Genomic DNA, 55,065 nt, shown 5'->3' with positions numbered 1-55,065 from the left:
CGACGCCGAGGACATCGGCAAGAACGAGGTGGAGTGCTGATGTTGGACATCGACACCAGGGACCTGCTCTCCTGCGCCGGAGACGCCCTCACCGCCCCCAGGCACCTGACGCCCGCCCAGGTGGACGTGTGGCACAACCACACCCTGCGCAACCGCATCCCGATGGTGCTGGAGGCGCTGCGGATCGCCGGAGACGAAGGCGACGCCGAGCGGGCCATGGCGCTCATCGACCAGGCGGTGCATGACTACCCCGCACCCACCCGGATTCCCGGCAACAGGCCGGTTCCGGGGGCGGTGCCGAGGCAGACCACCCCCGCCCAGACGTTCCCGGTTCTCGAACGCGAGCTGTCGGAGCTGCTGCACACCCACTGGGTCATGACCATCGAAGGAACTCCCCCCAACGAGGTGTTCGTAGGCCGACGCCCGCTCGGTTGGACGGGTCAGGGTGATCCGTTCGAGAGGATCACCGCCCCGACCCGCACCGAACTGTTCCGTCTGCTCGCCCAGCGCCACCGCGCCGACCACCAGGACGACCCAGAACCCCCGACCGCCGCCTAAAGGCGCTCATGAAAAAGCTCTGGCGGGTGCGACAACACCCCCAGAGCAGGCCGACAAGCTCCATCGTCTAAGAGAAGAGATTGCCGACATGGCCATTGTGCCGCACACCCCTGCCCTGAACCACACGGTCGCCCCGCCCGAGCCCGCGTTGCGGTGGGAGTGCCGGGTCTACCCCGGACAGCTCTCCCACACCAGCCGAGTCCGCTCCGACCTGGACACTGACCTCAACCGCCTGCTCTCCCTCCCGGGCGAGGTGCGGGGGGAGATGGTGTTGTGCGTCAGCGAGATGTTCGCCAACGCGTGCGAGCACTCTCGTTCGGGTCAGGACCCGGAGGGAAGGGTGGTCCGCACCCTGGAGTCGCCGGTCCCGGGGCTGGTGAGGGTGTCGATCATCGATGACGGTGCCAGGACGGATACCACCACCGACTCCCTTCCGAGGGTTCCGCGCAGGAGGACCAAGCGCGAGTGGGAGCGGGCCGAGCGCGGCCGGGGCCTGCTGATAGTTGGTGAGCTGGCGTCCCGGTGGGGGTTCCGTCCGGTGCTGGACTTCCCCTTCTGCGAAGGACTGGGCACGGTCATCTGGGCCGAGTTCACCCTCCCCGCCTTGGCCACCGCTAGGGGCACCCGATGACGGCGCACGTCAGCGCTCAGGTGCGGTCGGTCCTGACCGCACCCCGAGGCCACCGCTTCACCCGACCGGCCGGGCGCCCTCTGCGAGCCGCCCCGATTCCGCCGAAGGCACCCCAGACACAGGCACCTCAGACGGAGGCACCGCGCTCGGAGATGCCCTGGGAGGAAACCCACCAGGCCCGACAGGAACGCCTACTGCGCCAGATGAACGGCAACCCCCGGGTCGCGTACATGCTCCAACACGGGCCCGTCCCGCACTGGGTGAAAGTCGCCCGCCAACACCGCGAACAAGCCGCCCGCGAAGCCCGACAGGCTGCCACTCACGCTCGGGCTGAACCCGAGACGGAACCGCAGCCCGCCGCCCGCACCCGGGGCCGTCACCGGGCACCGCGCCGCTGGTGGGGATGGCCCGCCACCGCCCTCGGAACCGTCCTCCTCCTCGGCCAGACCGCCATGGAAACCCTCGGAGCGAGCCTGGCACCCGACATCGGCATCCCGATCTAACCGAACGAACAACAACGGGGCCCGGCATAAACGCCGGGCCCCGGGGCGGTCATCGCGACCGCGCCACCGCCCCGTAGGGGGTCCGTCCTAGCGCAGGGCGGCCGCCAGACGCTCGTCGTGCAGACGCTCGCCCCAGGCCGGGGGAAGCGGGTTGAGCTGGCCGACGCGCCAGCGCAGCAGCAGGTCGGCCAGCTGCGGGTTGCGCGGCAGGGCCGGACCGTGCAGGTAGGTGCCGAGGATCTGCCCCTGGTAGGCGCCCTCGGTGTGGTCGTCGTTACCGATCCCCTTCACCGTGGTGGACAGCGGCCGGGCCTGCGGGCCGATCTGCGTGCGCCCCTGGTGGTTCTCGAAACCGGTGATCCGGCCGACACCCAGGGCCGGGTCGACGTCGGCGACGATCTCGCCCACGGCTCGGGTCTGCCCCCGGTTGCTGCGGATGTCGAGGATGCCCACGCCCGGGAGCGGGTTGGCCTCGTCGTCGCCGTAGCTCTCACCGATGATCTGGTATCCGGCGCAGACCGCGAAGACGCACGCCCCGCGCGCGGCGGCCCGGGCCAGCCCGCCGTCCGAGCGCAGGCGCTCGGCGGCCAGGATCTGCGGACGGTCCTCGCCGCCGCCGAGCAGGTAGATGTCGCCCTGCTCGGGCACCGGGTCGCTGGAGTGCACGTGCACGATCTCGGTAGGGATGCCGCGCAGTTCGGCGCGGCGCTTGAGGATGAGGACGTTGCCCTGGTCCCCGTACGTGCTGAGCAGGTCGGGGTAGATCCACACGATCCGCAGGGCGCTGCTGGTGTTCGACATGGGTGTGTCTCCTACTGGACGCGGCCGTACGCCGTGCGGATCTGCTGGAAGGCTGTGTAGTTGGCGATGACGTCGACCTTGGTGATGTCGGGGCGCTCGGCCTTGAGCTTGGCCAGCACCTCGTCCACGCGGTCGGCGGTCTCGAAGGGCACCTCGTCGGTCTCCAGGCGCAGCGCGAGGTCGGTACGGCGCTCGCCCATGACGAACACCCTGCGATCGCGCAGCACCGTGTAGTCGACGTCCCAGAGCCAGGAGGTGTCCTTGCCGTCGGGGATCTGGGCGTTCACCGCGAGGATGACCGGGACGCGGGGCGGGTCCAGGACGGCGAACGACTCCAGCCACCCGGCCGGGTTCTTGGCGAGCAGCAGGCGGACCTCGACCCCCATGGTGACCACCGAGGTGTACCGCCCGGCCACCGAGGTGACCTCGCGCAGCCGCTCGATGGTGCGCTCGGGGTGCATGCCGTAACCGGCGGCGGTGGCGGCGGCGATCGCCGCGTTGGCCCGGTTGGCGTCACCGGGCAGGTTCATCCGGAGCTTGATCTGCTGTCCGTCGGGGGCGATCAGCAGGTCGTTGTCGTTGTCCACCGCCCAGGTGGCCCGGGGGCGCGCCAGGCCGCACTCGGGGCACTCCCAGTGCGGGTCGGTGTCGCGCTTGAGGTGGCCGCCGCACTCGGGGCAGCACCAGGAGTCCTCCTTCCAGCGCTGACCGGCCGACACCCAGGTGGCGTTCGGGGCGCCCAGCCCCGCCCAGGCCACCAGCGGGTCGTCGGCGTTGGCGATGACGTGGGTGTTGCTCTGCGACAGGGCGGTCCGCCACTTCTTCGCGAGCAGGTTGATCTCGGAGGCGCGGTCCATCTGGTCGCGGCTCAGGTTCATCAGGACCACGAAGGAGGGGTTGGTGGCCTTGAGCACCTGGGGGAGGTACTTCTCGTCCACCTCCAGCACACCGTTGACGGCCGACTTGTTGCCGGCCAGGGCGGTGATGTGCCCGGTGGGCATGTTCGCGCCGTGCTCGTTGGTCGCCACGTCCCCGAACTCGCGCAGGGCCTGCGCGATGAGCCGGGTGGTGGTCGTCTTGCCGTTGGTGGCGCTGATCAGGGCCAGGCGGCGGCCCTGGGCGAGTTTGGCGAGCAGGTCGGGTTCGACCTTGAGGGCGACGCGCCCACCGATGACGGAGCCGTCTCCGCGTCCGGTGGCCCTGGACAGGCTGGCTGCGCTCCTGCCCAGTACCGAGGCCAGTTGGGCGCGCAAGGGAAGCTCGCTCATCAATTCTCCACGATCGCTAGATCACCCGCACGAACGCGCTTCGGCGGCGGGCGATGTGTCGGGCCAAGCTTATTCTCCACCGGACCTCAGACCCGCCAGTCCAGGCGCTCGGGCGGCGGCCCGAGGTTGGGCGGGACTCCGTCGGCTCCGGGGTGGTCGGCGGTCCCGAGCGCTCCGGCGGCGTCGGGGCCGTCGTCGGCACCGGTCGCCCCGGTGGTGTCGTCCGAGCCCACGCGGTCCGGTGCGGCGGCCGTCGTCGAAACGGGACCACCAGGCGGCTCCGAACCGACCCCGTGCGCTCTTCGGCGTCCGCGGATACCGGTGTTCCCCCGGGGCCCCCGGGCCGTGCCGGAGGCCTCGGTACCACCACCGTGCCCAACGTTCTCGCTGGTACCGGAGTTCCGAAGCTCGTCCACCGTGGCCAGGGTGGCCGTGGACAGGGTGAGGATACCCGGGTTGGTGTCGGTCAGCACCGGTCCGTCCGGTGTCAGGACCAGGGCCGCCGTCGTCGGCAGCCCCCGCAGGGACGCCGCGTCCGGCCCGAGGACTCGCGCGCGCGGGCCCCCCTGCGCGGCGCCCGGTTCCGGCACGTCCATCTCGACGGCCTCGCCGGTGACCCTGCCCCACACGGTGGCCGATCTCACATGCCGGACCAGGTCGAGGGGGGCGATCGCGGCGGCGGCGTCGCGGATCAGCGCTCCGGACTCGGTGTGCGGCGAGGGGAACAGGAGGTCGTCGTCGGGCTCCTCCGTGTCGTCGGGGTCGAGCACCGTGCCGCCCACCGCCGTGCCGATCACTTCGGTGAGCGGGTGCGCCTCCAGGTCGCGCGGGTCGGACCGCGCGGCCCCGACCACCCCCGCGACCGCCTCGGCGACCTGGTCCGCGTCGGCGCCCTGGCCCATGAGGACCGGCAGGCAGGTGGTGTCGGAGAGGCGTTCCAGGACGGCGGGGACGGCCGCGCGGAACAGCAGGACCACCTCCACCCCGCCCTCGGCGGCGGAGGCCAGGACCTGTTCCACCTCGTCGGGGGGCAGGATCTCCGCGCCGCAGACGACGACGCTGCGGGTGCGGTCGGGCCGGGCCGGGCGGCGCCCGCCGCCCGCCCCGGGTTCGGGGGCCCGGGCCTCCAACAGCTCGCCGAGCGCGGCCACGGCGTACGTGCCGTAGACCCGGGCCGCGGCCTCCCCCGAGGCGCGGTCGGTGGAGATGATCTTCACCTGGGCGTACGCGGTGTCGTCGGCCCTGGTACCCACGGCCTCGAAGGGGCTGAGCCGGTTCTCCAGCGTCCAGGCGCGGGCGCGCACCCCGGGGTCGCCCGCGCAGCGCTCCCGTACCCGCGCGCGTTCGGCCGGGGAGAGCAGGGCCAGGGCGGTGTCGTCCTCGGCGGCGTCGTCCTCCGGGGTGACCAGGGCCCGTAGGCCACCGATGAGCCGGGCCACCCCCACGTCCGGGCCGAGCACCTCCAACAGGCGCAGCAGGAGGGTCTCGTCGGCGTCGGCGTCCTCCGCGCGCCCCGAGGCGGCGGCCACCGCCGAGAGGATGCGCGCCCGCTGCCCGGCGTCCAGGTTGGTGCCCAGGGTCATGCGCGGCAGGTCGGCGGGGAGCACCCACTGGCGGGGGCCCACCGCGCAGCGCCGGGCCAGGCGGACCAGTTCCCTGGCGACGGAGCGTCCGGTGAGGTCGACGACGGTGAGGTCGCCGCCCTCCCGCAGTCGCGAGACGCCGACGGTGGTGAGCAGAGCGGACCAGCCCGCGTCGGTTCCGCCCACCACGAGCACGGCCGAGGTCCGCGGCGGGACCGTCACCCCGTACCAGCGCGGTTGGGCCTCGTAGGCGCGCGCGGCGGCCTGCCACTCGGTGTACCGGCGGGCGTGTTCGCGCTGCTGGTCGTGGAGGGCCCGCTCCCGTGCGGCCCGTTCCTCCTCCAGCCGCGCCCGCGCGCGTTCGAGCCGGGAGGCCATCACCTGCCGGCTCTGGACCAGGGCGACGAGCACCGGGGCCGCGATGGCCGCGCAGGCGCACACCCCGCCCAGGGCCAGACTGCCCGGGAGGATGCGCAGGGTCCACAGCAGCGGGCAGAGCAGGGCGAACAGGCCGAGCCCGCCCAGGGCGAAGTAGAGCGGGCGGTTGGTGAGGGCCTCGCCCTCCATCTGCCCCGCGACCCACTCCCGGCTGAGGGTGCGGGCGTCCGCGGGAGCCGGGCGGCGCGGGGCCGGTCCGGGCGGAGGCAGCACCACCCTGTGCCGCCACCCGAGGTAGGTGCGTCCCGCCTCGCCTCGGGGCGTCGTGGCAGCGGTCGCAGACGACCGTGCTGTGGGCACCGTCCGAACACCTCCTGACCGGCGGAAGGGGCGCCGCCGCGGGTACGGTCACGCCGGTTCCGGCCTGGGGGGCGGAGGGCAGGGCGAAGGGCCGCGCCCGGCGTGCTGGCCACGGTCGGCGACCGACTGCGGCACCAACCGTGATCTTCAGTGAAGCAGGGCCGCCCACCGCTTTCCAGTCCCCGCTCCCCACCTGTGGACAACCGCCCCGGAGCGGCCTCCCCGCGGGTGGCTCACGACCAGGTGGGGGCCGCGCGGGCCAGGGCTCCTCGCCCTCCGGTCCAGGTGGCGGGGTTCGTGGACGAACGAGCGCCGACGCCTTCCCCCCAGACACCCACGCACACACACAAACTCGACATAATGGACACGGTGCCGCCGTGGCCGAACCGCACGGCACCGCCCGGGCCCACATCCCCCACCCCCTGACGCGCCCCGCCCGGGTGAAACCCCGGGCGCGGGCGGTCGGCGAGGAGCCCCCATGATCGTCCAGACGCACGCGCTCCCCCTGCTCGGGCTACTCCTCCAGAGCGCCGCGCTGGTCCTCTTCGTCCTGGGAGCGATCTGGAGCTTCCGACGCAAGCGGTTCACCTGGAGCGAACGGGCCCTGGCCCGCGAGGAACCCACCAGCGCGGAGCGGCGCCCGGTGCGCGCCCACCTGCGCGACGGCACGGTCGCCCCCGACCCCGCGCTGGCCCACCTCACGGTCAGGGCGGCCGAACACCGCGTGCGCAGGCTCGACAACCCGTGGCTCGTCAGCGGCGCGAGCGTCAACTGCATGGGGATCAGCCTGTTCTCGATCCACTACTCCTACCCGGGCCCGGTCCTGTGGATGGCGTTCGCCCTGTTCCCCCTCGCCCTCTGCGCCCCCTTCGTCCGACAGGTCGCACTCGACCGGGCGCGACGGGCCCTGGAGGCCAACCGGGAGCTGGCCGCGCTCCACGTGGTCGTCCCCGAGGAGCCCGCCGCGCCCCGGGAACGCTGAGGGCACGCGAACGGCGCGGCGCCGGTGTCGGACCGAGTGACACGTCCCGACACCGGCGCCGCGCGCGGTGGTACTACCGTCAGGCCTCGACCCGGACGTCGATGACCTTGCCGACCTCGGCCGTCACCCGGTACTCGCCGGTGAAGCCCTGGGAGGCCAGCACCCGCAGCTTCCACTCGCCGTCCGCCGCGAAGAAGCGGAAGGTGCCCTCGTCACCGGTGGCGACCTCGCCGACGAAGTCGTCGGAGGCGTTCAGCAGCCGGGCGTAGGCGCCGCGCAGGGGCTGGCCGTCACGGGTCACCGTGCCCTGGATGACCGCCTGGTTGCCCGCGTCGACGTCGGCCAGGGCGACGCCGCCCTCGGGTGCTCCGCAGCTGTCACTCACTTGGCCTCAGCCTCTCCGAGCTCGACCGGGACGCCCACCAGGGAGCCGTACTCGGTCCACGAGCCGTCGTAGTTCTTGACGTTCTCCAGCCCGACGATCTCGTGCAGGGCGAACCACGTGTGCGAGGAGCGCTCGCCGATACGGCAGTAGGCGATGATGTCCTTGTCGAGGTCCACACCGGCGTCGGTGTAGAGCGCGCGCAGCTCCTCGGCGGTCTTGAAGGTGCCGTCCTCGTTGGCGGTCTTGGCCCACGGGATGTTGCGCGCGGTCGGGATGTGCCCGGGACGCTGCGAGGTCTCCTGCGGCAGGTGCGCGGGGGCCAGCAGCTTGCCGGTGAACTCGTCGGGGGAACGGACGTCGACCAGGTCCTTGGTGCCGATGGCGTCGACGACCTCGTCGCGGAAGGCCCGGATGGACGCGTCCTGCTCCTTGGCGCTGTACTCGGTGGCGGCCCGCTGCGGGACCTCCTCCACGAGTTCGCGGGAGTCGAGCTCCCACTTCTTGCGGCCGCCGTCGAGCAGCCGGACGTTGTCGTGGCCGTAGAGCTTGAAGTACCAGTAGGCGTAGGCCGCGAACCAGTTGTTGTTGCCGCCGTACAGGATGACCTGGTCGTCGTTGCCGATGCCCTTGGCGGAGAGCAGCTTCTCGAACCCGGCGCGGTCCACGAAGTCACGGCGGACCGGGTCCTGGAGGTCCGTCCTCCAGTCGATCTTCACGGCGCCGGGGATGTGGCCCTTGTCGTAGGCGGACGTGTCCTCGTCCACCTCGACCAGGACGACGTCGGCGTCGTCCAGGTGAGCCTCCACCCATGCGGCGTCCACGAGGACGTCTGAGCGGCTCATGGGGAACCTCCTGTGTTTCTGTGCGGTGTCGCGTGTGCGGTCGGTGCGTCGCGTTCCGGGGGCGCGGTGCCCGGAATCAGGGGTCTCAGGCGGCCTTCCCCTACCCCGGGGGAGCACCGGCTCAACACCGGGTTCGGGAAGGGATGGGGAAAGGCACTACGCGTGGTCAGGGGCGGGCGCGGCGAGGTCGAGCCGTTCCGGGCAGCGCGGAGGATGACTCCGGGGTCACCGACAGTGGCGGCGGAGCCGGGGCGTCCGTCGGGTCTGGTCGGTTTCCGGGAGGGACGACGGGTGTACGGCGTCGTCAACCACAGCGTGCGCGGAAGGGGCCGGTCGCACGGGGCGAGCGGGGGCTCGAAAGGCCGTCCGCCCTAGGGACACGGACAGAGCGCGGCAGCGACGCGGCAGAAGTCCACCGCTCGTCGCTTCGTCAGATACGCGCTCGTCAAGGAAGTCACGCCCTAGACGCTACAGCCCGGCGCTCGCTCTTGTCACTGGTGTCCTGGATCACAGGACGATCGTTCCAGAATGTGGGACGAATCGGGCTTCCGGGGCCTGTGGAGCGCCCGGGGGGCGGGCCCATCGCGCCGAGGTCGGCCTCGTGCCGGGAAGCGGGGCGCGCGATCAGCACGACCAAGGCGACCATGGCGACCGGGTCGGCTCGGCGGTCACGGGGCCGATCGGGACGCCCTCGGCTCCGGGGCGGGGTCGGCTCGCGTCGCCGAGGCCCTCAGAGCACGGCTTCGCCGAGGGCGGCGATCACGTCCGCGCGGCGGGGCTGGCCCTCCGCCCGGCGCACCACCCGCCCCCCGGCGTCGAGCACGAACACCGCGGGGGTCGAACGGACCCCGAGTCGGCGCACGAGGTCCAGACGCGACTCCGCGTCGACCTCCACGTGCGCCACCCCCTCCACCATGCCCGCCACGTCTTCCAGGACGCGACGGGTGGCGCGACAGGGCTGGCAGAAGGCGCTGGAGAACTGCACGAGCGTGGCCCGTGCGCCCAGCCCGGCGCCGAGCACGTCGGAGCCGAGCGTCTGGGCCGCCGGGTCCATCAGACGGCCTCGGAGCCCATCAGGGGGACGTCGGTGCCGGTGCCGGTGATCCGGAGGCCGTTGGACGTGGCCTCCATGTCCTTGGCGGTCAGGCCGAAGGGCAGCTCGGGCACCTGGGCGCTGAAGGTCAGCATGTTCGAGACGAGGTCGTCGATGTTGACCGGTACGTCCCCCACCTCGATGCCGACCGGGGTGACGTGCAGGGTGTCGCCGTCGACCGTGAACTCGCCACCGCTGGAGACCGAGACACTGCGGCCCATCTCCGGGACGGCCAGCTCACCGTTGATGCGCGGCTCGCCGTTCTCCGTCGTGATGGTCATGCCCTCGGGCAGGTACGGGTTGAAGTAGGCGTAGGGGACCACGAAGGAACCGTCCACCTTGCCCGCGGTCACCGTGGGCTGGTCCATGAGGTCGCTCAACGGCGCTTCGACGTCGGAAGCGGTGGCCTCGATGTTCTCCACCGTCACCCCGCCCATCGTGGCGCTGGCGGCCTCGATGTTGACCTCGGTGTAGGTACCGCTGACCACCTGCGGCAGGAAGGCCCAGCCCTCGATGGACACGTCCGGGTCCTCGGACATCTCCATCTGGTCGGCCAGACGGCCGGCCAGGGTGTTCTGCGCGAACGAACGCGCTCCCACGTCCGCCACGACGACGAGGGCGGCGAGCAGGATCAGGAAGACGACAAGAAACTTGCGCATCGGGCTCCCAGCAACTTTCTTTGGCTCCGGCGCGGCTCTCGGCTGGGTCATCCGGCCGGTCTCGGTCACACGCCATCGGCACCCGACGGGTGCCGGTCATGAAAAACCTGTAGGGAAGGGTACTTCACCCGGGATGGGACGCCGCAGGCCCGTACATGGTTGCGCGGGAGGGCGGTGTCACGGGTGGAACGCGGTCCCGCCGGCCGTGCCGGAGGGACGAGCGGAGGCGCATAATGCCTGGTCAGCGGGGCATCAGCATGGCGGCGAGGCCGTCTGTCGCGGCGGCACCGGAGAGGGAGAGCTCGATCACGTTGGTGGCCACCACGTGCGCGGAGAGGCGCCGTGTGAACTCCATGACGTGCGGCTGCTGCTCGTGCTCCTCCTGGGCCAGCTCGTCCCGGTAGATCGCGTAGACGATGCGCTGGAGGGGGGCGCTGGGCACGGTGTGCGCGGCGAACAGCAGGGTGTCCGGCTCGCGCTTGGAGACCTCGGCCACCACCGCGTTGGCGAGCTGGTCGAACCCGGCGCCCTGGCCGTCGGCGAGCGTGTAGATGGTGATGACGCCCCGGAGCTTGCTCGGCGGGGCGGGCGGGGCCTCGGCGTAGAGGTCGTCGTAGTTCTCGGCGTTACGGCGCTTGCGGCGCACGGGCTGCTCCTGGGGCTCGTCGTCGAGTTCGTCGTCTTCGTCGTCGTACTCGTCGTCGTAGTAGTCGTCGTACTCGTCGTCATAGGCGTCCCGGCGCGGCTTGGCGGCCAGCGCTCCGGCGCCCCACAGGGACGAGACCGCGCCGAGGAGCAGGAGCGGGCCGAGGACGCCCAGCCCCGCGCGTCCGACCACGACGGACAGGAGCACGGCGAGCGCGACCAGGCCCAGCACGGCCAGATCGGTTCGACCGGAGCCGCGCGGACCGCGCCGCACGAGGGCGACGGTCGCGAGGACGAGGAGGACGACGACGAAGCCCTGCACGCCGTTGACCAGCGTGCGGGGAATGAGGTCGTAGTGGTCTCCCAGGGGAGGGAAGGCGGCGTCGAAGCGGCCGCTGATGCGGTCGACGCCGAGCACCACCAGGGGGACGATGGTCAGGGCGGTGACGAAGAGCCGCGTCGTGAAGCGACCGTTGGGCGAACGGACGGCGAACTCCACCGCGCCCCAGGCCGCGAAGAGCGGACCGAGGAGGCTGACACCGATATGCAGGAGTCGGAAGGTGACCTGACCGAAGTCGAAGAGCACCCCGATCACCGCCGCGCTGAGGCCGACCGTCATCGCCAGGGACGCGATCAGCCAGGCGACCGCGGCGACGCCGGGACGGCGTTGGGCATACGCGGTCAGCGCGGCGGTGGCGCTCCAGCCCACCAACGCGCTGATGAATGTCAGTCCTACCGTGACCATCCCGACCATGATGCTGCACGGTCAAGGGTGGATGTGCACCGCGTGCACTTTTTCGGGTACGACGACCATGGAGATCCCGCAGAGTGGAGCCCGAAACCAGGCTCTACACTGTGATCTTCATCACCAGCTTTCACGCCGTCGCCCTGTCGCCGCGCAGCGCCCACGGGGGGCCATAGGCTCGCAGTACGCGGGGAAGCGCCACCCCGGACATCCGGAGGGCTGCCTCCCCCACCACAGCCAGGAGAGAACCGTGTCACACGACGCCGTTTCCCCGAAACCGGTCGGCCCCGGAGCCGCTTTCTTCGACGTGGACAACACACTCATGCGGGGCGCGTCGATCTACCACTTCGCCCGCGGCCTCGCCTCCCGCGACCTGTTCACCACCCGCGACCTCATGCGGTTCGCGTGGGGACAGACGGTGTTCCGGGTGACCGGCAGCGAGCAGCCCGAGCACATCAACGCGGCCCGCGAGGCCGCCCTCGCCTTCGTCGCCGGACACGACGTCGAGGACCTGGTCACCCTGTGCGAGGAGATCTACGACGACACCATGGCCGACCGGATCTGGGAGGGCACCCGCGCCCTCGTCCAGGAGCACCTGGACGCTGGCCGCCCGGTGTGGCTCGTCACCGCGACACCGGTGGAACTGGCCCAGATCATCCGCCGCCGCCTCGGACTGACCGGTGCGCTCGGCACCGAGGCCGAGTGCGTGGACGGCGTGTACACCGGGCGGCTCAACGGCGACCTCATGCACGGTCCGGCCAAGGCCGTCGCGGTGCGCGCGCTGGCTCGCCGGGAGGGGTGGGACCTGTCCGCCTGTTCCGCCTACAGCGACTCCTCGAACGACCTGCCCCTGCTGTCGCTGGTCGGGGACCCGCACGCCGTCAACCCGGACGGGGACCTGCGCCGCTACGCCCGTACCCACGAGTGGCCGGTGCACGACTTCCGCAAGCACCGGGCCGCGCTGAAGGTGGCCCTGCCCGCCGCCGTCGCGGGCGCGGTGGCCGGAGCCGTGGCGGTGCGCGCCGTCAGACACCGCAGAGCGCTCGCGCCGCGCTGAGCACGACCGAACCACCAGGAGGCCGCCGCACGGCCGCCCAGGGCCCCGTACGGCCCGCGCGCCCGGCCTGGGGCCGTCGTCCGGCACCGGCCTCACCGGCGCCGGTAGAAGACGGGACGGGCCCGCATGCCCTCGGCCCGTAGCGTCGAGCGCACCCGCCGGAAGAAGTCGGGCCTCGTGATCTGGGCGAGCAGGAAGCGCACCGGCCCGCCCGGCAGGCGCACGTGGTTCACGAGCGTCCAGGACGCGTCGTCCAGCGGCTGGAGCAGGGTGGAGTTGTCCACCCCCAACCGGTCGACGTACCAGCGGGCCAGCTCCTCCCAGACGGCCACCGCCCGTTCGGGGTCGGGAGCGGTGAAGTGGTTGAGGAGGAACACCGCCGAGGGGTCGTCGCCGGTCTCCCCGATCCGCCGCGTGTTACGAGCGGTCATCACGAGTTCGCCGTCCAGCTGGCGGTAGGGGGCGCTGGTCAGCACCCGGGCCACGTCGGCGGGAGTGGCCACGGTGACGATCAGGACGGCGTCGAAGCGCGGCGCCCCCTCCAACGGGGGCATGAACACGGCCTCGTACACGGTGCTGGACACCACCGCCGGCAGATCCTCCAGCTCCTCGGAGAGCACCCGGAACCGCGCCAGGACGCGTTCGCGCTCCCGGTCGCGCCGGACGAAGGGGCCCCGGGAGGGAGGCGCCACACGGGCTCCGACGTACACGTAGCCGTACGGAAGCGGGTCGAGGAAACCGCTCCCGGCGGGCTCCCCGGGGTTCCTGGGCATGGCGGGCCTCTCCTCCGGCAGCCCGGGCGCGGAGGTCCCGGCCCGTGCCCGTACCCTAACCCGAAGCTTCGGATTCACCAACAGTTGGAGAACACACACCACATGATCGACGACACGACCGGAGACGGGACACCGGACACGCCCGACGAACGGGACCGCCAGCTCGTGGCGGAGCTGGGCGTCGTACCGCGGTTGGAGGTCTACTTTCGGCGGGTACGCGCGGAGATGCCCCCCGACGTCGCGGAGGTGTTCTCACGGCACGGACTCACCGCGCGCCACGGCGGAGCGCTCGCGCAGCTGGCCGTGGTCGCGTCGGTCGGCGTGTCCGAACTGGCCCGGCGCATGTCGGTGTCACTGCCCACCGCCAGCGAACTGGCCGGGGACCTCAGACGGGCGGGGCTGGTGGTCGCCCAGGAGGACCCGGACAACCGCAGACGCACCCTGCTGAGCCTGGCCGACGACCACCGGCGCTCCGTGGAGTCGCTGGTGGCGGCACGGGCCGCGCCGCTGCGACGGGCGATGGAGCGGCTGTCCGCACGCGACCGGGAGGGGTTCGCCGCCGGACTGCGCGCCTGGGCGGACGAGTTGGACGAGCACTGAGTTGGACGAGCACTGAGTTGGACGAGCACTGAGGGGGTCGACGCCGCCCCCGGCGTGCCGCGCCCGCGCCGTCCGTGGCAGGGAGCTCCGGCCACCTTGGGCCGCGCTCCGGCCGCTAGCGGCCCAACGTGGCCCGGGCCAGGGCGATGACGTGGATCGGGCGGAGCCCGGCCCCACGGGACCGACCGCCCCGGGGCGCGCCGCGACGCCCGTGCGCGTACGACTCGAAGGCCTCGATGGAGCTGTAGGCCGGGGACCACTCCAGGGCCCGGCTCAGCGGCGCCGGGTCCAGACGGGACGCCTCCAGCCCCGCTCGCACCGCCCGGGCGGCGCTGGAGCTGGCGTAGTCGATCCGGCCGTGCCGGGCCACCCCGCGCAGGACGCGCAGGCCACGCGCGGGGACCGGCAGACGCTGGCCGCCCACGCGGCGCAGGCAGTGGGAGAGCGGGACCGCGTCTGCCCCGGAGACGTCGAAGAAACCGGTCCGGTCGCTGAGCGCCATGCGCACCAGCGCCTCGGCCCCGTCGTCCTCGTGCAGGAACTGCACGCGCGGATCGCGGCCCATCACGGTGGGCACGACACGGGAGTCCAGATAACGGGTGAGCGGGGTGTCCACCGAAGGGCCGATGAGGTTCGCGAACCTCAGGACGGCCACGGACAGGTCCGGGCGGCGGCGCTGGAGACCGCGCGTGTGCCGCTCGACCTCCGCCGCGTCGTCGGCGTCAAGGGTGGCGCTGGAACGCACCACCAGGCGGCGGACGGTGGACGAGCGCTGGGCGGCGCCCAGGACCCGCATGGTGCCCAGGAGGTTCTCCTCCCGGTTGGGGTCGTCGCCGGCGTCCAGACCGAGGTGCAGGACCAGGTCGGCGCCGGACTCGGCCACGATGCGGTCCAGGCTGCCGTCGTGCAGGTCGACGTGCTGGTACTCGACGCCCGGGGCGCCGTGCGGCACGGGGGCGGAGTCCACGCCGATCACCCGGTCGACACCGGGCCCCCGGCTCAGGGTCCGGGCGACCCCGGCCGCGAGGGGGCTGGAGACCCCGGTGACGAGTACGACACGAGCCATGGAGACACGTTCCTTGGAAGGAGACGGTGGTGATCCGGATGGGCCACGGACCGCTCACCTCTCCGAGGAGGCGACCCGGTGACGGTGACCTGTGTTCCACAACAGTCGTGCACCCGGAAAATTCCGCCGCTCCGGCCGGGGCCGGGCAGGGAAAGTGAAGTGTCTCCGCGTCCGGGGCGTGCCAACGGCCCGCCCGCGCCCGCGGAGAGACGACCTACGTCGCGAACGCTCCTACTTCTTGTTGCGACGCGCCACACGCGTGCGCTTGAGCAGCTTGCGGTGCTTCTTCTTCGCCATCCGCTTGCGGCGCTTCTTGATGACGGAACCCATGGGATCACCTTCTCGCTGACGAGTGAGTACGGACATGCCGAACCACTGGTGACGAACACCTGCTGGCTCGGATGCGGTTGCTGGGCTCGCCCGGGCACACGCGCACGGGGCGCGGGTGGCCGGTGCGACCGGGGCGGGCCCCGGGGAGGACGACGGTCACTGGTACACACGTCTACCGCACCCGTGGGCCCAGCTTACCGCTACGGGCAACCCGGCCGGATCACGCCCCGGGAAGAGACGGACCGTCGCCGTAGAGCACGGCGGCCGGTTCGGCGTAGCTGACACTGGCCAGCCGCTGATCCGCGAAGGTCAGCGACGTGACGCTGGCGAGGTTACATTCCCGCAGGTCGGGTCGGTGCCACAGCCGCCTGCCCTCGGCGGCGCGACGGGCCATCCAGATCGGCAGCTGGTGGCTGACACACACGGCCTCGCGGCCCCAGGCGGCCCGGCGCACGACCTTGATGACCTCGACCATGCGGTCGACGATGTCCTGGTAGGGCTCGCCCCACGAGGGCCGGAAGGGGTTGTACAGGCGCTTGAGCACCTGGGGGTCCCGCGCCGACTTGGAGGACAGCGACATCCCCTCGAACTTGTTGGCCGCCTCGATCAGGCGGTCGTCGAGGCTGACCGGGAGGTCGAAGGCCTTCTGGAGCGGTACGGCCGTCTCCTGCGTACGGTCCAGCGGTGACGAGTACAGGGCCGCGATGTCGTGGCCCTCGAACCACTCGGCGGCCATCTCGGCCATCCGCTGCCCCCGGTCGCTCAGGTGGTAGTCGGGGAGTCTGCCGTACAGGACCTTGTCGGGGTTGAACACCTCTCCGTGCCGGAGCAGGTGGACGACGGTGGTCGTGGTCATCGTGGAGGTACTTCCTTCCGGGGTGCGGGTCGGTTCAGCCCTGGGACTGGGCCCGTGCCGCCGCCCGGGCGGCCGCGGGCAGGGCCCCGACCACCCTGTCCACGGCGGCCTCGTCGTGTGCGGAGGAGAAGAACCACGCTTCGAACGCGGCGGGCGGAAGGTAGACGCCCTGTTCGAGCATGGCGTGGAAGAACGCGGCGAACACCCGGGTGTCCGTGGTGCGGGCGCTGTCGAAGTCGGTGACCTCGGCGTCGGTGAAGAACACCGTGAAGAGGTTGCCGCCGCCCTGGACGCGGTGGGTCACGCCCTCGGCGGCGAGCGCCTTGGAGACCTCCGCCTCGACGCGGGCGGAGACCCGGTCGATGTGCGCGTACACCTCGGGGGTCGCGCCGCGCAGGGTGGCCAGCCCGGCCGCGGTGGCCAGCGGGTTACCGGAGAGGGTGCCCGCCTGGTAGACGGGTCCGTTCGGGGCGAGCCGGTCCATGATCTCGGCGCGGCCGCCGAACGCCGCCGCGGGCAGGCCGCCTCCCATGACCTTGCCGAAGGTCACGAGGTCGGGGGCCACGCCCTCCAGGCCGAACCAACCGGAGGCGCTGACCCGGAACCCGGTGAGGACCTCGTCCAGGATCAGCAGCGCACCGTGGGCGTGCGCGATCTCCTTGAGGCGGGCGTTGAACCCGGCCCGGGGCGGGACGACACCCATGTTGGCGGGGCAGGCCTCGGCGATCACGCAGGCGATCTCGTCGCCGTGCTCGGCGAAGGCGCGCTCCACGGCCTCGACGTCGTTGTAGGGCAGCACCAGGGTGTCGGCGGCGCTGGCACCGGTGACGCCCGGGGAGTCGGGGAGGGCGAAGGTGGCCAGCCCCGATCCGGCGGCGGCCAGGAGGGCGTCCACGTGGCCGTGGTAGTTACCCGCGAACTTGACGATCTTGCTGCGCCCGGTGAACCCGCGCGCGAGGCGGATCGCGGACATGGTGGCCTCGGTACCGGAGTTGACCAGCCGGACCTTCTCGACGGGGGTGCGCTCGACGATCAGCTCGGCCAGCTCCACCTCGCCGGGGGTCGGGGCACCGTAGGAGGTCCCGGCGTCGACGGCCGCGTGCAGGGCCTCCACCACGCTCGGGGCGGCGTGCCCCAGGACGAGCGGCCCCCACGAGCAGACGAGGTCGACGTACCGGCGCCCGTCGGAGTCCGTGAGGTAGGGGCCTTCGCCCTTGACGAAGAACGGCGGGGTGCCGCCGACCGCCCCGAAGGCGCGGACGGGCGAGTTCACGCCGCCGGGGACGACGTTGGCCGCCCGCTGGAAGAGCTCTGCTGAAGTCTGTTGAGTACCCACCTCACCAGTGTGTCAGCTGTGTCCCGCCCGGCGACCGTGACCCGCCCCGCAACGCACGCGCGCCCGCGGGGGGCGGGGCGCGCGTGGCGGGGGCGCGCGGTTCACTCCCGCAGGATCACGCGGATGAGGCGGTGCACCCCGGTGCTGGGGTCCCCTCCGGGAGGGAGGAGTTCGGCACGCTCGACGGCGTCCTGGAGGCCGTGCGCGAAGTCCTCGAACCGGGTGCGGCCCTTGCTCCAGGAGGGAAGGAGGGCTTGGAGGGCCTTCTCGGCCTTGGCTCCGGAGCCGAGCGCCGCCCGGTGGTCGCCGAGGTGGAGGAGCAGCCAGGTTTCGAAGGTGGGCGTGGAGCAGGCCGTCTCGACACCCTGGCGTGCGGCCTCGCGGCAGAGTTCGGTGACGTCGTCCCCGTCCGTGTCGAAGACCGCCCAGACCCCGGTGTAGTCGTCGCCTCCAGCGTCCTCGGCGGCACGCAGGACCCGCTCCCTCTGGGGGTGTTTGGCCCGCCGGACCCGCACCGTGTGGACGCGGACCCCGTCGTGCCCGCGCATGGAGTCGAAGTAGCCCTTCTCGGTCTCTCCCTCGCAGACGATCAGGTAGACACGCCGTTCCTCGCGGCGGGGAGCCCGACGCCGGAGAGAGGTCTCACGCTCCCGTTTGGCCCGTTTGCTCACTCTGAGACGCCCCAGGTCGCGAGTGCGGCCTCACGACGGCTCAGAGCCGCCCGGAACAACTCGTCGTCGATGTCGGGGACCGCCCCGTAGCGGCCGACGAGGTAGCGGCGGGCCCGGCTGTCGTCCCCCCTGGGCTTGAAGTCACTCAGCGGGTAGAGAGTGGAGCGGCCCCGGTCGTCCTTGTCCACGAACCAGATGTGGTCGCGCATGAGCACTTCCTCACCGCGCACGCGTCCGAGCAGGGCGGCGTCGTGGCTGGTGAAGACCAGCTGGGCACCGTGGGGGTTCTGTTCCTCGTCCTGGAACAGGGCGATCACCCGGGCGGAGAGGTAGGGGTGCAGGCTGGCGTCGATCTCGTCGACCAGCAGGACACCACCCGTTTCGAGGGTTCGCTGCGCCTCGTACCCGAGGGCGGCGAGGGTACGGGTGCCCTTGGACTCCTCGTCCCAGGTGAGTGGTCGGGCGCACTCGTCGCCCTCGTGGTGGAACAGCAGTCCCGGCGGGGTGATCCGTGTGATCCAGTGAGAAGCGTTGGCGGCGGCCGCCCGCTTCCCTTCGCGGGCGAGCGCGCGCCTGGTCAGGGACTCCCGGAATCTGGAATCGATCCCCTTCGGGTGGGGGTCCCGCGCTCCGTAGGAGTACCACAGGAAGGGCGTGCTCGTTTCTCCGGAGACCGGCGCCGGTTCCAACTCCACCGATCGCACCCCGGTACCGGCGGACTTCAGGAGTTCGCTCAGGTGGACCATCCGGTCCTCGGACACACTTTGCCGCGTCAGCCACGCCGGAGGCCCCGGGCGACGTTCCTCCGCGAAGGTGAGGTCGTCGGAGAACCACCGGTAGATCGGTTCGACATCCTCGTTGGAGGCGCGCGCGGCGATGGTCAGGAAGAGGATGTTCGGACCAGTGATGTCTTTGACCTGCCGAAGCTTGGCCGGAGTGCTGTCCCCGAACGTGAACTCCGCACCGTCACGCTCGAAGAGAACACGCCTGCGACCCTTCGGATACGTGTACAACCACTCCTCAGTCACACGTTCGTCGTCGATGGCGAAGCCGTAGGTGTGTCGTACTCCGGAGAGCTTGAGGTCGACCACGAAGATCGATGGCTCACTGGCCGACTCCGTGTCCAGAGCGAAGGGGACTCGGGCGATGCCGCCGCCGGGTTCCGCGTTGTTCATGGACCAGCGAACGGTGTCCCGCATGAAGGCCAGCGCGTCGAGCAGGTTGGACTTCCCGGAGGCGTTGGCTCCGAAGACTCCCGCGACGGTGACGGCCTCCCAGTCGGCGGATTCGGGGCGGGCGTCGTCGTAGACGGGGGTGAGCAGGAGTTGCTGTTCCTCACGGATGGACTTGTGGTTCTCCACGCGGAAACTCAGCAGCATCGGGCATCACTCCCCTGTCGTTCGGTGGCTTGGTCGCGGTTTCTCGCGGAAAAACCACACAGGGGAAGCATGCCACGAGCACGGGGCAGCCAACCCTCGGTCCCGCGACGCACGCGCGCCCCGCCGGGGGGACGGGGCGCGCGTGGGGGGCGGACGGGTCAGGCGTCGCTGTGGGCGTTCTCGCGGACGCGTCCGGCCTCGGGGCCGCGCGCGGGGGCCTCGGCGAGGAGGAGGGGGCGCAGGCGGTCGTTCTCCGCCAGCTTGTCGACGAGCGCGGTCATCGGGCGGGCGGCCAGGAGGGAGACCAGGGTGGCGACGAGGGCGCCGACGACCAGGCCCACGGTGACGTCGTGCGGGTAGTGGGCGCCGACGAGGACCCGGGAGAAGGCCTCCAGGAGGGCGAAGATGACGGCGGCGACGGCGAAGCGGCGCCAGGCGATGATCACGGCGGCGGCCGCGGCACCGGCGATGGCGGCGTGGTTGCTCGGGAAGGACCAGTCGCCGATCGGGTCACAGGTGGCGATCGTGCTCAGATCCGTCATGGCCTGGCAGGGCCGCAGCTGCTCGAAGAACGACTTGATGGTCAGGCTGACCGTGTAGGCGATGACGGTGGCCACCGGCGCGAAGAGGGCGAGGCCGACCAGGCGGGAGTTGGCGGACCGGGCTCGCCACCAGGCCAGGAGGAACAGGATCGCGAACACGCCGAGGAACAGGTCGGTGCCCCATTCGGCGGCCGTCTGCATCCAGGGGTCGAGTCCTTCGGCGAACTCGATAATGGCGCGCGACCAGGCGGCGCTGACGGCGAAGATCTCGGAGACCATCTCTCTCCAGGGGTCGTACGGGGAGGAGAGCCGCCCTGACGGCAGGGGGAAGTCGGGGCGACGTCCCGGTGACGGGACTCCCACGAGCGGATGACGGGAAGGTCCTTATCCTGTCATCCGTCGGACCCCCCTGGCGCCGTCGAAGGCCCGAAACCGACGAAAGAGACACGGCTGGTCGACCAAAGAGACACGGCCGGGCGTTCCGGAGAACACGCCTCCCGGTCGGGGCACCGCTCTGTACCGACGAGTAGCTTGGGGCCGACCACTCGCTCACTCACGGACCGGAGCTGTCATGGCCACGGACTTCACCACGGCGGACCTGATCGACGACCACGGCGACACGCTGAGGAGCTGCTCCACGCAGTTCCGGCAGTTCGGAGGGCACGCGGTGTTCTCGGGACCGATCCGGACCGTCCGCTGCCACGAGGACAACGGTCTGGTCAAACAGGTCCTGAACACCCCCGGTGAGGGCGCCGTCCTGGTGGTGGACGGCAACGGGTCGCCGCGCAGCGCGCTGATGGGCGACATGATCGCCGAGGCCGCCGTACGCAACGGCTGGGCCGGGGTCGTCATCAACGGTGTGGTCCGCGACACGGTCGCCCTGGGCCGGTTGGAGCTGGGCGTGAAGGCGCTGGGCTCCAACCCCCGCAAGTCCCTCAAGGACGCCGCCGGGCGCCTGGACGTACCGGTCACCTTCGGCGACGTGACGTTCGTGCCCGGCGAGTGGCTCTACAGCGACCACGACGGCGTCGTCGTCAACGCCACGGAACTCTAGGCGCGCCTCCGCACCCGTGTGGGACCCGCACCCGCGTGGGACCCCCGGCGCCCTCCGATTCCCCTCGCGGACGCCCGGCGGCGCGGGGCCCCACACGGTCCCCGCGCCCTCCATGGGCCCGCACGTCACGCGGGCTCCTCGGGCCCCCTCCAGGACTGGTCTCCCAGGAAGGGCACCGCACAGCCCAGCAGGATCACCGGCAGCAACAGCATCGGCGCCACGGCAGCCCACTGCGCCCCCGGCGCCAACAGGCCCACGGCCCCCGTGAGCGCGCCGACCGCGGCGACCCCGCCGCCCACCGGCCAGCGCGCCCGCCGCCACCAGCGGGTCGCGGGGGTGTCGCGCCCCTCCCGAGTCCGCACCACCGGCACCAGCAGGCCCAGGCCCACCAGGAACGCCGCCATGATCAGCGCCACCAGGCGGTCGGGGCCCAACGGCAGGTCGCGGCCGGACTCCGAATACAGGATGACCACGTGAACGGCGAGCAGGAACCCGGACAGGAGTGCCAGGTGCAGGTCCAGCAGCCAGCCCGCCGAGCGCCGCGACCAGAACACCGGCAGCCGGAGGGCCCGCTGAAACCCCGACCCGACGCGCGCCCCGACCGTGACCACCGCGACCAGCAACAGGACCACCCCCGGCACCGCCGAGGCGAACAGCCAGCGCGGCGTCATGGTCGGTTCGCCGTCCAACCCGACCTTCCCGCTGGGCACCGTCTGCGGGATCTCACCCCACAACGCCACCGTCACCCCGAGCCCCACCAGGGCTGTCAGGGTGGCGAACGCCGCCCCGACCCAGGGGACGGGCACCGCGCCCCTCGCCTCCGCCGTTCCCGTGTTCGCCGCCATCGCGTTCCCACCCTCCGGTCGCACTCCGCATCGTTCTGGTGGCGACGATAGGAAGACGGGACCGGCGGGCGCATCGACCCCGGGGCACGCGGCGGTCACGGCCCGGCGGAGCCACCGGACGTGCCGGAGGTCATGCCCCGAACGTGCCCGCGACCATGACCCGGGGCCCATGGCGCCGCGCCGCCTCCCCGTTACCCTCGAAGAATGCGGAGCACCGATTCCCTGCCGGACCTCTCCTCGTGGGTCGCCCCCCGCGCGTTTGGACCTCCCCGGGTCCTCAACCTGCTGTTCTGGGCGGCGATCGTCTCCACCGCGCTGACGTACGGTTTCGTGTTCCTAGCGGGCCTGGAGTCCTTCCCCTCCGGCGACCCCCGGATCGACGCCGTGATCACGGTGAGTGTCGGGTGCCTGGCGGCCTCCTGCGCCCTGTGGCCGCTCCTGGCCTGGTCGCCCTCCGCCCCGTGGGGGCGCCGCCTCGGCAGCGTCCTCTTCCTCGCCGTGTCCGTGTTCTCGCTGGCCTCCAACAACTACACCGTGCTCATCCTGGTGTGCCTGGCCACGATGAACGCCATCGCGGTGTTCGGGCTGGCCGGCGCCTGCGGCTACGCCGCCTTCCTCGGCGGCGTGAACCTCGTGATGGTCCTGCTGATCCCCGGCGACCCGCTCCTCATCGGCCTGGTGACGACCGGCAGCGCCCTCTTCCTCGTCCTGGCCTCGGGCCTGGTGTACGTCGCCCTGCTCGTGGCCTCCCAACGGGCCGAGCGCACCCGTGAACTGCTGGCCGAGCTGGAGGCGGCGCACGTCGAACTGCGCCGCCACGCGGACCGGGTGCGGGAGCTGACCGTCTCCGAGGAGCGGGCGCGGATGTCCCGCGAGATGCACGACAGCACCGGCCACTACCTCACCGCGCTGACCATGACGCTCGCCAACGCCGTACGCTTTCGCACCGCGCGCCCCGAGGCGGCCTGGGAAGAGGTGGAACAGGCCCGCGAACTGGCCCGGGACGCCCTCACCGACACCCGCCGATGGGTGCGCGCCCTGCGCCCGCTCCAGTTGGAGGGACGAGCGGGGAGCGCGGCCATGCGGGCGCTGGCGGAGTCCTTCGACGGCGGCGGGGCGCGTGTCGTCTACGCCGAGCCCGGGGGCTGGCCGTCCCTGTCGCAGGAGGCCGAACTGGTCTGTTACCGGGCGGTCCAGGAGGGGCTGACCAACGCGATGCGGCACTCGGGCGGCGACCGGGTCGACGTGGAGGTGGGCGCCACCGCCGAGGGAGCCTTCGTGGCGGTGTCCGACAACGGGACCGGAGCCGAGGAGGGGGCCGCGCGGAGCGGGTTCGGCCTGCGCGGCCTGCGCGAGCGGGTGGCGTCCGTGGGGGGCGCGGTCAGCGCGGAGAACCTCCCCGGCGGAGGGTTCCGGCTGAGCGTGACGGTCCCCGCCGACCGCACCGCACCGACCGTGGTCGGGGGCGCCGCGTGAGACCGGTCTCCGTGCTGATCGTGGACGACCAGATCCTCCTCAGGAGTGGGCTGCGCAAGCTCCTGGAGATCGAGGAGGGCGTCGAGGTCGTCGGGGACGCCGCCGACGGAGTCGAGGCCCTGGAGTTCCTCGCCTCGCACCCGCCGCCCGACGTGGCCCTGGTGGACGCCCGTATGCCGCGCATGGACGGGATCGAACTCGTCACCCGTATGCGCGACGAGCACCCCGGTGTACCCGCGGTCATCCTCACGACGTTCGACGACGACGCCCTGGTCTTCGCGGGGCTGCGCGCGGGCGCCCGCGGCCACCTGCTCAAGGACGTCCCGCCCGACGAGCTGGTGCTGGCCCTTCGGCGGGCGGCGCGCGGTGAGACCGTATTGGGCGGCTCCGCCGCGGACCACCTGGTCGCCGCCCTCGACGCACCCCGGGCCGCGCCCCCGGGCGCCGCGCCGGTACGGCCCTCCCCGCTGTCCGAACGCGAGTGGGAGGTGGCGCGACTGGTGGGCACGGGCGCCACCAACCGGGAGATCTCCCGGGCCCTGTTCGTCACCGAGGGGACGGCGAAGAACCACGTGACGAGCATCCTGCGCAAGCTGGACCTGCGCGACCGCACGGCACTGGCGCTGTGGGTCGGCGGCCACCGCGACTGAGCCGCCCCGGTCGCACCGTCAGTGCGCGCAGAGTTCCGCCAGGGGTTCGCGGGTGCTCTCGACCGAGGCCAGGGCCCGGGCCAGACCGGGCTCGTCCCCCTCGTCGAGTTCGCGGCGCGGTCAGGCGCCGGGAGCCGCGAACTCCTCGCTGGCGTCGTTGAGGATGTCCAGGACCGCGATCGGGTCCGGCAGGACCACCGCGCCCTCAAGGTCGCGGGGGGCGCGAATCCAGGTGACGCGGCCGCCCGAGGTGAGCGCGGAGGGGGCACCCATGACGAAACTGTCCCGGCAGTGCCAGCGCAGGCCCGGCATGGCCTCGACCGCCTCGGGGACGCAGTCCAGGTGGCACGACCACCACTCGTCCTCGTCCATCGGGGACCGGGTGGCCACGAAGAACAGGTAGCGGGCGTCCTGCGCGGCGACCGGGCCCGCCGGTACGCCCGCGCGGCCCATGCGGGCCAGGGCCATCACCCCGGCCTCACGGGGAACGTCCAGCACGTCGAAGACCCGGCCGGTCGGAAGCACGATGTTCGCCCGGGGGCTGGCCGTCCACCACCGGCGCAGGGTCTCGGGGTCGGTGCTCGCCTCCACGCCCCAGGCCGCGCTGACCGGGTGCGCCGCCGGGTCCGGGCAGCCCATCCGGTCGCACGTACACGCGCGGTCCTCGCCCGGAGAGGTGCCCCGCGCGACCGGCCAGCCCAGCTCGGCGAAGCGCAGGGCCGACTCCACCATGCTGTCGGTGGCGTGGCGTCGTTTACGTCGGTACAACACGTCGGCCATGCGGTACTCCCCGGTCGTGGTCGGTGCGGGCGCGGCCGGGAGGAGGGTGGCCGAACCCCGTCGGCCGCGACCGGGGCGTGGGCCTGGACGCTCAGCGCAGCAGGCGGGCCGCCTCGGTGGCCCAGTACGTGAGGATCTGCTCGGCCCCCGCGCGCCGGTAGGAGGTCAGGGTCTCCAGGATCGCCCGCTCTCGGTCCAGCCAGCCGCGCTCGGCCGCCGCCTCGATCATCGCGTACTCACCACTGACCTGGTAGGCCGACACGGGAACCGGAGAGGACTCCGCGACCTTGGCCACCACGTCGAGGTAGGCCAGGCCCGGTTTGACCATGACCATGTCGGCGCCCTCGGCGACGTCCAGGGCCACCTCGCGCAGGGACTCGCGGACGTTGGCCGGGTCCTGCTGGTAGCCGGAGCGGTCACCGAACCGGGGCGCGCCCTCGGCCGCCTCGCGGAAGGGGCCGTAGAACACGGACGCGTACTTGGCGGCGTAGGCGAGGATCGGGACGTGCGCGAACCCGGCCCGGTCCAGCCCGGCGCGGATCGCCCCGACCTGGCCGTCCATCATGCCGCTGGGCGCGACCACCGCCGCCCCGGCCTCGGCCTGAGCGGCGGCGATGGACGCGTACCGCTCCAGGGTGAGGTCGTTGTTGACGTGCCCGTCCTGCTCCAGGGGGCCGCAGTGGCCGTGGTCGGTGTACTCGCACAGGCAGAGGTCGGCCATCACCACGATGTCGTCGCCGACCTCGGCGGCCAGGTCGCGCAGGGCGACCTGGACCACGCCCTCGGGGTCGTCGGCCTGCGACCCCACGGCGTCCTTGTGCTCGGGGATGCCGAAGAGCATCAGACCGCCCACCCCGGCCTCGACCGCCTCACGAGCCGCCTTGCGCAGGCTGTCCCGGGTGTGCTGCACCTGGCCGGGCATCGAGGAGATCGCCACCGGTTCGGAGAGCCCCTCCTTGACGAACATCGGCAGGACGAGGTTCTCCGGGAGCACCCGGGTCTCCGCCACCAGCCGACGCAGCGCCGGCCCCCGGCGCAGTCGGCGCGGCCGGGCTACGGGGAACTCTGCGTCTGCGCTGGCGGCGGTCATGGGCACTCCCGGGTGGGCTCGTGGGTGGTCGGGAACCGAGGGCACGGTTCGGGGTTGGCTTCTCAGAGCTTGCGGCGGCGTCCGCGGCGCTTCTGGCTCGGCTTGAGGACCGGCTTGCCCGCGTCGATCGCCTCCTGGCGCTTGGCCGCACCGTACTCCGAAAGCGCCTCCGCGAGGGAGGAAACCGAGGCTTTGGGTGCCACCACGTCCACGCGCAGGCCGAACTCGACGGCGGTCTTCTCGGTCTCGGGGCCGATCACGGCGATCGCCGTGGTGTTGTGCGGCTTGCCCGCGATCCCCACGAGGTTGCGCACCGTGGACGAGGACGTGAAGAGCACGGCGTCGAAGCCGCCGCCCTTGATCGCCTCGCGCACGGGCTGGGGCGGGGGCGCGGCGCGCACGGTGCGGTAGGCGGTGACGTCGTCGATCTCCCAGCCGAGGTCGGTGAGCCCGGCGGCGAGGGTCTCGGTGGCGATGTCCGCACGCGGCAGCAGGACCCGCTCGATGGGGTCGATCTCCGCGTCGTAGGGCGGCCAGACCCCGACCAGCCCCTTGCTGGACTGGGCGTCCGCGGGCGGTTCGAGGTCGGGCTGGATACCGAAGTCGCGGACGGCCCGGGCGGTGCTCTCGCCGACCACGGCGACCTTGACCCCGGCGAAGGCACGAGCGTCCAGACCGTACGACTCCAGGCGTTCCCGGATCGCCCGGACCGCGTTGACGGAGGTGAAGGCGACCCACTGGTAGCGGCCGGTCACCAGGCCGCGTACGGCGCGCTCCATCTGCTGCGGGGTGCGGGGGGGCTCCACCGAGATGGTGGGCACCTCCTCGGGCACCGCGCCGTAGCCGCGCAGCTGGTCGGAGAGGGCCACGGCCTGCTCCTTGGTGCGGGGCACCAGGACGCGCCACCCGAACAGCGGCCGGGTCTCGTACCAGGACTGCTCGGCCTGGCGGGCGACCGGTGCGCCGACGATCATCAGCGCGGGCGCCGTGACGTGGTGGTTCTTGGCGTCCGTGGACTTGAGTTCGGCGACCAGGCGGGCCAGCGTCGAGGTGACGGTGGTCTGCCGCGTGGTACCGCCGGCGCGCACGACGGCGACCGGGGTGGTCGCGGGACGCCCGCCCGCGACGAGCGCCTTGCACACGACGTCGAAGCCGGGGCCGCGGTGTTCGGGCGGCTCCTCCGGCGGGGCGTCGGCACCCAGGATGACCAGGGGCGCGTCGCTGGCGGCGGCCTCCTGCCAGTCGACCCGACGCTCACCGTGCGGGCGGGCGTGCAGGACGCGCAGCTCGGGTTCGTCGTCGTCGAGCAGGGAGATCCCGCCGAAGGTCGGGACGGAGGTGATCGAGGAGACCCCGGGGGCCACCTCGACCTCGACGCCCGCTTCGAGGCAGGCGGCGACCAGGGCGGCGCCCCGGCAGCCGAAGAAGGGGTCGCCCGAGTACAGGCGCACGACCCTGAGGCCCTCCCGGGCGCGGGTGACGGCGAGCGTGTTGACGTCGCCGCCGCACTCCGCGGCCTCCACCACCGTGACGTCCTCGGAGCAGTGCGCGAGAAGCTCCTGGCGGAAGCCGGCGAGCTCCTCGGCGGCGGGCTCGCGGAGGGTGACGACCACGTCGGCCCGGCTCAGCAGGTCGGCGCCGCGCAGGGTCAGCAGGTCGGCGCCTCCCGGTCCGGCACCGACCAGGGCGACGTGACCGGTCGCGCGTTCGCGGGGACGCGGTTCCTCCGGCTGGGGGCTGGCGTTGGCGTTCACGTACTGGCTCCTCGTGTGTGGGTCGCCCGCGCCCCGGGGTGCGGAGTCCGGGGCGGTGACGGGGAGGTGGCGGTGCGGTGGCCCCACCCCCTCCCCTGGGCGACGGGCGGAGTCGGCCCGGGTTCGGCCGTCCGTGGGTCCGTGTGGTGCGGCGCGGACGCGGACCGGAAGGGACCGGTTAGGTGGCGTCCCGCTCGGCGAAGGCCTCGGCGACGATGCGGTCGGCGCCCTCGGCGATCATCTGACGGGCCAGGTCGCGGCCGAGCCCGACCGCCGCGTCGAGGTCATCGGGAGAGGCGAGGTCGATCGTGCGCTCACGGCGCACGGCGGTGGCGCCGTCGGTGGAGACCACGGCGGCGCGCAGGCGCAGGCGGTCCCCGCCGTACTCGGCGAAGGCGCCCACCGGGGCGGCGCACCCGGCCTCCAGTTCGGAGAGGACGGTGCGTTCGGCGACGACCTCGGCGCGGGTGGCCGGGTGGTCGACGGCGCCCAGGTAGGCGAGGTCGGCTCCGGCGCGTTCGGCGCGGCACTCCACCGCCAGGGCGCCCTGGCCGGGTGCGGGCAGCATCTGCTCGGGCTCGAAGACGTCGGTCACGTCGTCGCGTCGGCCCACCCGGCCCAGACCGGCGTAGGCCAGGACGACGGCGTCGAGCTCACCCGAGGAGACCTTGCCCAGGCGGGTCTCGGCGTTGCCCCGGATGGGGACGTACACGAGGTCGGGGCGGAGCGCGCTGAGCTGGGCGACGCGGCGCGGGGAGCCCGTGCCGACCTTCGCCCCGGCGGGGAGGTCGGCGAACTTGAGGCCGTCGCGGGCGCACAGGGCGTCCCGGGGGTCGTCGCGTTCGGGGATGGCGGCCAGCACCAGGCCCTCGGAGGGCGCCGTGGGCAGGTCCTTGAGCGAGTGCACCGCGAAGTCGATGGACCCCGCGACCAGCTCGTCGCGCAGGGCGTTGACGAACACCCCGGTACCGCCGAGCTGGGTCAGGTGGGCCTTGGTGACGTCGCCGAAGCTCGTGATGAGCTCCAGCTCGATCGCCTGCCCGGTCCGCTCGGTGATGGTGTCGGCGACCCCCTGGGACTGGGTGGTGGCCATGGTGCTGCGGCGGGTGCCGAGCCTCGCGGGTACGGCGGTGGTGCCTTCTGCGGTCATGCCTTCTCCTGTGCGGGCCGCGCGGCGGTGCTGCGGCTTCCGGGACAGGTCTCCCCGTCCGGGTTCTTCGGGATCTGGAGGTCGAGGTCGAACAGCTGGCGCAGGGCGGCCTCGTAGGACTCGCCGTCCGGGGCCGCGGCCAGTTCCTTCACACGCACGGTCGGTCTGTGCAGCAGCTTGTCGGCGACGCGGCGCATGGCCCGGCGGATCTCCTCGCGGGTGCGCTCGTCGAGGTCGTCGGGGAGTCGGCCGTGCAGGCGGGCGAGCTCGGACTCCACCACCCCGCGGGCCTGGGCGCGCAGGGCGACGACGGTGGGGGCCACCTCGTTGGCGCGGCGGATCGCGCGGAACTCGCCGACCTCCTCCTCGACGATCCCGCGTACGAGCGGCAGCACGCTGGAGTGGCCGGAACCGTGGTCGCCCCCGGAGGCGACCGCCTGGCGGAGGTCCTCGATGTCCACGAGGCGTACCGAGGGCAGGTCGCGCACCCCCGGGTCGATGTCGCGGGGCAGGGCCAGGTCGAGGAAGACCAGGGGGCGGGTGCGCCCCTCGGAGGCCGCGGCCACGGCGTGGGCGGTGAGCACGAGACCCTGGGCTCCCGTGCAGGAGATGACGAGGTCGACCCCGGCTAGCGCGGAGGCCGCCTCCGCGAAGGGGACGGAGCTGGCGCGCACGGTGTCGTAGGCCTCGTTGAGGCACTCGGCCAGCCGGGCGGCCCGCTCGGGGGTGCGGTTGGCGACGATGACCGTCCCGGCGCCCTGGCGGGCGACGGTGTTGGCGGACAGGGCGCTCATGGAGCCCGCTCCGAGCACCAGGACCCTGGCTCCGGTGAGCGGGCCCGAGGGCAGCGCGGCGTCGAGGGCGCGAGGCGCGGGGCTCTCGTCGGTGTCGGCGGGGCGGGCGCCCCGGCCGGACATGGGGCACCCCGCGGGCGGGGTGACCTCGGCGGCGGGCAGCGACGGGTCCGGGGTGACGGCGAGGTCGCGGGTGGCGACGGTGAGGCCGAAGCTGACCATGTCGGCCCCGGCGTGGTCCAGGTGGGTCTCGGTGTGGGCGCGCTTGCCGACGCGCAGGGCGCGCTGTCCGAGGTCGTTGAGGACCCGGCCGACCGAACCGGTCTCCTGGCCCTCCTTGAGGGAGTCGCGGACCTGGCCGAGGATCTGCCCCTCGCCGACGACCATGGAGTCGAGACCGCAGGTGACGGAGAACAGGTGCTGGACGGCGTTGTCCTCGTAGTGGGCGTAGAGGTGCTCGTTGAGTTCGCCGAGGGTCACGCCGGTGTGCCAGGAGAGGAGTTCGGTGATGGCCGCCACCCCGCCCCGGAAGTCCTCGACGTCGGCGTAGACCTCGGTGCGGTTGCAGGTGGAGACCACCATGACCTCGTTGACGGCGTCGGAGCCGACCATCTCACCGACCGCCCTGGTACGCGTCTCGCCGTTCAACGCGACACGTTCGAGCAGCGCCACCGGCGAACTCCGGTGGCTCAACCCCACGGCCAGGACACTCATCCGCACTCCTATGCAGGCACTAGGTCTCTCCATGTTCGGGCACGGGCGCGCGCTCCCGCCGTCAGCCCCCCGAAACGCGGCGCGCGCTCGCTCCTCGCCGCCGCCCGGTTCTGGAGCCCGTGCCCCAGGACCCGGCCCGTCTCACGTCACTTCCAGCCCCGACCTGTTCACCTGACCGTCACCGTCGGCCCGGCGCTGCGCGTGGAAGGCGAGGATCTGGAGTTCGATGGACAGGTCGACCTTACGCACATCGACCCCGTCGGGCACATTCAGCACGACGGGGGCGAAGTTGAGGATGCTGGTCACGCCCGCCTCGACGAAGCGGCTGGCGACACCCTGCGCGGAACCGGCCGGTGTGGCGATCACGCCGATCGACACGCCCTTCGTACGCACAACCTCCTCCAGGCTGTCAATATGCCTCACGTCCAGGGACGCGACGGACCGGCCGACCACCTCCGGGTCGGCGTCGAGCAGGGCCGCTATCCGGAACCCGCGGGTGCCGAACCCCCCGTAGTTGGCCAGTGCGCGCCCCAGGTTGCCGATGCCGACGATGGCCACGGACCAGTCCTGGGTGAGACCAAGCTCACGCGAGATCTGGTAGATGAGGTACTCGACCTCGTAGCCCACGCCTCTCGTCCCGTAGGAGCCCAGATGGGAGAGGTCCTTGCGGAGCTTCGCCGAGTTCACCCCGGCGGCCCCGGCCAGCCCCTCGGAGGAGACGGTGGCGGTGCCCCGTTCCTGGAGGGCCTGGAGGGCGCGCAGGTAGACCGGCAACCGGGCGACGGTGGCCTCCGGGATTCCCCTCTCCCGGGGCCGAGGCGGACGAGTTGTCACAGGGTGGCGCTCCTGGGGGCGGTGGATGCGGGCGGGTCGCGGGGTCGTGGCACGGGGCCGGGCGCCGACCGCCGCGCACACGCGCCTTCCCCGCCCTACGGGTCGTGGGAACCCCAGATTACGTGCTTGTGAAAGCACGCACAAAGTGGGGTCGGATGTGACACCCCCCGAACGGGTTCCCATGAATGCACCGCCCGAGGGGCGATCCCGAACACGAGATCACATCAGCCCCATTTCGGGCGCGGGGGCTCCGGGCGCGAGGAGGCGGAGAAGTCGCCGACGCTTCCGGAACACTCCCGAAAAAGGGACGGGAACGCGACGGTCCGGGGCCCGCCGAACCCGAGCGGAAGGGATACGGAAAGCGCGGGAAAGCGACACGGAGGGCGCGGCGAGGCCACGCGCGAACGGTGCGAAAGGGCACCGCCGACCCGCGCCGGGCCCGCCGCGCATCCGCCAGGGTCGCCCCGAGGGGGAGTGGGGAGAGGACCCCGAGAACAAGCCCGGCGCGCATCCGCGCAGGTCGCCCCGCTCCCGCACGCCCCGCCTCCCCGGCCTCCGGACCGGGCCCCGGGAGGCACGCTCAGGAGGAGAGCGCGGACCGCAGCCGCTCCTCGGACACCCGCCAGAAGTCGTGGCGCCGACCGTCGACGAACGTCACCGGGATCTTGTCCCAGTACTCCTCGCGGTCGGCCTCCGAGACCCCGGCCAGATCCTGCTCGGCCCGCTCCACCCCGAGGTCGTCCGTCACCCGGCCGATGACCGACCACGCCTCCTCGCACAGGTGGCACCCGGGCTTGCCGAGCATGACCACGCGGGCCGCCCCCCGCCACTGCTGGGTTTCCGTCATGTTTCGCTCCGATTCCGCCTCGGCACCCACCACCTCACCCGCCCGCGAACGGCGGTAGGACCTCGATCACAGTCCCATCCGTGACCGCTACCTCACCGTGCGGCCTCCGTCCCACGGGAGCCTCGTCCACCAGGAGCGACGAAGCCCCGAGCACGCGCCGGAAACGGTCGTCGGGGTGCAGGAGACACGCCGCCTCGAGAGCGGCGGCGAGGGTGTCGGCATCCACCGTCTCCTCCGCCGTTCCAGCCGCTTCCTTCGCGGAGGCCCAGTACCGGATAGTGCACTTCGCCATCAGTTGATTATCCTTGGTGTTGCTCGGAGGCGACTTATTCGACAGATCTTCACCGGGGGCAATGGCGCCTTCGATCGCCCGACACAAGCGGGCCGACGAGAAGAGACGCATGAGCCATCTGCTGTTACTCACGAACTCGAACGAACCGTCCGACCACGTTCTTCCCGCCCTTGGACTCCTCCTGCACTCGGTGCGGGTGGCCCCCGCCGAAGCCGGAGCCCTACTGGCCTCCGGAGTCGGCGGGAACCCGGGCGCCCCGGTTGACGCCATTCTGGTCGATGCGCGAACCGACCTGGCGGCCGCCCGTAACTTCTGCCGTCTGCTGGACACCACCGGGCTCGACTGTCCGCTGCTGGTCCTGCTCACCGAGGGCGGTGTCGCGGCCCTGACCCCGGACTGGCAGGCCGACGACTTCATCCTGGTCACCGCGGGCCCCGCAGAGGTCGAGGCCCGCCTGCGGCTGGCGGTCGGAGCGGCCGAGGCCGGGTCCGACGACCCGGACGAGATCCGCCGGGGCGACCTCGTGATCGACGAGGCCACCTACATCGCCCGTCTGCGCGGACGCATCCTCGACCTCACCTTCAAGGAGTTCGAGCTCCTCAAGTTCCTGGCACAGCACCCCGGCCGGGTCTTCACCCGGGCGCAGCTGCTCCAGGAGGTCTGGGGCTACGACTACTACGGCGGCACCAGGACGATCGACGTCCACGTGCGGCGCCTGCGCGCCAAGCTGGGCTCGGAGTACGAGTCCCTCATCGGCACCGTCCGCAACGTGGGCTACCGCTTCGTGCCGGACCCCGTCACCAAGAGCGGGGCGACCGGCAAGGGCGGCACCGCACAGCGGTCCGCGCCAGCGGCCGAGGGGACGGCGGAGGCGAAGACGGGAACGGAGGCGGAGACGGCGGAGGCCGTACCCGCCAGCCGCACCGCCGGGTCCTCCTAGCCGATGACCCGGCCCCGGGCCCGCCAGCGCCCGGCGCCGCACCACGGCCTCCCCGGGGCGCCCGCACGGCGGGCGCCCCGGAGCCGTGTCCGGACCCGCCGCGCCCCTCCCCCACGTGCGGGCCCATGCGCCCCGTTCCGCCCTCACGCCCCGTCCCCGGTTCCGAGCGGTCCGGCGCCCGCCGCACCCGCGCACCTGATTGACCCGGCGCGCACCCTCGTGCTCGACGGCCCCACGCCCTAAGATCGGTGGGGCATCCGACGGACGGGCGTCGGCAGGCGTGGCGGAGGCCCGTCGCCGGGTGCGGCCCGAGCCGCTGACGGCGCGCCACCGGAGGAGTGAGATCGCACCGATGCCGACCCCCGCTACCCACGCCCCCCACAGACCCCGCCTGAGCAGTGTCCTCGGTGCGGCCTTCGTCGGTTCCGCGCTGGTCGCCGTGATGTCCCCGGCCCACGCCGACCCGGCCCCGTCCGCCGCCGTCTCCTTCGTCAGCGAGGCCGACACCGTCGAACTGGGCACCGAGGCCCCGCCCAACACGCTCTCGGTGACCAACACCGGCCCCCTCCCCATCTGCCTCATCGACCTGAGCACCGACGCCCCCGAGTTCCGCACGGGCGCTCCGGACGCCACCCTGATCTCCCCGAACGTGACGACCCGCGCCACCGTCACCGGCGCCCCCCGGCAGGACGCCACCGTGACCGCCCTGCTCAGGTACGCGGCCGCCCCCGAGGACGGCCGCTGCCAGGACGTCGACGAGGGCCAGGTCCAGGAGGCCGCGTCGAACACGTGGACGGTCACCGTCACCGAGCCCGTACCCTCGCCCACCCCCACTCCGACGCCGACCGATAGCCCGACCGCGAGCCCGACGCCCACGGAGGAGCCGTCCGAACGGCCGACCCGGACCCCGAGCCCCTCCCCCACGGAGTCGGCCTCCTCCACACCGTCCCCGAGCCCCACCCCGAGCCGGACCCCCACGCCGTCCCCGACCGCCAGCGAGAGCAGCTCACGCGGCGGATCGAGTCACGACCGCGCCCCGGCCCGGACCCCGAACCGGCCGCCGAGTTCCACCGTGGGGACCGCGCCCACCAGCGGCGCCGACATCCCCACGCTCCCCCGCGACGAGGCCGACCTGCCCGACCTCGCCCCGGGCGCGTCCCAGGACCTGGCCGAACTCCCGCTGGTCACGCCCACCGCGAACGAGGACAACGAGACCGAGATCGCGGCCGACCACTCCGACATGGGCCCCTCGATCGCACCGGCGGTCCTGCTCGCCGCGTTCCTGCTGGCCCTGCTGCTCGCCACCCCGCTGGCCCCCGCCCGCCGGGTCCGGCTCGGCGGCGGATACCAGGGCAGACGACGCAGGACGTGACACCCCTCCGGCGGTTCCGGGACCGGGGCGAGGGCCCCGGTCCCGGACCGGCCGGGCTCCCCCGCGCCGCGCCGGGCGTCCCGCTTCCCCTTGGGGGAGTCGGCATGTGGAATTCGGCCGACAGGATCTAGGATTCTGGCTCATGAGTACCCCGCTAGTCACTGACAACCTCGCGCCGGAGCTGGTCGGACCCGTCCTGGCCCTGGCCGACGCGGCCCGCACCGAGGACGGGGCCGTGCCGCTGTCCGAGCACACCGTGCTCCGGATCAGACACGGAGCCCCCGCCGGCAGCAGCCGCTTCCACGTCGTCCAGAGGGACGGCGCCGTCGTGGGGTTCGCGTTCGTGGAACGGGGCGAGGACGAACCCGACTCGGGCGAGGTCGTCGTGCACCCCGCGCACCGGCGCGACGGACACGGCTCCGCGCTCCTGCGCTCGATCCGCGACGACGCGGGCCCCCACGGCGTGCGGGTGTGGGCGCACGGGCGCACCCCCGGTGCGGTCTCGGTGGCGGAGTCCGAGGGCTGGGCGCCGGTCCGCGAACTCCACAAGATGCGCATGCCCCTGCGCGACCTGGGACCCGAGGTCCCCGGCGGCCCCCGGACCGCCCCCGAGATCCCCGAACCCGCCCTGCGGCCCGAGGTCGCCGAGCGGGTGCGCATCCGGCCCTTCGTGGTGGGACAGGACGAGCAGGCGTGGCTGCGGGCCAACGCCCTCGCCTTCGCCGACCACCCCGAACAGGGATCACTCACCCTCGACGACCTCCTCCAGCGCGAGGTGGAGGACTGGTTCGACCCCCGGGGCTTCTTCGTGGCGGCCACCCGCAACGGGACCATCGCCGCCTACCACTGGACCAAGACGCACGCGGACGGCGCCGGGCTCAGCGACGACGAGGCCGTCGGCGAGGTCTACGTGGTGGGCGTCGACCCCGCCTGGCAGGGCACCGGTCTGGGCCGCGCCCTCACCCTGGCCGGACTCGCCCACCTCCGCGACGCCGGGCTGCCCTGGGTGCACCTGTACGTGGACGGTGACAACGAGGCCGCGGTACGCCTCTACGAGTCCCTCGGGTTCTCCATGTGGGACACGGACGTGATGTACGCGCCCGCCGACACCCGCGCCTGACCCACCCCGCGGGCCGCCCCCGGGCCCCCGGTGACGTGCGGCTTGTCACATTCACCGGCCCAACCCCCACCCGCCACAAGAGTGCGACGCCGCGTTCACCTTCCGTTCATCTTCTCTGGGACAACTGGTCACTTCCTGCGCCTACCTTCGCATTCGGCACGGATCGGCCGTTGCCCGCGCGTCGGCCGTGAGACCACGGCCGGGCCCCGCGCGGTGCGCGTCCGTCCCGCCGGGACGCGGACAGGCGACCAGCCCCGCCCACCTTTCCGAACCGGAGAACCCATGACGACCACGGACGCGCCCAAGGCGGCACCGCCGCCCGCGGGCAAGCGCCGGATCGGCGATGTCGTTTTCGCCGGGCTCGCCCGAGGATCAGGACTGCTGATCCTGCTGATCCTCGCGGGTGTGGCCGCCTTCCTCCTGGTCCAGGCCTGGCCGTCACTGCTGGCCAACACCTCGAACTTCCTGACCGACCAGTCATGGGACGCCAACGTCCGCGAGAACCCGTCGTTCGGTGTGGCCGCGCTGGCCTTCGGCACCGTCATGGCGGCGGCGATCGCGCTCCTGCTGGCCACCCCGGTCGCCATCGGCATCGCGCTGTTCATCGTCTACTACGCGCCCCGACGACTGGCCACCACGCTCGGCTACCTGGTCGACCTGCTCGCCGCCATCCCCAGCGTGGTCTACGGACTGTGGGGGATGATGGTCCTGGCCCCCAAGCTGGTGCCGGTCTACGAGGGCATGACAACCTACCTCGGCTGGATTCCGCTCTTCGCGGGCCCCGCCTCCACCTCGGCCCGCACGCTGCTCACCGCGGGCATCGTCCTGGCCGTGATGATCCTGCCGATCATCACCGCGATGTCCCGCGACGTGTTCCACCAGGTCCCGCAGGGCCACCGCGAGGCCGCGCTCGCCATGGGTGCCACCCGCTGGGAGATGATCCGCCTCGCCGTCCTGCCCTTCGGCAAGTCCGGGATCGTCGGCGGCGCCATGCTCGGCATGGGGCGCGCGCTGGGCGAGACCATGGCGGTCGCCATGATCCTCTCCCCGTCCCTGGCGATCTCCTTCAACCTGCTCCAGAGCGGCAACCAGACCATCGCCGCGCACATCGCCCTCCAGTACCCGGAGGCCACCGGCTACGGCGTGTCCGCGCTGATCGCCGCCGGTCTGGTGCTGTTCGCGATCACCCTGGCCGTCAACATGGGCGCCCGCTACGTCGTGGCCCGGGGCAACAAGGAGTCCGCATGAGCACGACGACGCAGCCCCCCGCCCCCGAGGCGGGCCCGGCCGAGAACGACCTCCGCTCCGGCGCCCTGCCCACCCGCTTCCCGCAGGTCCTGCTGGCCGCCTGCGCGCTGGTGGTCGCGGGCGTCCTGGCGGCCTTCTCCTCCTTCGGCGTGGTCCTGTGGGCGCTGCTCACCGCCGTCTCCTACGTGGTCATCGTCGTGACCGCCTCGGCGCGGATCGAGGGCGGCCGCAAGGCCAAGGACCGCCTGGTCACCTCGCTCGTCTACTCGGCGTTCCTGCTCGCGATGGCGCCGCTGGTGTCGCTGCTGTACACGGTGGTCGGCTACGGCCTCGACCGCTTCGACGGCTACTTCCTCACCGTGTCGATGAACGGCGTCCTGCCGAGCATGGACGCGGGCGGCGTCTACCACGCGATCGTCGGCACCCTGGCGATCACCGGCATGGCCACCCTCATCTCGGTGCCGATCGGTGTCCTCACCGCCGTCTACCTGGTCGAGTACGCCCAGGGCCGCCTGAAGAAGGTCATCACGTTCTTCGTGGACGTCATGACCGGTATCCCGTCCATCGTCGCGGGCCTCTTCGTGGTGGCGCTGTGGATGATGCTCTTCGGGCCGGGCAAGACCAACGGCGCGGCGGGCGCGATCTCCCTCGCCGTGCTGATGATCCCGGTCGTGGTCCGTTCCAGCGAGGAGATGCTCCGGCTGGTCCCCCGCGACCTGCGCGAGGCCTCCTACGCCCTGGGCGTGCCCAAGTGGCGCACGATCACCAAGGTGGTGCTCCCCACCTCGGCGGCCGGTCTGACCACCGGAATCATGCTCGCCATCGCGCGTGTTATCGGAGAGACGGCACCGCTGGTCCTCACCGCGGGGTCGTCGGCCGTGTCCATCAACTGGAACCTGTTCGACGGGCAGATGATGAGCCTGCCGGTGTTCATCTACTCGCAGTTCCGCATGGGTGGGGCCGTCAACTACGAGAGGGCCTGGGCCGCCGCGCTGACGCTGGTCCTGACGGTCATGCTGCTGTTCGTCCTGGCCCGCGTGATCGGCCGCCTCTTCGCACCCAAGACCCGCTAAATCGAGGAACACCTGTGGCGAAACGAATCGACGTCTCCGGACTGCACGTCTACTACGGCGACTTCCTCGCGGTCGAGGACGTGTCCATGACCATCGAGCCCCGCTCCGTGACGGCGTTCATCGGCTCCTCCGGCTGCGGCAAGTCGACCTTCCTGCGCACCCTGAACCGGATGCACGAGGTCACCCCGGGCGCCCGCGCCGAGGGCAAGGTCCTCCTGGACGACCTCGACATCTACGGCCGCGAGGTCGACCCGGTGATGGTCCGCAGCGAGATCGGCATGGTCTTCCAGAAGGCGAACCCGTTCCCCACGATGTCGATCTACGACAACGTGATCGCGGGCGCCCGGCTCAACAACAAGCGGATGAGCAAGGCCGAGGCCGACGAGCTGGTCGAGGAGTCGCTGCGCGGCGCCAATCTCTGGGAAGAGGTCAAGGACCGGCTGGCCAAGCCCGGATCGGGCCTGTCCGGCGGCCAGCAGCAGCGCCTGTGCATCGCCCGCGCCACCGCGGTGAAGCCGTCCGTCCTGCTCATGGACGAGCCCTGCTCGGCCCTGGACCCCATCTCGACCCTGGCGATCGAGGACCTCATTCACAAGCTGAAGGAGGACTACACGATCGTCATCGTCACCCACAACATGCAGCAGGCCGCCCGTGTCTCGGACCGGACCGCCTTCTTCAACCTGTCGGCCCCCGGCAAGCCCGGCAAGCTGATCGAGATGGGCGAGACCAACCAGATCTTCACCCGCCCGGAGAAGAAGGAGACCGAGAACTACATCACCGGCCGGTTCGGGTGATGCCCGTGCCCCTGGTGATCGACACCGACACCGCGCAGGACGACTGCGTGGCGCTGCTGGTCGGGCTGCTGGACCCGGCGGCCGACCTGCGGGCGGTGACGATGGTGGCCGGGAACGTGGGGTTCGACCAGCAGGTCCGCAACGCCTTCATGACGCTGAACGCCGCGGGCGGTCGGTTCGACGTGCCCGTGTACCTGGGGTGTCGACGGCCGCTGGTCCGCGAGTGGGTGAGCGCCGAGAACGTGCACGGGGACGGCTCCGGGGGCCTGTCCATGGACCAGGAGGGTCTGGAGCCCCGCGGCGAGCACGCCGTGGACGCGCTGGTCCGGTTGGCCGCCGAGAACCCCGGCGAGCTGTCGGTCGTGGCGATCGGCCCGCTCACCAACATCGCGGCCGCCGTGGTCAAGGACCCCGACTTCGCGCGGAACGTGGGATCGCTGTACGTCATGGGGGGCTCCAACAACGGCCGGGGCAACATCACGGCCGCCGCCGAGTTCAACTTCTACGTGGACCCCGAGGCCGCCAAGGCGGTGTTCGCCGCCGGGTTCGACGTCACCGTGGTCCCGTGGGACCCGCTCACGCTCCGGCAGGCCGTGTTCGGCCAGGACCGGCTCGACCGGATCGCGGCGCTGGACACGCCCCTCTCCCGGTTCTTCACACGGATCTGCGCGGCCACCCTGGAGTTCGACCGCAGGGTGGGCATCGACGGCACCACCCACCCGGACTCGCTGACCGCGGCCCTGCTCCTCCACCCCGAGCTGGTGCGCGCGGCCTCGCGGTACCACGTGGACGTGGAGACCGCCGGTGAGCTCACCCGGGGCTACTCGGCGATGTCCTGGGGGGTGCACGGGCTGGAGCCCAACGCCCGGGTGGTCGAGGAGATCGACGCGGACGGCTTCTTCGAGTACGTGCTGTCGCTGCTGGCCCGCGAGACGGCACCGCCGAGGGAGATCACCGCTCGGTGAGGGTGATGGTGCCCTGCGCGGCCGCCACGACCCGTTCGGCGCCCTCCCCGTCGACCATCACGAGGTCGCAGCGGCACACGGCCCGGCGCCGGGTGGACTCCAGGACGTGCGCGCGGGCGCTGAGCGTCGTGCCCCGGGCCGGGCGCAGGTACTCGATGGCGAAGCCGCTGGTGAGCACGGAGGCCCCCAGGACCGTGCCGCCTGCGAAGGTGAGCGCGTTGTCGGCCGCGTAGGCGAGCACCCCGCCGTGGAGGAAGCCGTTCTGCTGGAGGAGCTCGTCCCGCACGTCGACCTCCAGCACGGCCCTGCCCGGTTCGAAGGCCGTGACCCTGGCCCGGACCAGCCCGCTGAAGGGCTGGGCCGCCAGGACGCGCTGGGCGAGCTCCGGGGTGATCTCCTCGGCCATGGTCTTCCCTCCGACGTCGGTACGACCACCCTAGGCGCTCGCCCGGGGCGGGACCGGTCCCGATGTGAGCGGCCCCGCCCCGCCTCAGGAAACCTCGGCGGTCTCCGAGCCGTAGGGAACGGCGCGCACCAGGCCCACCCTGAGTGTCCGCCCGTTGGGGGCCGTGTAGGTGCGCTCCTCCCCCTGCTCGGCGCCGAGGATGGCCCGTCCCAGGGGTGACTCCGGCGAGCAGACCGGAACCCCGTCGGAGTCCGCGCGGTCGCGTACTCCCAGCAGGAAGGTCTCGGTGTCGGGGTCGTCGCCGTAGCGGACGGTCACGACCATGCCGGGCTCGGCGATGCCGTCGTCCGGTGGGGCCTCGCCGATGACCGCGTCGCGGAGGATCTCCTGGATGCGGTTGACGCGGACCTCGCGGGCGTCCTTGTCCTCGATCCGGGTGAACCCGTGGGCCTCCTGGGTGGCGGCGTCGGCGGTGCCGGTGAGGACGGCGAGTTCGGCGGTGAGGCGTTGGTGGGTTCCCGGGGTCAGCCAGGTGTTCGTCATGGGTCTCCTTGTACGAAGGCGCCCCGCCGGGGTTCGGCGGGGCGCTGACGGGACCTGCTGGGTGTCGTCGGTCGAACCTCAGCGGGTGGGGTCGAAGGGGAGCAGCGCCGGGGCGGTCGTGCCGGTGGCGACCGTCCTCGCGAGGAGGCGCCCGGTGATCGGCCCGTGGGTGAGTCCCCACATGCCGTGGCCGCCCGCCACGAAGAGCCCGGGGACGTCGGTCTCCCCGATGAGAGGGAGGCCGTCCGAGGTGACGGGTCTGGAGCCGACCCACTCGTCGGTGCGTTTGCCCAGGTTCACGCCGTCCAGGTACGGGGCGGCGGACTCGGTGATCGCCCGGACCCGCTCGTCGCGGAACGGGGCGTCGATGGCCCGGAACTCCATGGTTCCGGCGACCCGCAGCCCCTCCCCGTGCGGCGTGCAGGCCACCCGGACTTCGGGCAGGTACACGGGGCCGGGGACGGGCTGGTCCGTGGGGACCATGAAGCTGTAGCCGCGTCCGGCGCGCAACGGCACGTTGACGCCCCAGGGGCGTGCCTGGCGGCCGAGCCAGGCACCGGTGGCGACCACGACGGCGTCGCCCGTCTCGGTCTCGCCGTGCGCGGAGTGCAGCCGGAAGCCGCCGTCGCGGGCGGCCTCGACCTTGGTGACCCGGAACTTCTCGACCACGCTTGCGCCGCGTTCGCGCACGGCGTCCGCGAGCGCGTGCGTGTACAGGCCGGGGTTGACGTAACGCTGTCCGTCGATGCGCACGCCCGCGTTCACCTCGCGGGAGGCGAGCGGCAGGCCCGCGCGGGCCGCCTCGCCCTCCAGGGCGGCGTAGGTCAGCGGCAGACCGGCCTCGCTGGCGGTGTCCAGCTCCATGAGGAGCCGGGCGGCGTTCTTCTTGGAGGTGAACAGCGCGGTGATCGGGGACGACTCGACCTTGGCGGTCACGCCGCCCTCGGTGAGCTCCTCGAAGGCGTCCAGGCAGGCCGAGCTGAGCGGCACGTTGGCGCGCAGGGCCCGTTCCCAGGTGGACTGCCTGCTGTTCAGGGCGAACGACGCCAGGAAGTGCAGGAGGCCGGTGTCGGTGGTGGGCGGGATGGACAACGGGGCCCTGGGGTCGAACAGGGCCTTGACGCCGTTGCCGAGCACGCCCGGCTCGTTCAGCGGGATGGCCAGACCCGGGGAGATCCAGCCCGCGTTGCCCCAGGACGATCCCGAGGCCACCGAGTCGCGGTCGACCACGGTGACTCCGACCCCGTACTTCTGGAGGAACCAGGCGGTCGAGAGACCGACGATCCCGGCCCCGACGACGATGACGGTACGCGGTGCGCCCGCGCCCTTCCCGGACATGGCGTGTTCTCCTGTGCGTGCTGGACGGTGGGTACGGTGCCGCACCCGTCCAGAGTCTCTCCCGTAACCCGGCGGCACCCATTGTCCTGGTCGAACAATCTCGACGTACGCTCGTGTGGAGTCCGCACAACGCGCGCGGTCCGGGCGGTCCGCCAAGGGAGTGGTTTCGATGGTGTTGCTGGACCGGCTGGTCACCATCCTCGGCACGTACGACACCCGTCTGGTCGGTCCGCGCCCGGCCGCGGACACCATGTTGCGCGGGGTCGCGGTGCACGACCCGGCTGACCCTGGGCCGGAGGAGGCGGACGTCCTGCTGGCCGTGGGGGTCCAGGACCCGCTGCGCGCCGTGGAGCTCGCCGAGCGCTCCCGTGCCCTGGCGGTGGTGGTGCGGGTGGCGCGGGAGGACGGGGTGGACCCGCGCGGTGAGGCCGCCGCCCGCGCCCGTGGTCGCGGGATCGCCCTGCTCTCGGTGGACCCCTCGGTGTCCTGGGGGCAGGTCGCCGGGGTGGTGTTCGGGTTGGTCCTGGAGGGCGGGGAGACCGAGGCGGGGCGCGGTCCCGCCGACCTGCCCGCGCTCGCGGACACGATCGCCGCGCGCGTCGGCGGCCCGGTGACCATCGAGGACCCCCGCCTGCGGGTCCTGGCGTACTCGAACCGGCAGTCCGAGGCCGACCAGGCCCGTTGGGACACGATCCTGGGGCGCGGGGTTCCCGAGGCGCTCCAGCGCCATCTGGGGGCCACCGGGGTCATCGCGCACCTGGGAGCGTCGGTCGACCCGGTCTACCTCCCGCCCGCGCCGGAGCTCGGTCTGGGCGGCCGTACGGCGGTGGCGGTCCGGGTGGGCCGGGAGTTCCTGGGGTCGCTGTGGGCGGCCTGTGAGGAACCGTTGGACACCGAGCGCTCGGCGCTGCTGTCGGAGGGCGCGCGCACGGTGGCGCTGCACCTGCTGCGAACCCGGGTCAGCGCCGACCTGGAGCGCCAGGTGGAGTCGGACCTGGTCAGCCGTCTCCTGGAGGGGGCGATGGACCCGACCGAGGCGGCCGGGCGCCTCGGGCTGGCCGCCACCCCGCACCGGGTGGTCGCCCTCCAGGCGCACACCCCGGACGAACGCCACTCCGCCACCCTGATGACGTTCGAGCGGGCCACCACGGGGTTCGGCTGGTCGCGCCAGGGGCGGAGCACCTTGTTCGGCAGCACGGTCTACACGGTCCTGCCCTGTGGGGCCGACCCGGCGCCGGCCCGGGCCTGGGTGGCGGAGACCACCCGCGGGCTGCCCGGCCACGTGGTGGTCAACGCGGGGATCGGCGCCCCCGCCGACCTGGCCGGGCTGGCCGCCAGCCGCCGTGAGGCGGACGAGAGCCTCACCCTGCACGCGGCGCGCCCCGAGGGGCCGGCTGTGGCCTATGACGAGTCCTGGGGCGACGTGCTCATCCACCGCCTGCGGATGGCGTCGGCGTCCGGCCGCCGTCCCGCCGACGGCCCGGTGGCGGTGCTGACCCGGCACGACGCCGAGCACGGCACGGACCACGCGCGGACCCTGCGCGCCTGGCTCCGCGCACAGGGCGACCCCGTCGCGGCGGCGGAGGAGCTGGGAGTGCACCCCAACACCGTCCGGCACCGGATGCGCAGGATGGCGGAGGTGACCCCGCTCGGCCTGGACCAGCCCGGCATGAGGCTGGCCCTGGCCATCGCGTTGGAGGCCTACGCGCCTCGGTCGTGAGTCGGGGCGGGGACGGGGCGTCCGAGGGGCCGCGGCCGGCCGGGGGTCCACCGGCACGGGGGCGGGGGCGGGACTGGCTGGGAAGGGGGCTGGGGGCTGGGCAAGGGGTTCGGCCGGGCCAGCGTCAGCCGTTCTTCACCACGATGGTCTCCACGGTGTTGGCCACGTGCTCGAAGGCGTCGGCGGCGGTCTCCAGCTCCTCGATGACGTCCTTGAGCTTGAGCACGGTCAGCGCGTCGTACTCGCCGCTGAAGAGCTTCGCCAGGAGTTTGCGGTAGATGCGGTCGGCCTGGTTCTCGAGCTGGTTGATCTCGATCCAGTAGCGGGTGAGGTCCTTCATGCTCCGCAGCCGGGGCATCGCCTCGGCGGTGAGCTCGGCCGCCCTCTCCAACACCTCGATCTGGTCGATGATGCCCTTGGGCAGCTGCTCCAACCCGTACAGGTTGATGAGGTCGACGGCGGCCTCCATGGAGTCGATGACGTCGTCGAGGTTGGAGGCCAGACGGTAGATGTCCTCCCGGTGGAGGGGAGGCGCCGAGCTCTTGTTGAGCCGACGCATGATCGCGTGGGTGGCGTCGTCGCCGGCGTGCTCGCAGGCACGCATCTTCTCGGTGATGGCCTCACGGTCGGCCCCGTCGCTCATCAGCTCCACCAGCAGGCGGGCTCCGATGACCAGGTTGTTCGCCGAGTCGGTGAACATCTCGTAGTAACTGTCATCACGCGGGCGCAAGCGCAGGCGCACGTCGTTCTCCCGATGGTGCGGTGGTCTTCCTTGGTGGATGTTAAGGGCGCTGACCAGCTGCTTCAGCGCGACAGTGCGGTGTGCGCACGCTCGGACCCCGATCGGGGGAGGCGGGTCCGGGTATGGTCACCCCTCGTTCATCTGTCTGTGTCGACGCGTGGAACGCCACGTGCGCGGGTCCCCTCGCAATCCTCCCAATCTCGGACGACACCGGGACGGTTCGGGACGCTACCGTGTCCCGCTCCCCCTGGCCAGCGGGGCGTTGAGACACGAATCACTCGATCGGCCGGAGACCGACGGACAGTTCCCCCCGAAGCCCCCGATATCAACCTTGGGTCCCTTCGCCCGCAATGACAAGCACCCCGGGCGTTAACCCTTCCTGACGCCTCGGCCGTCAGGTCCGTGACCTCCGCGAACCCGCTCCCGTCAGCGGCTCGCCCTAGGATCTTGACCATGCCTACCGCCCTGACCCCGAGTGCCGTGCGCCGACTGCGCTCCGCCCTGGACGAACAGCTCTCCGCCCTGGGCGAACCCGCCTTCGAGGGCACCGACGAGGAGGCCGTCGCCGGGGCCGCGCGGGCGGTCCTGCGCGCGCGGGAACCGCTCCGCCCCGCCCTCAAGGCGGCCGTCAGGTGCAGCCTGGCGGTGCTCGCCGACCGGGTTCCGGGACGCAGCCTGGAGGTGCGCGTCCCGCCGTACGGGGCCGTCCAGGTCATCGAGGGGCCCGCGCACACACGGGGCACCCCGCCCGGCGTGGTCGAGACCGACCCCCTCACGTGGCTGCGCCTGGCCGTGGGCGAGGCCGACTGGGACGGCGCGGTGGGCGACCACGGGGTCCGGGCCAGCGGCGTGCGCTCCGACCTGTCCGCCCACCTGCCGCTGTGGCCCGGTCACGGGCGTACCGGTGGTCACTCCGCCCCCGAGTGACCACCCGCCGTCGGCCAGCGGCTAAGCTGTGCGTGTGTCGTACTCCGACGGCCGGCTCTCCATGGACCTCGATCCGCTCGAACGCGGCCCGCAGGACGCCTGCGGCGTTTTCGGGGTCTGGGCACCCGGCGAAGAAGTCAGCAAGCTCACCTACTTCGGCCTCTACGCGCTCCAGCACCGCGGGCAGGAATCCGCGGGCATCGCCACGAGCGATGGGGAGCGGATCGTCGTCTACAAGGACATGGGACTCGTCTCCCAGGTCTTCAACGAGGCGACGCTCGACTCCCTGAAGGGCCACCTCGCGATCGGCCACTGCCGTTACTCCACCACCGGTTCACCGGTGTGGGAGAACGCCCAGCCGACCTTCTACACCGCGCGTGAGGGGGGTCTGGCGCTCGGCCACAACGGCAACCTCATCAACACCCCCGAACTGGCCGCGATGCTGCCCGACCAGCGCCGGGGCGCCACCACCGACACCGAGGTGCTCACCAACCTCCTCGCGTCACGGGCCAGGGAGGGCCACTCCCTGGAGGAGGCGGCCCAGGAACTGCTGCCGCTGGTGCGGGGCGCCTTCTCCCTGGTCTTCATGGACGAGGACACCCTCTACGCCGCGCGCGACCCCCAGGGCATCCGCCCGTTCGTGCTCGGCCGCCTCGGCGCGAACTCCGGTTCCGGCGGATGGGTGGTGGCCAGCGAGACGGCCGCCCTCGACATCGTGGGCGCCACCGTGGTCCGCGAGATCGAACCGGGCGAACTCCTCGTGATCAACGGCGACGGGGTCCGTTCCAGCCGCTTCGCCCCGGCCGCCCGCAAGGGCTGCCTGTTCGAGTACGTCTACCTCGCCCGCCCCGACACCACCATCAACGGGCGCAACGTGAACTCCACCCGCGTCGAGGTGGGTCGCCGCCTGGCCCGGGAGCACCCGGTCGAGGCCGACCTCGTGATCCCGGTTCCCGAGTCCGGCACCCCCGCCGCCGTGGGGTACGCGGAGGCGAGCGGCATCCCCTTCGCCCAGGGCCTGGTGAAGAACTCCTACGTGGGCCGCACCTTCATCCAGCCCAGCCAGACCCTGCGCCAGCTCGGTATCCGGCTCAAGCTGAACCCCCTGCGCGAGGTCATCGAGGGCCGCCGACTGGTGGTCGTGGACGACTCGATCGTGCGCGGCAACACCCAACGGGCCCTGGTCCGGATGCTGCGCGACGCGGGCGCCGCCGAGGTGCACGTGCGCATCTCCAGCCCGCCCGTGCTGTGGCCCTGCTACTACGGCATCGACTTCGCCACCCGCGCCGAGCTCATCGCCGCGAACCTGTCGGTGGAGGAGATCGCCGAGTCGGTCAACGCCGACTCGCTGGCCTACGTGGACCTGGAGGAGCTCATCGCCGCCTCCGAGCAGCCCAAGGACCAGCTCTGCCGGGCCTGCTTCGACGGGGTGTACCCGTTGGAGGTCAACTCCGACGCGCAGGGCAAGTACCTGCTGGAGAAGGCCTGCGGCACCCCCGAGGGCTCCACCCTGGCCACCAGCCACAAGTGACGCGCGGCGGGCACCGGCCCGCCGCGCCCCGGCGGGGCCTCCCTTCCGGACCCTCCGGCGTGCCCTGGAACGGGCCCCGGGGACCGCGCAGCAGCGCACACCGCACACCGCACACCACCGAACACGAGGAGAACTCGCGTGGCAGCCGACAGCACAGGGGCGACGGGCGCGTACGCGGCCGCGGGCGTCGACATCGCCGCCGGTGAGCGCGCCGTCGACCTGATGAAGCGTCACGTCGCGCGCACCCGCCGACCCGAGCAGGTCACCGACGCCAGCGGTTTCGCGGGCCTGTTCCGGCTCGACACGGCGAAGTACCGGGACCCGGTCCTGGCCACCTCCACCGACGGCGTGGGCACGAAGGTCATGCTCGCCCAGCAGATGGACCGGCACGACACCATCGGCATCGACCTGGTCGGGATGGTCGTCGACGACCTGGTCGTCAGCGGCGCCGAACCCCTCTTCATGACCGACTACGTCGCGACGGGCGCCGTGGTGCCCGAACGGATCGCGGAGATCGTCGGCGGCATCGCCGAGGGCTGCCACCAGGCCGGGTGCGCGCTCATCGGCGGCGAGACGGCCGAACACCCGGGTGCGATGGCCCCGGAGGAGTACGACCTGGCCGGCGCCGGCACGGGGGTGGTCGAGGGCGACGCGATCCTGGGCCCGGACCGGGTGCGCGAGGGGGACGCCGTCATCGCGATGGCCTCCTCCGGCCCGCACTCCAACGGTTACTCGCTGATCCGCCACATCGTGGACCGGGCCGACCTGGACCTGTTCTCCGAGGTGCCCGAGCTCGGCGGCGTTCTGGGCGAGGTGCTGCTCACGCCGACCCGCGTCTACGCGAAGGACTGCGTGGCGCTGACCGCCGAGGTGGAGGTGCACGCCTACTCGCACATCACCGGCGGAGGGCTGGCGGCCAACCTGTCCCGGTCGCTGCCGGACGACCTGGACGCCGAGCTGGACCGCTCCACCTGGGCCCCGGCCCCGGTGTTCGGCTACCTGGCCGAGAAGGGCGGGGTCGGCCGCGAGGACATGGAGGCCACGTTCAACATGGGCGTGGGCATGGTGGTGGTCGTCGCGGAGGGCGACGCCGACCGTGCGCTGGCCGTTCTCGCCGGGCGCGGCGTGGAGGCCTGGCGCCTGGGCGTGGTGAAGGGCGGCTCCGGACGGGCCGTACTGAACGGTGAGTACCGGAACGGCTAGACCGCACCGGTCCGTGTCCGAAGGACGCGAATATAGCCGGTGCGAACCACCGAGGTGGTTCGCACCGGCTATATGCACCTGTCCGCGACGGCTCCCAGGGGGAGCCGTGACCGCCACAGGTCAGCGGTTGTTGTCCGAGCGACCCGAAAGACTCGTCCGGCCCCGACGTCTACTTGTCGGAGTCCGAGTACTTGTCGGCAAGATCCGCGTAGCGGTCGATCAGGTCGTCCTGAGGTTCCGTGTAGGAATCGTCCGGACCCGACGGCCCGGAGGGAGACCCCTCGTCCTCAGCGACACCCAGCTCCGACCGCAGCCGCTCAAGGTCGGTCCCACCGGAGCTGTACTTGAGCTTCCGGGCGACCTTCTGCTGCTTGGCCTTGGCTCGGCCGCGCCCCATTGGCTCGACCCCCTCAACGATTGGGTTCCGACGAACCCCAGATCACTTACTAACCCGCACTACCGGGCTGACGGCCGTCAAACGCGACTGACGGCTGGCGCCAGCTTACGTACACATACAACCGTACCTGGTCGGACCCCACCGTGCCTACGCCACCCGGGTGTGACGGGTGTGGTGTGCGCACGCAACACCATCCTGCCTGCCCGTTCTCACGGTGAGTGCCAGACGCAACGATCTGTGCCACGATGCGATCGTGCTGCCCTACACCGCCTATCTGCGCGTCTACCAGCCGATCACGGCCTTCTCCCCTCGTGACCGGCGGCACTGGGAGGGGTACGCGGAGTCCGCGGACCGGCCCAAACGCGTGAACGCCCTGGCCGCCGAGCACGCGGAGAGCCTGGGGAGGACCATCGCCACGCCGCCCGTGGTGGCGCCCTCGGAGGAGAGCGGTGACGCGTACCTGCGCCGGGTGAACGAGCGGCTGTACGTCTGCCCGTGGCAGACCCGTCTGCGGTGCTGGCGGGCGTTCGAGGAGTTCGCCGGGTCCATGCCGCGCGCCCAGTTGGAGGCGTTCGTCCCCGCCCGGGAGGCGGACCGGGCCGAGACCGGCTACCGGCAGTGGCGGGCCTCCGGCGCGGAGGCCCGGCCCGGCATCCTGTCGAGCACCTGGACGATCCCGATTCCGTGGTTCGTCGCGTTCGAGCCCCAGGAGCGGTGCCTGGTGCTGTCCGCGGGCCGGACCAGGACCCTGTTGTACCTGACCAGGACCGCGCAGGCCAGGCGTCGCCTGGACCACACGGCGGCGGTCCTGCGGGAGCGCGTCGGGGAGCACGCGGTGTCGGCCGCGGCGGAGCGGCTCACGGAGTGGCTGGCCACGACAGCGCACCCGGAGTCGCTCCTCGAACTGGACTACGGGGGGCTGCCGCACCTGCTGAGCGACGACCACCTGAGCGAGGACCACTCGGTGGGCGAGGTGGCCGAGGCGGTGGAGGCGCTCGCCAAGGGCGACGCGGCCCGGGTGAAGGAGTTGCGGGAGAGGCTGACGAGGCGCTGGAGGTCGGTGCGCGCCCTGGAGCACGCCAACTGACGGTCATGGCACGGTCGAGCTTTCGTGGACACCCTGGGGCCCCTGTCGTCATCCCTAACGGGGCCGGGTCCGGAGCGGGGCGGCGCCACGCCGCACCGCAACCTGGTACACCAGGTTTCTCCGGCACACGAATCCGTCTTTTCGCACGTGACGGAGGCGCGGGAAGCCACTCGAAGGAGACCCGCCACCAAGCACCGTGAAACTGGGCATAACGCCCGATACGGATCGGCGTAGACTGTAGCGAGCCGACCACAGAGAGCACACAGAGTAACCAGGAAGCCCTGCTGCGCCGAGGATGCGCGCAGCCCGACCCCGAAGCCCCGCCGGAGCGGCACCCCGCACGCCACCCCACTCGGCCCCGCCCCGATCCGCGACCGACCAGGGCCTGCACCCTCCTCCCCCAGACCCGCCCTCCGGATTTCGGTCGGCCCGCCCTAGCACTTCGGGTGCTCCGGATCGAGAAAAACGAGGCCCGAGAACGAAGTTTTGACCGAATACGCCACATGCCACTAAACGTGTCGCTAGAATCACTTAGCGTGACGCGGCCACGGGCGGCTTTCAATGGCCTCCCACGTGCAAAGTTGCTTGGAGTGGTCGCGCAAACACCTCGGGTGATATCAATAGGACCAAGTGGGACTATTGGACATCCGGGCCAAGTGCCAGGAATCAGGCTCAAGGATCGGCACACAGATCCAGGAGGAGAGGCCGTACACATGTCGACTCGCACGCCCGAGGCGGAGCCCCTGTTGACCCCCGCCGAGGTTGCCACCATGTTCCGCGTTGACCCCAAGACCGTGACGCGCTGGGCCAAGGCGGGCAAGCTGACCTCGATCCGCACCTTGGGTGGCCACCGCCGCTACCGCGAGACTGAGGTCCGCGCCCTGCTGGCCGGAATCCCCAGCCAGCGCACGGAGTGATCTCCCCGGTCTGTGCCGATTCCGGGGGGAACGGCCGGACACGCTCCGGCTGACAGGATTTTCCAGGGCGGGCCACCCCGACACGGTGGCCCGCCCTCCCTCACGCCGTGCCCTCACCGCGACGCCGCACCGCGCGGATTCCTCCTCCGCGCCGCCGCACGCCCGCCCCTGGGCGGACCGGTGGCGCGGAGGCGCTCCGACACGGACCGCGCCGCACCCAGCCCGTGACCGGGCCGCCCGCCGGGGCGCCCGGGTCAGTCCTCGATCTGGTCGTCCATGGCCGTGGTGCGCTTGCGCGCCAGGAAGGTGGCCGTGGCCCCGCCGCCGACCGCCACCACCGCCGCGGTGACCAGGGCGGCCAGGGAACTCCCGGTGGTGGCCAGCCGCTGGCTCGCCACCGACGTCTCCCGCTCCCCCTCGCCGCGCTCGCCCTCGCCGGGCGCCTCCGGTGCGATGTGGGTGGAGCCGATCGCCCAGGAGTCGGCCAAGTCCGCGGTGAACCCCTGCCCCAGCTCGGGGTCGCCCACCACGACCGACACCGTGAGGGCCGAACGCACGCCCTCGCCCTCCCAGTCCTCGTCCTCGTCGTCGAAGGCCTCGGAGACCGCGACGAAGCGGATGCTGACCGGCACCTCCGCGCGGGTGTCGCCCCGTTCGTCGAGGACCTCCAGGGTCTCCTCCACACGGTGGTCGCCGTCGAAGTCGGCGACCGGCACACCGAAGGCGCTCAGCTCCCCGTACTCGAAGGTCGTCTCGGTCGACCCGTCGTAGGCCGCGGCCGCACTGGTCCGCACGTCCGTGAGGGAGAACTCGATCGCGTTGGCGTCCGCCGAGACGGTCTCGGACGCTCCCTCGCCGAGGGCCACCGTGTCGTCGTCGGAGGGCGAGGCGCCCGGCTCCTCCGAAGGGTCGTGGAAGGGCGCGTCCGGCGTGGGCCGCTCCGCCTGGCGGGGGCCCTGACCGGTGTCCTCCCGCTCGTGCGCGCCGTCGTCGTTCACGCCCGGAGGCGCGGAATCGGGCTCCGGCTCCGGAGAGGGGGTCCGCCCCGGCACCTCGACCCGGCCCTGCCCGGGGTCGACCAGGCCGAGCCCGACCAGGTCGTCGACACCGATCCGCACCGTCGCCCGCTCGACCACCGTCTGGGACAGCGCACCCCGGTCGTTGACCAGGGTGCGGCCCTCCCCCGTGATCCGGGTGAAGGCGGACAGCGGGCCCTGGGCGGGTTCGGCGGGGGCCGCGTCCTCGGTCTCGACCCCGAATCCCAGGGCCTCGGAGTGGCCCGAGACGAGATCGCCGTCGGCCACCCGCGCCCGAGCGTTGGCCCAGACCAGCTGGTCGGCCGAGGCGGGGAGGGCGGCCACGACCCCCAACGCGCCGAGGGCGACGAAGAGGGTGCCGCCCACCAGGGCGCGGCGGACGGACGGTTTGGCGGGAGTCACCACAACACTCCTGTTGTATCTGGGGGATGCCCGGCTCTCGGGCCGGGGCCGGTCCGGCGACGTCGCGTCGGAGCGGGGTGGTCCGGCCGACCTGGCGAGCCGGGTGCGGTGTTCCGGAGACGGGGGTGTGCGCCCCGCCGCCGATCGGGGTTCGGGTCGGGTGTGGAGTTCCGTGTGCGGGACGTTCCACACGGTGAGCCTAGTCGCTAGATCACAAAACGGAAACCGTTCGCCCGGCCCTGTGGACGACGGCCCCAACCCCTGGTTCGGCCGTGGGGGCCGCCGCGCCGGTCGGCGGAACGCGCCATCGACCAGGCTCCGACCCGAGGCGACGCGCTCCCGGGAGCCGCCCCGGAAACGGCACGAGGCACGCGGGCGAACCCGACTCCCGTGACGACCGGGACGAGAACGGGCGTGGAACGGGCACCTTTCGTCCGGCTCTGTACGGGTACGGCGGGGTCACGGACAGCGGCTAGGTTTGACGCATGCTCGTCTGCGCACCTTCAGGGCGCCGGAGCCGCGCCACCCGCGCCCTGGCCCTGCTCTCGCTCGCCGTCGTCTGGACCGCGGGCTGCACGCCCCCGGCCGGAGGTGCGGCCGGGTCCGACCCGACCGCAGCACCACCGCTGCCCGGCCCGGAGGACGGGGCCGGGAACGGCGCCGTGGCCGACGACGAGACCGCGCCGCCCGGTGTCGGCCCCCTCGGCGACCGCGTCGTGGTCATCGATCCTGGCCACAACGGCGGGAACGCGTCGGCGCCGAGTGAGATCAACGCCCTGGTTCCCGCCGGTCCCGGCGAGAAGGCCTGCGACACGGTGGGGGCCGAGAGCGTCAACGGCTACCCCGAACACGAGTTCAACTGGGAGCTGTCCCTACTGGTGAAGGAGCGGTTGGAGGCCGACGGCGCGACGGTGGTCCTCACCCGTGAGGACAACGAGGGCGTGGGGCCGTGCGTCAACGAGCGGGCCGAGATCGGCAACGACAACGACGCGGACGTGGCCCTGTCCATCCACGCGGACGGTGGTCCGGGTTCGGGGCGCGGGTTCCACGTCATCGCCCCCGGTGAGGTGAGCGGGTTCACCGAGGACATCGTCGAGCCCTCGGCGCTGCTCGCCGAGGACCTGCGCCGCGAGTACCTCGAGGGCAGCGACATCCCCTACGCGGACTATCTCGCGGATGAGGGTCTGGACGAGCGCACCGACCTGGGCGGCCTGAACATGTCCACGGTGCCGAAGGTGTTCCTGGAGGCCGGGAACATGCGCAACACCCAGGACGCCGAACTCCTGGAGGACCCCGAGTGGCGCGAACGCGCCGCCGACTCCATCGCCCGGGGCCTGGCCGCCTACCTGCTGCGCGGCTGATCCCGCACACGGAAACGGGCCCCGGGGATCTCTCCCCGGGACCCGCCCCGTCGTCACACCGGCCCGGCCGCGCCACTCGCCCCGCACGCCCTGGCCCCGGTGACTAGCCCTCGTTGGTGTCGGGGGTGTCCTCGCCGGACTTCTTCTTGCGGCGCGCCAGGTAGGCGGCGGCGCCACCACCGGCGGCGATCGCGGCACCGGCCGCGATCAGACCGGCGATCGGCGAACCGGTCGCGGCCAGCGGCTTGGCGTCCTTGGCGTCGGTCTTGGGAACCGACTTCTCGTCGCGCTCCTTCTTCTCCGGGTTCTTGGTGTCGCCACCACCGGAGCCGTCGCCCTCGCCACCGCCGACGGTGCCGGTGGTGATACCGGCGGCGCTCTCGGCGATCAGGAAGCCGGAGACGATCTCGTCGTTGACGCTGAAGGTGATGTACATGTCGGTGACGGCGTCGTTCCAGACGAAGCCGGCGTCCTCGGTCTCGTAGACCCCGGTGACGGGCTCCAGCGCGACGACCAGCTCGTAGGTCTGGCCCTCGACCTCGGCCTGGAACGTGTACTCGCCATCGCCGTTGAAGTTGTGGCTGACCTCGCCGCCCCAGCTCTGGCTGGTGGAGACGCTGGCACCGTTGATGGTGGTATCGAGCAGAACCTCGCCGCCGCCGTCGACCAGCTCGGAGTTCTCCTCGTCGAGCTCGATGACCTCGGCGGAGGTGGTGGCCGCCTCGGTGGTGTCGGTCTCGTCGGAGGAGTCGCCCGGCTCCTGCGAGGGCTGGGCGTCCGGCTCGTCGGTCGGCTGCTCGGAGGGCTGCTCGGGGGTGGTGTCGTCCCCGCCGTCACCGGGGGTCTCGGTGTCGGTGTCGTCGCCGGGGCCCTCGGAGTCGTCGGAGTCGTCCTCGCCCTCGGCGTCGTCGTCCTCGGAGTCGTCGTCCTCCGGGGTCTCCTCGTCATCATCGTCGTCATCGTCATCGTCGTCGTCCTCGGGGTCGAGGATGCCGGGGAGGTCGTCCTCGGTGATGACGATGCGAGCGGTCTCCACGACGGCGGTACCGGTGGCGCCGCTGGCGTTCACGGTGGCGGTGGTGGTGCCCTCGACGGTCAGCCAGTTGTCGATGGCGCCGCTGAAGGAGTCGGAGACCGTCTGGTCCTTGGTGATGTAGGTCTGGGTGGCCTCGGAGGCACCCAGGGCCGAGGCGTAGCCCCACCCGTAGGTGTCGGCGTGGGCGGGCGAGGCCGCGCCCAGGGTCATGGCACCCAGCGCGGCGAAGGCGAAGCCGCCCTGGAACACGCGACGCGCGGAGATTCGAGAAGCGTTCTTCAAGATCAATCCTCGTGTGGATCGTCCGGGCCCACATGGTTCGGGGCCAGGCCTGGTCTGGGCTTCCACCGCCGGAACACAAAGGCGGGAAGTCTCGGAACGCGGAATCACGGACCAGGGTCGAATGGGGGACGGCCAGGGCACACAGAAGCCCATGACCTGCGAAAATAGAGAGCGTGCACGGTTTCGGCCCGCAGAGGGCAAGGGCCGAAAGAACCGGCTGAGTTACTTTCCATTCCCTACGAAAAGAGTACAGTCCACCCAAAGATCAAATGCATGATCACTGATCTCAAAACTATCACGA

General features: G+C 72.1%; 57 protein-coding genes (1 of these 57 cut by a window edge). 24 read left to right on the top strand and 33 right to left on the bottom strand.

The features are described 5' to 3' along the window. The 4 genes from ABZ635_RS00520 to ABZ635_RS00505 form a co-directional block, all read left to right on the top strand. On the top strand, positions 1–40 hold the end of the coding sequence (locus ABZ635_RS00520; RefSeq protein WP_357756666.1) for an ATP-binding protein. Its footprint begins 569 nt before the window's first position; the window shows 40 of its 609 coding nt (coding positions 570–609); the start codon falls outside the window, past its left edge; the stop codon is at positions 38–40. Next, positions 40–558 carry a hypothetical protein gene (locus tag ABZ635_RS00515; RefSeq protein WP_357756663.1) on the top strand — a complete coding sequence of 173 codons (519 nt, stop codon included), beginning with the start codon at positions 40–42 and terminating at the stop codon, positions 556–558. Before ABZ635_RS00520 ends, ABZ635_RS00515 begins: the two co-directional genes overlap by 1 nt. A gap of 88 nt (positions 559–646) precedes the next feature. Further along, entirely contained in the window at positions 647–1,189 is a 543-nt protein-coding gene (locus tag ABZ635_RS00510; protein WP_357756660.1) for an ATP-binding protein, read from the top strand. Between the two features lie 152 nt (positions 1,190–1,341). After that, the gene (locus tag ABZ635_RS00505) at positions 1,342–1,692 is read left to right on the top strand and encodes a hypothetical protein (protein ID WP_357756657.1); all 351 of its coding nucleotides are present in this window, start codon (positions 1,342–1,344) and stop codon (positions 1,690–1,692) included. Positions 1,693–1,779: 87 nt separating this feature from the next. Here the strand turns inward: ABZ635_RS00505 and ABZ635_RS00500 are convergent, their stop codons facing one another. The 3 genes from ABZ635_RS00500 to ABZ635_RS00490 form a co-directional block, all read right to left on the bottom strand. Next, positions 1,780–2,493: a glutamine amidotransferase gene (locus ABZ635_RS00500; protein WP_357756654.1), complete on the bottom strand. Its 714-nt coding sequence runs from the start codon at positions 2,491–2,493 to the stop codon at positions 1,780–1,782. Positions 2,494–2,504: 11 nt separating this feature from the next. Then, a complete protein-coding gene (locus ABZ635_RS00495) occupies positions 2,505–3,761 on the bottom strand; it encodes a MurT ligase domain-containing protein (RefSeq protein WP_357756651.1) in 1,257 nt (418 codons plus the stop codon). An 86-nt stretch (positions 3,762–3,847) separates the two neighbouring features. Then, a complete protein-coding gene (locus ABZ635_RS00490; protein WP_357756649.1) occupies positions 3,848–6,082 on the bottom strand; it encodes a hypothetical protein in 2,235 nt (744 codons plus the stop codon). 478 nt (positions 6,083–6,560) lie between these two features. Here ABZ635_RS00490 and ABZ635_RS00485 point away from each other — a divergent pair, with 478 nt between their 5' ends. Continuing rightward, positions 6,561–7,064: a hypothetical protein gene (locus ABZ635_RS00485; protein WP_357756646.1), complete on the top strand. Its 504-nt coding sequence runs from the start codon at positions 6,561–6,563 to the stop codon at positions 7,062–7,064. A 79-nt stretch (positions 7,065–7,143) separates the two neighbouring features. Here the strand turns inward: ABZ635_RS00485 and ABZ635_RS00480 are convergent, their stop codons facing one another. The 6 genes from ABZ635_RS00480 to ABZ635_RS00455 form a co-directional block, all read right to left on the bottom strand. After that, complete coding sequence (locus tag ABZ635_RS00480; protein ID WP_357756643.1) at positions 7,144–7,449, bottom strand: DUF1416 domain-containing protein; 306 nt, start codon at positions 7,447–7,449, stop codon at positions 7,144–7,146. Then, positions 7,446–8,291, bottom strand: coding sequence for a sulfurtransferase (locus ABZ635_RS00475; protein ID WP_357756641.1), 846 nt, complete (start codon positions 8,289–8,291; stop codon positions 7,446–7,448). The genes ABZ635_RS00480 and ABZ635_RS00475 overlap by 4 nt, the downstream gene beginning before the upstream one ends. Positions 8,292–8,662: 371 nt before the next feature. After that, positions 8,663–8,749, bottom strand: a complete 87-nt coding sequence (locus tag ABZ635_RS00470) for a putative leader peptide (RefSeq protein WP_355267795.1) — start codon at positions 8,747–8,749, stop codon at positions 8,663–8,665. 272 nt (positions 8,750–9,021) lie between these two features. Then, positions 9,022–9,345: a thioredoxin family protein gene (locus ABZ635_RS00465; protein WP_357756639.1), complete on the bottom strand. Its 324-nt coding sequence runs from the start codon at positions 9,343–9,345 to the stop codon at positions 9,022–9,024. Next, a complete protein-coding gene (locus ABZ635_RS00460; RefSeq protein WP_357756635.1) occupies positions 9,345–10,043 on the bottom strand; it encodes a DUF2993 domain-containing protein in 699 nt (232 codons plus the stop codon). Before ABZ635_RS00460 ends, ABZ635_RS00465 begins: the two co-directional genes overlap by 1 nt. A gap of 241 nt (positions 10,044–10,284) precedes the next feature. Further along, positions 10,285–11,442, bottom strand: a complete 1,158-nt coding sequence (locus ABZ635_RS00455; protein WP_357756632.1) for a hypothetical protein — start codon at positions 11,440–11,442, stop codon at positions 10,285–10,287. 241 nt (positions 11,443–11,683) lie between these two features. On the opposite strand from ABZ635_RS00455, the gene ABZ635_RS00450 reads away from it, so the two are divergent. Beyond that, positions 11,684–12,490, top strand: a complete 807-nt coding sequence (locus ABZ635_RS00450; RefSeq protein ID WP_357756630.1) for an HAD-IB family hydrolase — start codon at positions 11,684–11,686, stop codon at positions 12,488–12,490. Between the two features lie 92 nt (positions 12,491–12,582). Here ABZ635_RS00450 and ABZ635_RS00445 read toward each other — a convergent pair whose 3' ends face one another. After that, positions 12,583–13,263 (bottom strand): hypothetical protein, encoded by a 681-nt coding sequence (locus ABZ635_RS00445; protein ID WP_357756628.1) that lies wholly within the window; start codon positions 13,261–13,263, stop codon positions 12,583–12,585. A 102-nt stretch (positions 13,264–13,365) separates the two neighbouring features. On the opposite strand from ABZ635_RS00445, the gene ABZ635_RS00440 reads away from it, so the two are divergent. Further along, positions 13,366–13,863, top strand: a complete 498-nt coding sequence (locus ABZ635_RS00440) for a MarR family transcriptional regulator (RefSeq protein WP_357756625.1) — start codon at positions 13,366–13,368, stop codon at positions 13,861–13,863. Between the two features lie 115 nt (positions 13,864–13,978). Here ABZ635_RS00440 and ABZ635_RS00435 read toward each other — a convergent pair whose 3' ends face one another. The 7 genes from ABZ635_RS00435 to ABZ635_RS00405 form a co-directional block, all read right to left on the bottom strand. Beyond that, a complete protein-coding gene (locus ABZ635_RS00435; RefSeq protein ID WP_357756622.1) occupies positions 13,979–14,929 on the bottom strand; it encodes an NAD-dependent epimerase/dehydratase family protein in 951 nt (316 codons plus the stop codon). A gap of 231 nt (positions 14,930–15,160) precedes the next feature. Next, a complete protein-coding gene (locus ABZ635_RS00430; protein ID WP_013155353.1) occupies positions 15,161–15,259 on the bottom strand; it encodes an AURKAIP1/COX24 domain-containing protein in 99 nt (32 codons plus the stop codon). 220 nt (positions 15,260–15,479) lie between these two features. Beyond that, positions 15,480–16,115 carry a histidine phosphatase family protein gene (locus ABZ635_RS00425; RefSeq protein ID WP_357756620.1) on the bottom strand — a complete coding sequence of 212 codons (636 nt, stop codon included), beginning with the start codon at positions 16,113–16,115 and terminating at the stop codon, positions 15,480–15,482. A 34-nt stretch (positions 16,116–16,149) separates the two neighbouring features. Then, complete coding sequence (hemL, locus tag ABZ635_RS00420) at positions 16,150–17,451, bottom strand: glutamate-1-semialdehyde 2,1-aminomutase (RefSeq protein WP_357756617.1); 1,302 nt, start codon at positions 17,449–17,451, stop codon at positions 16,150–16,152. 101 nt (positions 17,452–17,552) lie between these two features. After that, positions 17,553–18,122, bottom strand: a complete 570-nt coding sequence (locus ABZ635_RS00415) for an RloB family protein (protein WP_357756614.1) — start codon at positions 18,120–18,122, stop codon at positions 17,553–17,555. After that, on the bottom strand, positions 18,119–19,501 hold the full coding sequence (locus tag ABZ635_RS00410) for an ATP-binding protein (protein ID WP_357756611.1): 1,383 nt from the start codon (positions 19,499–19,501) through the stop codon (positions 18,119–18,121). Before ABZ635_RS00410 ends, ABZ635_RS00415 begins: the two co-directional genes overlap by 4 nt. A 158-nt stretch (positions 19,502–19,659) precedes the next feature. Next, on the bottom strand, positions 19,660–20,322 hold the full coding sequence (locus ABZ635_RS00405; protein ID WP_357756608.1) for a phosphatase PAP2 family protein: 663 nt from the start codon (positions 20,320–20,322) through the stop codon (positions 19,660–19,662). Between the two features lie 292 nt (positions 20,323–20,614). Here ABZ635_RS00405 and rraA point away from each other — a divergent pair, with 292 nt between their 5' ends. Continuing rightward, entirely contained in the window at positions 20,615–21,097 is a 483-nt protein-coding gene (gene rraA / locus ABZ635_RS00400) for a ribonuclease E activity regulator RraA (RefSeq protein WP_357756605.1), read from the top strand. 125 nt (positions 21,098–21,222) lie between these two features. Here the strand turns inward: rraA and ABZ635_RS00395 are convergent, their stop codons facing one another. Further along, a complete protein-coding gene (locus ABZ635_RS00395) occupies positions 21,223–21,942 on the bottom strand; it encodes a hypothetical protein (RefSeq protein WP_357756603.1) in 720 nt (239 codons plus the stop codon). A 204-nt stretch (positions 21,943–22,146) separates the two neighbouring features. Here ABZ635_RS00395 and ABZ635_RS00390 point away from each other — a divergent pair, with 204 nt between their 5' ends. Then, positions 22,147–23,418 (top strand): sensor histidine kinase, encoded by a 1,272-nt coding sequence (locus ABZ635_RS00390; protein WP_357756600.1) that lies wholly within the window; start codon positions 22,147–22,149, stop codon positions 23,416–23,418. Next, positions 23,415–24,068 carry a response regulator transcription factor gene (locus tag ABZ635_RS00385; RefSeq protein ID WP_357756597.1) on the top strand — a complete coding sequence of 218 codons (654 nt, stop codon included), beginning with the start codon at positions 23,415–23,417 and terminating at the stop codon, positions 24,066–24,068. The genes ABZ635_RS00390 and ABZ635_RS00385 overlap by 4 nt, the downstream gene beginning before the upstream one ends. A 120-nt stretch (positions 24,069–24,188) precedes the next feature. On the opposite strand, the gene ABZ635_RS00380 is transcribed toward ABZ635_RS00385, so the two are convergent. From ABZ635_RS00380 to ABZ635_RS00345, 8 genes are all read right to left on the bottom strand, one after another. After that, a complete protein-coding gene (locus ABZ635_RS00380; RefSeq protein ID WP_357756595.1) occupies positions 24,189–24,848 on the bottom strand; it encodes a bifunctional DNA primase/polymerase in 660 nt (219 codons plus the stop codon). A 91-nt stretch (positions 24,849–24,939) separates the two neighbouring features. Beyond that, entirely contained in the window at positions 24,940–25,938 is a 999-nt protein-coding gene (hemB, locus tag ABZ635_RS00375) for a porphobilinogen synthase (protein WP_357756592.1), read from the bottom strand. A gap of 62 nt (positions 25,939–26,000) precedes the next feature. Continuing rightward, positions 26,001–27,692 carry a uroporphyrinogen-III synthase gene (locus tag ABZ635_RS00370; protein ID WP_357756589.1) on the bottom strand — a complete coding sequence of 564 codons (1,692 nt, stop codon included), beginning with the start codon at positions 27,690–27,692 and terminating at the stop codon, positions 26,001–26,003. A gap of 178 nt (positions 27,693–27,870) precedes the next feature. Beyond that, positions 27,871–28,842 (bottom strand): hydroxymethylbilane synthase, encoded by a 972-nt coding sequence (gene hemC, locus ABZ635_RS00365; RefSeq protein ID WP_357756586.1) that lies wholly within the window; start codon positions 28,840–28,842, stop codon positions 27,871–27,873. Beyond that, entirely contained in the window at positions 28,839–30,350 is a 1,512-nt protein-coding gene (locus ABZ635_RS00360) for a glutamyl-tRNA reductase (RefSeq protein WP_357756584.1), read from the bottom strand. Before ABZ635_RS00360 ends, hemC begins: the two co-directional genes overlap by 4 nt. 141 nt (positions 30,351–30,491) lie before the next feature. Further along, complete coding sequence (locus ABZ635_RS00355) at positions 30,492–31,184, bottom strand: redox-sensing transcriptional repressor Rex (protein ID WP_357756582.1); 693 nt, start codon at positions 31,182–31,184, stop codon at positions 30,492–30,494. A gap of 580 nt (positions 31,185–31,764) precedes the next feature. Continuing rightward, complete coding sequence (locus tag ABZ635_RS00350) at positions 31,765–32,031, bottom strand: glutaredoxin family protein (protein WP_357756579.1); 267 nt, start codon at positions 32,029–32,031, stop codon at positions 31,765–31,767. Positions 32,032–32,065: 34 nt separating this feature from the next. Next, the gene (locus tag ABZ635_RS00345; RefSeq protein WP_357756577.1) at positions 32,066–32,323 is read right to left on the bottom strand and encodes a MoaD/ThiS family protein; all 258 of its coding nucleotides are present in this window, start codon (positions 32,321–32,323) and stop codon (positions 32,066–32,068) included. Between the two features lie 109 nt (positions 32,324–32,432). Between ABZ635_RS00345 and ABZ635_RS00340 the strand changes: the two genes are divergently transcribed. The 7 genes from ABZ635_RS00340 to ABZ635_RS00310 all read left to right on the top strand — a co-directional run bounded on the left by ABZ635_RS00340 (position 32,433) and on the right by ABZ635_RS00310 (position 39,835). Then, on the top strand, positions 32,433–33,263 hold the full coding sequence (locus tag ABZ635_RS00340; RefSeq protein ID WP_357756575.1) for a response regulator transcription factor: 831 nt from the start codon (positions 32,433–32,435) through the stop codon (positions 33,261–33,263). 352 nt (positions 33,264–33,615) lie between these two features. Next, positions 33,616–34,635 (top strand): hypothetical protein, encoded by a 1,020-nt coding sequence (locus tag ABZ635_RS00335; RefSeq protein ID WP_357756572.1) that lies wholly within the window; start codon positions 33,616–33,618, stop codon positions 34,633–34,635. Positions 34,636–34,777: 142 nt separating this feature from the next. Next, positions 34,778–35,755, top strand: a complete 978-nt coding sequence (gene mshD, locus ABZ635_RS00330; protein ID WP_357756570.1) for a mycothiol synthase — start codon at positions 34,778–34,780, stop codon at positions 35,753–35,755. A 282-nt stretch (positions 35,756–36,037) separates the two neighbouring features. Then, positions 36,038–37,003: a phosphate ABC transporter permease subunit PstC gene (gene pstC / locus ABZ635_RS00325; RefSeq protein WP_357756568.1), complete on the top strand. Its 966-nt coding sequence runs from the start codon at positions 36,038–36,040 to the stop codon at positions 37,001–37,003. Continuing rightward, positions 37,000–38,076, top strand: a complete 1,077-nt coding sequence (gene pstA / locus ABZ635_RS00320; RefSeq protein ID WP_357756565.1) for a phosphate ABC transporter permease PstA — start codon at positions 37,000–37,002, stop codon at positions 38,074–38,076. The genes pstC and pstA overlap by 4 nt, the downstream gene beginning before the upstream one ends. A 14-nt stretch (positions 38,077–38,090) precedes the next feature. Continuing rightward, positions 38,091–38,870 (top strand): phosphate ABC transporter ATP-binding protein PstB, encoded by a 780-nt coding sequence (gene pstB, locus ABZ635_RS00315; RefSeq protein WP_357756562.1) that lies wholly within the window; start codon positions 38,091–38,093, stop codon positions 38,868–38,870. After that, a complete protein-coding gene (locus ABZ635_RS00310; protein WP_357756559.1) occupies positions 38,870–39,835 on the top strand; it encodes a nucleoside hydrolase in 966 nt (321 codons plus the stop codon). The genes pstB and ABZ635_RS00310 overlap by 1 nt, the downstream gene beginning before the upstream one ends. Here the strand turns inward: ABZ635_RS00310 and ABZ635_RS00305 are convergent. The 3 genes from ABZ635_RS00305 to ABZ635_RS00295 form a co-directional block, all read right to left on the bottom strand. Then, positions 39,822–40,241, bottom strand: coding sequence for a PaaI family thioesterase (locus tag ABZ635_RS00305; RefSeq protein WP_357756556.1), 420 nt, complete (start codon positions 40,239–40,241; stop codon positions 39,822–39,824). The genes ABZ635_RS00310 and ABZ635_RS00305 overlap by 14 nt on opposite strands. 84 nt (positions 40,242–40,325) lie before the next feature. After that, positions 40,326–40,784, bottom strand: coding sequence for a GreA/GreB family elongation factor (locus ABZ635_RS00300; RefSeq protein ID WP_357756554.1), 459 nt, complete (start codon positions 40,782–40,784; stop codon positions 40,326–40,328). 78 nt (positions 40,785–40,862) lie between these two features. After that, on the bottom strand, positions 40,863–42,122 hold the full coding sequence (locus ABZ635_RS00295; protein ID WP_357756552.1) for an FAD-dependent oxidoreductase: 1,260 nt from the start codon (positions 42,120–42,122) through the stop codon (positions 40,863–40,865). A 169-nt stretch (positions 42,123–42,291) separates the two neighbouring features. On the opposite strand from ABZ635_RS00295, the gene ABZ635_RS00290 reads away from it, so the two are divergent. Continuing rightward, positions 42,292–43,842, top strand: a complete 1,551-nt coding sequence (locus ABZ635_RS00290; protein ID WP_357756549.1) for a helix-turn-helix domain-containing protein — start codon at positions 42,292–42,294, stop codon at positions 43,840–43,842. Between the two features lie 124 nt (positions 43,843–43,966). Here ABZ635_RS00290 and ABZ635_RS00285 read toward each other — a convergent pair whose 3' ends face one another. After that, on the bottom strand, positions 43,967–44,584 hold the full coding sequence (locus ABZ635_RS00285; RefSeq protein ID WP_357756546.1) for a DUF47 family protein: 618 nt from the start codon (positions 44,582–44,584) through the stop codon (positions 43,967–43,969). A gap of 453 nt (positions 44,585–45,037) precedes the next feature. Between ABZ635_RS00285 and ABZ635_RS00280 the strand changes: the two genes are divergently transcribed. The 3 genes from ABZ635_RS00280 to purM all read left to right on the top strand — a co-directional run bounded on the left by ABZ635_RS00280 (position 45,038) and on the right by purM (position 48,245). Further along, a complete protein-coding gene (locus ABZ635_RS00280; protein ID WP_357756543.1) occupies positions 45,038–45,511 on the top strand; it encodes a sterol carrier family protein in 474 nt (157 codons plus the stop codon). Positions 45,512–45,545: 34 nt separating this feature from the next. Continuing rightward, on the top strand, positions 45,546–47,042 hold the full coding sequence (gene purF, locus ABZ635_RS00275) for an amidophosphoribosyltransferase (protein WP_357756542.1): 1,497 nt from the start codon (positions 45,546–45,548) through the stop codon (positions 47,040–47,042). A 138-nt stretch (positions 47,043–47,180) separates the two neighbouring features. Continuing rightward, a complete protein-coding gene (purM, locus tag ABZ635_RS00270) occupies positions 47,181–48,245 on the top strand; it encodes a phosphoribosylformylglycinamidine cyclo-ligase (RefSeq protein WP_357756539.1) in 1,065 nt (354 codons plus the stop codon). Positions 48,246–48,414: 169 nt separating this feature from the next. Here the strand turns inward: purM and ABZ635_RS00265 are convergent, their stop codons facing one another. Then, the gene (locus ABZ635_RS00265) at positions 48,415–48,642 is read right to left on the bottom strand and encodes a DUF3073 domain-containing protein (protein ID WP_357756536.1); all 228 of its coding nucleotides are present in this window, start codon (positions 48,640–48,642) and stop codon (positions 48,415–48,417) included. A gap of 253 nt (positions 48,643–48,895) precedes the next feature. On the opposite strand from ABZ635_RS00265, the gene ABZ635_RS00260 reads away from it, so the two are divergent. Next, complete coding sequence (locus ABZ635_RS00260) at positions 48,896–49,729, top strand: hypothetical protein (protein ID WP_357756533.1); 834 nt, start codon at positions 48,896–48,898, stop codon at positions 49,727–49,729. Between the two features lie 713 nt (positions 49,730–50,442). Further along, positions 50,443–50,646, top strand: coding sequence for a developmental transcriptional regulator BldC (bldC, locus tag ABZ635_RS00255; protein ID WP_013155387.1), 204 nt, complete (start codon positions 50,443–50,445; stop codon positions 50,644–50,646). 254 nt (positions 50,647–50,900) lie between these two features. Here bldC and ABZ635_RS00250 read toward each other — a convergent pair whose 3' ends face one another. Next, on the bottom strand, positions 50,901–52,085 hold the full coding sequence (locus ABZ635_RS00250; protein ID WP_357756530.1) for a hypothetical protein: 1,185 nt from the start codon (positions 52,083–52,085) through the stop codon (positions 50,901–50,903). A 485-nt stretch (positions 52,086–52,570) separates the two neighbouring features. Here ABZ635_RS00250 and ABZ635_RS00245 point away from each other — a divergent pair, with 485 nt between their 5' ends. Further along, positions 52,571–53,446 (top strand): N-acetylmuramoyl-L-alanine amidase, encoded by an 876-nt coding sequence (locus ABZ635_RS00245; RefSeq protein ID WP_357756527.1) that lies wholly within the window; start codon positions 52,571–52,573, stop codon positions 53,444–53,446. A gap of 103 nt (positions 53,447–53,549) precedes the next feature. Here ABZ635_RS00245 and ABZ635_RS00240 read toward each other — a convergent pair whose 3' ends face one another. Then, the gene (locus ABZ635_RS00240) at positions 53,550–54,764 is read right to left on the bottom strand and encodes a hypothetical protein (RefSeq protein WP_357756524.1); all 1,215 of its coding nucleotides are present in this window, start codon (positions 54,762–54,764) and stop codon (positions 53,550–53,552) included. Between the last annotated feature and the right edge of the window lie 301 nt (positions 54,765–55,065).

Origin of the sequence: Nocardiopsis sp. NPDC007018, from assembly GCF_040635075.1 — a bacterium.
Taxonomy (GTDB): domain Bacteria; phylum Actinomycetota; class Actinomycetes; order Streptosporangiales; family Streptosporangiaceae; genus Nocardiopsis.
Note: the sequence above shows the minus strand (reverse complement) of the source record. Positions and strands in the feature narration are given on the sequence as shown.

What these genes read in the sequence shown, in the direction of transcription:
- ABZ635_RS00515 (WP_357756663.1), top strand. Translation starts at nt 40, where the DNA reads ATGTTGGACATCGACACCAGGGACCTGCTCTCCTGCGCCGGAGACGCC.
- ABZ635_RS00510 (WP_357756660.1), top strand. Translation starts at nt 647, where the DNA reads ATGGCCATTGTGCCGCACACCCCTGCCCTGAACCACACGGTCGCCCCG.
- ABZ635_RS00505 (WP_357756657.1), top strand. Translation starts at nt 1,342, where the DNA reads ATGCCCTGGGAGGAAACCCACCAGGCCCGACAGGAACGCCTACTGCGC.
- ABZ635_RS00500 (WP_357756654.1), bottom strand. Translation starts at nt 2,493, where the DNA reads ATGTCGAACACCAGCAGCGCCCTGCGGATCGTGTGGATCTACCCCGAC.
- ABZ635_RS00495 (WP_357756651.1), bottom strand. Translation starts at nt 3,761, where the DNA reads ATGAGCGAGCTTCCCTTGCGCGCCCAACTGGCCTCGGTACTGGGCAGG.
- ABZ635_RS00485 (WP_357756646.1), top strand. Translation starts at nt 6,561, where the DNA reads ATGATCGTCCAGACGCACGCGCTCCCCCTGCTCGGGCTACTCCTCCAG.
- ABZ635_RS00475 (WP_357756641.1), bottom strand. Translation starts at nt 8,291, where the DNA reads ATGAGCCGCTCAGACGTCCTCGTGGACGCCGCATGGGTGGAGGCTCAC.
- ABZ635_RS00465 (WP_357756639.1), bottom strand. Translation starts at nt 9,345, where the DNA reads ATGGACCCGGCGGCCCAGACGCTCGGCTCCGACGTGCTCGGCGCCGGG.
- ABZ635_RS00460 (WP_357756635.1), bottom strand. Translation starts at nt 10,043, where the DNA reads ATGCGCAAGTTTCTTGTCGTCTTCCTGATCCTGCTCGCCGCCCTCGTC.
- ABZ635_RS00455 (WP_357756632.1), bottom strand. Translation starts at nt 11,442, where the DNA reads ATGGTCGGGATGGTCACGGTAGGACTGACATTCATCAGCGCGTTGGTG.
- ABZ635_RS00445 (WP_357756628.1), bottom strand. Translation starts at nt 13,263, where the DNA reads ATGCCCAGGAACCCCGGGGAGCCCGCCGGGAGCGGTTTCCTCGACCCG.
- ABZ635_RS00440 (WP_357756625.1), top strand. Translation starts at nt 13,366, where the DNA reads ATGATCGACGACACGACCGGAGACGGGACACCGGACACGCCCGACGAA.
- ABZ635_RS00435 (WP_357756622.1), bottom strand. Translation starts at nt 14,929, where the DNA reads ATGGCTCGTGTCGTACTCGTCACCGGGGTCTCCAGCCCCCTCGCGGCC.
- ABZ635_RS00430 (WP_013155353.1), bottom strand. Translation starts at nt 15,259, where the DNA reads ATGGGTTCCGTCATCAAGAAGCGCCGCAAGCGGATGGCGAAGAAGAAG.
- ABZ635_RS00425 (WP_357756620.1), bottom strand. Translation starts at nt 16,115, where the DNA reads ATGACCACGACCACCGTCGTCCACCTGCTCCGGCACGGAGAGGTGTTC.
- ABZ635_RS00410 (WP_357756611.1), bottom strand. Translation starts at nt 19,501, where the DNA reads ATGCTGCTGAGTTTCCGCGTGGAGAACCACAAGTCCATCCGTGAGGAA.
- ABZ635_RS00405 (WP_357756608.1), bottom strand. Translation starts at nt 20,322, where the DNA reads ATGGTCTCCGAGATCTTCGCCGTCAGCGCCGCCTGGTCGCGCGCCATT.
- rraA (WP_357756605.1), top strand. Translation starts at nt 20,615, where the DNA reads ATGGCCACGGACTTCACCACGGCGGACCTGATCGACGACCACGGCGAC.
- ABZ635_RS00395 (WP_357756603.1), bottom strand. Translation starts at nt 21,942, where the DNA reads ATGGCGGCGAACACGGGAACGGCGGAGGCGAGGGGCGCGGTGCCCGTC.
- ABZ635_RS00390 (WP_357756600.1), top strand. Translation starts at nt 22,147, where the DNA reads ATGCGGAGCACCGATTCCCTGCCGGACCTCTCCTCGTGGGTCGCCCCC.
- ABZ635_RS00380 (WP_357756595.1), bottom strand. Translation starts at nt 24,848, where the DNA reads ATGGCCGACGTGTTGTACCGACGTAAACGACGCCACGCCACCGACAGC.
- hemB (WP_357756592.1), bottom strand. Translation starts at nt 25,938, where the DNA reads ATGACCGCCGCCAGCGCAGACGCAGAGTTCCCCGTAGCCCGGCCGCGC.
- hemC (WP_357756586.1), bottom strand. Translation starts at nt 28,842, where the DNA reads ATGACCGCAGAAGGCACCACCGCCGTACCCGCGAGGCTCGGCACCCGC.
- ABZ635_RS00360 (WP_357756584.1), bottom strand. Translation starts at nt 30,350, where the DNA reads ATGAGTGTCCTGGCCGTGGGGTTGAGCCACCGGAGTTCGCCGGTGGCG.
- ABZ635_RS00350 (WP_357756579.1), bottom strand. Translation starts at nt 32,031, where the DNA reads ATGACGGAAACCCAGCAGTGGCGGGGGGCGGCCCGCGTGGTCATGCTC.
- ABZ635_RS00345 (WP_357756577.1), bottom strand. Translation starts at nt 32,323, where the DNA reads ATGGCGAAGTGCACTATCCGGTACTGGGCCTCCGCGAAGGAAGCGGCT.
- ABZ635_RS00340 (WP_357756575.1), top strand. Translation starts at nt 32,433, where the DNA reads ATGAGCCATCTGCTGTTACTCACGAACTCGAACGAACCGTCCGACCAC.
- ABZ635_RS00335 (WP_357756572.1), top strand. Translation starts at nt 33,616, where the DNA reads ATGCCGACCCCCGCTACCCACGCCCCCCACAGACCCCGCCTGAGCAGT.
- mshD (WP_357756570.1), top strand. Translation starts at nt 34,778, where the DNA reads ATGAGTACCCCGCTAGTCACTGACAACCTCGCGCCGGAGCTGGTCGGA.
- pstC (WP_357756568.1), top strand. Translation starts at nt 36,038, where the DNA reads ATGACGACCACGGACGCGCCCAAGGCGGCACCGCCGCCCGCGGGCAAG.
- pstA (WP_357756565.1), top strand. Translation starts at nt 37,000, where the DNA reads ATGAGCACGACGACGCAGCCCCCCGCCCCCGAGGCGGGCCCGGCCGAG.
- ABZ635_RS00310 (WP_357756559.1), top strand. Translation starts at nt 38,870, where the DNA reads ATGCCCGTGCCCCTGGTGATCGACACCGACACCGCGCAGGACGACTGC.
- ABZ635_RS00305 (WP_357756556.1), bottom strand. Translation starts at nt 40,241, where the DNA reads ATGGCCGAGGAGATCACCCCGGAGCTCGCCCAGCGCGTCCTGGCGGCC.
- ABZ635_RS00300 (WP_357756554.1), bottom strand. Translation starts at nt 40,784, where the DNA reads ATGACGAACACCTGGCTGACCCCGGGAACCCACCAACGCCTCACCGCC.
- ABZ635_RS00295 (WP_357756552.1), bottom strand. Translation starts at nt 42,122, where the DNA reads ATGTCCGGGAAGGGCGCGGGCGCACCGCGTACCGTCATCGTCGTCGGG.
- ABZ635_RS00290 (WP_357756549.1), top strand. Translation starts at nt 42,292, where the DNA reads ATGGTGTTGCTGGACCGGCTGGTCACCATCCTCGGCACGTACGACACC.
- ABZ635_RS00280 (WP_357756543.1), top strand. Translation starts at nt 45,038, where the DNA reads ATGCCTACCGCCCTGACCCCGAGTGCCGTGCGCCGACTGCGCTCCGCC.
- ABZ635_RS00265 (WP_357756536.1), bottom strand. Translation starts at nt 48,642, where the DNA reads ATGGGGCGCGGCCGAGCCAAGGCCAAGCAGCAGAAGGTCGCCCGGAAG.
- bldC (WP_013155387.1), top strand. Translation starts at nt 50,443, where the DNA reads ATGTCGACTCGCACGCCCGAGGCGGAGCCCCTGTTGACCCCCGCCGAG.
- ABZ635_RS00245 (WP_357756527.1), top strand. Translation starts at nt 52,571, where the DNA reads ATGCTCGTCTGCGCACCTTCAGGGCGCCGGAGCCGCGCCACCCGCGCC.